This is a genomic window from Cyanobium sp. BA5m-10 (genome assembly GCF_024346255.1).
Lineage (GTDB): Bacteria > Cyanobacteriota > Cyanobacteriia > PCC-6307 > Cyanobiaceae > Cyanobium_A > Cyanobium_A usitatum.
Genome location: NZ_JAGQCP010000022.1, coordinates 1 through 45,076, shown reverse-complemented (window position 1 = coordinate 45,076; position 45,076 = coordinate 1). Strand labels below are relative to the sequence as shown.

General features: G+C 60.9%; 59 protein-coding genes and 2 pseudogenes. 32 read left to right on the top strand and 29 right to left on the bottom strand.

Annotated features, from left to right (window positions below; all coding sequences use genetic code 11):
- On the bottom strand, positions 1-2,557 hold a 2,557-nt coding region (locus KBY85_RS09250; protein WP_254961207.1), incomplete at its 3' end, for a VCBS domain-containing protein.
- Between KBY85_RS09250 and KBY85_RS09245 the strand changes: the two genes are divergently transcribed.
- Positions 2,546-3,223, top strand: coding sequence for a hypothetical protein (locus tag KBY85_RS09245; RefSeq protein ID WP_254961206.1), 678 nt, complete (start codon positions 2,546-2,548; stop codon positions 3,221-3,223). The two genes, KBY85_RS09250 and KBY85_RS09245, sit on opposite strands and share 12 nt — an antisense overlap.
- Positions 3,224-3,518: 295 nt before the next feature.
- On the opposite strand, the gene KBY85_RS09240 is transcribed toward KBY85_RS09245, so the two are convergent.
- On the bottom strand, positions 3,519-3,857 hold the full coding sequence (locus KBY85_RS09240; protein WP_254961205.1) for an SDR family NAD(P)-dependent oxidoreductase: 339 nt from the start codon (positions 3,855-3,857) through the stop codon (positions 3,519-3,521).
- A gap of 81 nt (positions 3,858-3,938) precedes the next feature.
- The gene (locus KBY85_RS09235) at positions 3,939-4,382 is read right to left on the bottom strand and encodes a carboxymuconolactone decarboxylase family protein (protein ID WP_254961204.1); all 444 of its coding nucleotides are present in this window, start codon (positions 4,380-4,382) and stop codon (positions 3,939-3,941) included.
- 436 nt (positions 4,383-4,818) lie between these two features.
- Here KBY85_RS09235 and KBY85_RS09230 point away from each other — a divergent pair, with 436 nt between their 5' ends.
- The 5 genes from KBY85_RS09230 to KBY85_RS09210 all read left to right on the top strand — a co-directional run bounded on the left by KBY85_RS09230 (position 4,819) and on the right by KBY85_RS09210 (position 9,502).
- A complete protein-coding gene (locus KBY85_RS09230; protein WP_254961203.1) occupies positions 4,819-6,354 on the top strand; it encodes an NAD(P)/FAD-dependent oxidoreductase in 1,536 nt (511 codons plus the stop codon).
- A gap of 200 nt (positions 6,355-6,554) precedes the next feature.
- Entirely contained in the window at positions 6,555-6,959 is a 405-nt protein-coding gene (locus KBY85_RS09225; protein ID WP_254961202.1) for a PPC domain-containing DNA-binding protein, read from the top strand.
- 189 nt (positions 6,960-7,148) lie between these two features.
- On the top strand, positions 7,149-7,676 hold the full coding sequence (locus KBY85_RS09220; RefSeq protein ID WP_254961201.1) for an NADPH-dependent FMN reductase: 528 nt from the start codon (positions 7,149-7,151) through the stop codon (positions 7,674-7,676).
- Positions 7,673-8,377: a pirin-like bicupin family protein gene (locus KBY85_RS09215; protein ID WP_254961200.1), complete on the top strand. Its 705-nt coding sequence runs from the start codon at positions 7,673-7,675 to the stop codon at positions 8,375-8,377. The genes KBY85_RS09220 and KBY85_RS09215 overlap by 4 nt, the downstream gene beginning before the upstream one ends.
- 216 nt (positions 8,378-8,593) lie before the next feature.
- Entirely contained in the window at positions 8,594-9,502 is a 909-nt protein-coding gene (locus KBY85_RS09210; RefSeq protein ID WP_254961199.1) for a cation diffusion facilitator family transporter, read from the top strand.
- A 67-nt stretch (positions 9,503-9,569) separates the two neighbouring features.
- Here the strand turns inward: KBY85_RS09210 and KBY85_RS09205 are convergent, their stop codons facing one another.
- From KBY85_RS09205 to KBY85_RS09190, 4 genes are read right to left on the bottom strand one after another with little or no spacing between them, the layout of a single operon-like run.
- Positions 9,570-10,175, bottom strand: coding sequence for a potassium channel family protein (locus KBY85_RS09205; RefSeq protein WP_254961198.1), 606 nt, complete (start codon positions 10,173-10,175; stop codon positions 9,570-9,572).
- A complete protein-coding gene (locus tag KBY85_RS09200) occupies positions 10,175-11,302 on the bottom strand; it encodes an FUSC family protein (protein WP_254961197.1) in 1,128 nt (375 codons plus the stop codon). Before KBY85_RS09200 ends, KBY85_RS09205 begins: the two co-directional genes overlap by 1 nt.
- Positions 11,303-11,479 (bottom strand): hypothetical protein, encoded by a 177-nt coding sequence (locus KBY85_RS09195; RefSeq protein WP_254961196.1) that lies wholly within the window; start codon positions 11,477-11,479, stop codon positions 11,303-11,305.
- Positions 11,476-12,657: an HlyD family efflux transporter periplasmic adaptor subunit gene (locus KBY85_RS09190; RefSeq protein WP_254961195.1), complete on the bottom strand. Its 1,182-nt coding sequence runs from the start codon at positions 12,655-12,657 to the stop codon at positions 11,476-11,478. Before KBY85_RS09190 ends, KBY85_RS09195 begins: the two co-directional genes overlap by 4 nt.
- A 66-nt stretch (positions 12,658-12,723) precedes the next feature.
- Between KBY85_RS09190 and KBY85_RS09185 the strand changes: the two genes are divergently transcribed.
- The 5 genes from KBY85_RS09185 to KBY85_RS09165 all read left to right on the top strand — a co-directional run bounded on the left by KBY85_RS09185 (position 12,724) and on the right by KBY85_RS09165 (position 15,951).
- The gene (locus KBY85_RS09185) at positions 12,724-14,139 is read left to right on the top strand and encodes a TolC family protein (protein WP_254931846.1); all 1,416 of its coding nucleotides are present in this window, start codon (positions 12,724-12,726) and stop codon (positions 14,137-14,139) included.
- A 220-nt stretch (positions 14,140-14,359) separates the two neighbouring features.
- Positions 14,360-14,851: a thermonuclease family protein gene (locus tag KBY85_RS09180; RefSeq protein ID WP_254931845.1), complete on the top strand. Its 492-nt coding sequence runs from the start codon at positions 14,360-14,362 to the stop codon at positions 14,849-14,851.
- A 12-nt stretch (positions 14,852-14,863) separates the two neighbouring features.
- The gene (locus tag KBY85_RS09175; protein ID WP_254931854.1) at positions 14,864-14,959 is read left to right on the top strand and encodes an excalibur calcium-binding domain-containing protein; all 96 of its coding nucleotides are present in this window, start codon (positions 14,864-14,866) and stop codon (positions 14,957-14,959) included.
- Positions 14,960-15,115: 156 nt separating this feature from the next.
- The gene (locus KBY85_RS09170; RefSeq protein ID WP_254961212.1) at positions 15,116-15,478 is read left to right on the top strand and encodes an AbrB family transcriptional regulator; all 363 of its coding nucleotides are present in this window, start codon (positions 15,116-15,118) and stop codon (positions 15,476-15,478) included.
- A 92-nt stretch (positions 15,479-15,570) separates the two neighbouring features.
- On the top strand, positions 15,571-15,951 hold the full coding sequence (locus tag KBY85_RS09165; RefSeq protein ID WP_254961194.1) for a LexA family transcriptional regulator: 381 nt from the start codon (positions 15,571-15,573) through the stop codon (positions 15,949-15,951).
- Positions 15,952-15,956: 5 nt separating this feature from the next.
- On the opposite strand, the gene KBY85_RS09160 is transcribed toward KBY85_RS09165, so the two are convergent.
- The 3 genes from KBY85_RS09160 to KBY85_RS09150 all read right to left on the bottom strand — a co-directional run bounded on the left by KBY85_RS09160 (position 15,957) and on the right by KBY85_RS09150 (position 18,060).
- Positions 15,957-17,279, bottom strand: a complete 1,323-nt coding sequence (locus KBY85_RS09160) for a hemolysin family protein (RefSeq protein WP_254961193.1) — start codon at positions 17,277-17,279, stop codon at positions 15,957-15,959.
- A gap of 132 nt (positions 17,280-17,411) precedes the next feature.
- Positions 17,412-17,837 (bottom strand): type II toxin-antitoxin system VapC family toxin, encoded by a 426-nt coding sequence (locus tag KBY85_RS09155; protein ID WP_254961192.1) that lies wholly within the window; start codon positions 17,835-17,837, stop codon positions 17,412-17,414.
- On the bottom strand, positions 17,824-18,060 hold the full coding sequence (locus KBY85_RS09150) for a FitA-like ribbon-helix-helix domain-containing protein (protein ID WP_254961191.1): 237 nt from the start codon (positions 18,058-18,060) through the stop codon (positions 17,824-17,826). The genes KBY85_RS09155 and KBY85_RS09150 overlap by 14 nt, the downstream gene beginning before the upstream one ends.
- Positions 18,061-18,508: 448 nt before the next feature.
- Here KBY85_RS09150 and KBY85_RS09145 point away from each other — a divergent pair, with 448 nt between their 5' ends.
- Positions 18,509-20,026: an iron uptake porin gene (locus KBY85_RS09145; protein WP_254961190.1), complete on the top strand. Its 1,518-nt coding sequence runs from the start codon at positions 18,509-18,511 to the stop codon at positions 20,024-20,026.
- Between the two features lie 374 nt (positions 20,027-20,400).
- Here KBY85_RS09145 and KBY85_RS09140 read toward each other — a convergent pair whose 3' ends face one another.
- Both KBY85_RS09140 and KBY85_RS09135 read right to left on the bottom strand, forming a co-directional pair.
- The gene (locus tag KBY85_RS09140) at positions 20,401-20,796 is read right to left on the bottom strand and encodes a DUF3721 domain-containing protein (protein ID WP_254932515.1); all 396 of its coding nucleotides are present in this window, start codon (positions 20,794-20,796) and stop codon (positions 20,401-20,403) included.
- A gap of 42 nt (positions 20,797-20,838) precedes the next feature.
- Positions 20,839-21,057, bottom strand: a complete 219-nt coding sequence (locus tag KBY85_RS09135; RefSeq protein WP_254932520.1) for a DUF3721 domain-containing protein — start codon at positions 21,055-21,057, stop codon at positions 20,839-20,841.
- Between the two features lie 173 nt (positions 21,058-21,230).
- On the opposite strand from KBY85_RS09135, the gene KBY85_RS09130 reads away from it, so the two are divergent.
- Complete coding sequence (locus KBY85_RS09130) at positions 21,231-21,650, top strand: MerR family transcriptional regulator (RefSeq protein WP_254961189.1); 420 nt, start codon at positions 21,231-21,233, stop codon at positions 21,648-21,650.
- A 365-nt stretch (positions 21,651-22,015) separates the two neighbouring features.
- Here KBY85_RS09130 and KBY85_RS09125 read toward each other — a convergent pair whose 3' ends face one another.
- Positions 22,016-23,623: an FAD-dependent oxidoreductase gene (locus tag KBY85_RS09125; RefSeq protein ID WP_254961188.1), complete on the bottom strand. Its 1,608-nt coding sequence runs from the start codon at positions 23,621-23,623 to the stop codon at positions 22,016-22,018.
- Positions 23,624-23,815: 192 nt separating this feature from the next.
- Here KBY85_RS09125 and KBY85_RS09120 point away from each other — a divergent pair, with 192 nt between their 5' ends.
- The gene (locus KBY85_RS09120; protein ID WP_254961187.1) at positions 23,816-24,220 is read left to right on the top strand and encodes a YccF domain-containing protein; all 405 of its coding nucleotides are present in this window, start codon (positions 23,816-23,818) and stop codon (positions 24,218-24,220) included.
- A 39-nt stretch (positions 24,221-24,259) separates the two neighbouring features.
- Positions 24,260-24,487, top strand: coding sequence for a hypothetical protein (locus KBY85_RS09115; protein WP_254961186.1), 228 nt, complete (start codon positions 24,260-24,262; stop codon positions 24,485-24,487).
- Positions 24,488-24,543: 56 nt separating this feature from the next.
- Here the strand turns inward: KBY85_RS09115 and KBY85_RS09110 are convergent, their stop codons facing one another.
- The 4 genes from KBY85_RS09110 to KBY85_RS09095 all read right to left on the bottom strand — a co-directional run bounded on the left by KBY85_RS09110 (position 24,544) and on the right by KBY85_RS09095 (position 25,614).
- Entirely contained in the window at positions 24,544-24,780 is a 237-nt protein-coding gene (locus KBY85_RS09110) for a chlorophyll a/b-binding protein (RefSeq protein WP_254961185.1), read from the bottom strand.
- An 81-nt stretch (positions 24,781-24,861) separates the two neighbouring features.
- Positions 24,862-25,005, bottom strand: coding sequence for a high light inducible protein (locus tag KBY85_RS09105; protein ID WP_254961184.1), 144 nt, complete (start codon positions 25,003-25,005; stop codon positions 24,862-24,864).
- 67 nt (positions 25,006-25,072) lie between these two features.
- Entirely contained in the window at positions 25,073-25,324 is a 252-nt protein-coding gene (locus tag KBY85_RS09100; protein WP_254961183.1) for a hypothetical protein, read from the bottom strand.
- Positions 25,325-25,341: 17 nt separating this feature from the next.
- Positions 25,342-25,614: a hypothetical protein gene (locus KBY85_RS09095; protein WP_254961181.1), complete on the bottom strand. Its 273-nt coding sequence runs from the start codon at positions 25,612-25,614 to the stop codon at positions 25,342-25,344.
- A gap of 196 nt (positions 25,615-25,810) precedes the next feature.
- On the opposite strand from KBY85_RS09095, the gene KBY85_RS09090 reads away from it, so the two are divergent.
- From KBY85_RS09090 to KBY85_RS09070, 5 genes are all read left to right on the top strand, one after another.
- On the top strand, positions 25,811-26,092 hold the full coding sequence (locus KBY85_RS09090; protein WP_254961180.1) for a PQQ-dependent sugar dehydrogenase: 282 nt from the start codon (positions 25,811-25,813) through the stop codon (positions 26,090-26,092).
- Positions 26,089-26,394 (top strand): hypothetical protein, encoded by a 306-nt coding sequence (locus tag KBY85_RS09085; protein ID WP_254961179.1) that lies wholly within the window; start codon positions 26,089-26,091, stop codon positions 26,392-26,394. The genes KBY85_RS09090 and KBY85_RS09085 overlap by 4 nt, the downstream gene beginning before the upstream one ends.
- A gap of 235 nt (positions 26,395-26,629) precedes the next feature.
- The gene (locus tag KBY85_RS09080) at positions 26,630-28,714 is read left to right on the top strand and encodes a 4Fe-4S binding protein (RefSeq protein ID WP_254961178.1); all 2,085 of its coding nucleotides are present in this window, start codon (positions 26,630-26,632) and stop codon (positions 28,712-28,714) included.
- A gap of 102 nt (positions 28,715-28,816) precedes the next feature.
- Complete coding sequence (locus tag KBY85_RS09075; protein WP_254961177.1) at positions 28,817-29,059, top strand: hypothetical protein; 243 nt, start codon at positions 28,817-28,819, stop codon at positions 29,057-29,059.
- A gap of 9 nt (positions 29,060-29,068) precedes the next feature.
- Positions 29,069-29,491: an NUDIX hydrolase gene (locus KBY85_RS09070; RefSeq protein WP_254961176.1), complete on the top strand. Its 423-nt coding sequence runs from the start codon at positions 29,069-29,071 to the stop codon at positions 29,489-29,491.
- A 39-nt stretch (positions 29,492-29,530) separates the two neighbouring features.
- Here KBY85_RS09070 and KBY85_RS09065 read toward each other — a convergent pair whose 3' ends face one another.
- Positions 29,531-29,725 (bottom strand): hypothetical protein, encoded by a 195-nt coding sequence (locus tag KBY85_RS09065; RefSeq protein WP_254961174.1) that lies wholly within the window; start codon positions 29,723-29,725, stop codon positions 29,531-29,533.
- Between the two features lie 168 nt (positions 29,726-29,893).
- Here KBY85_RS09065 and KBY85_RS09060 point away from each other — a divergent pair, with 168 nt between their 5' ends.
- Complete coding sequence (locus tag KBY85_RS09060) at positions 29,894-31,036, top strand: cation:proton antiporter (protein ID WP_254961173.1); 1,143 nt, start codon at positions 29,894-29,896, stop codon at positions 31,034-31,036.
- A 526-nt stretch (positions 31,037-31,562) separates the two neighbouring features.
- Here the strand turns inward: KBY85_RS09060 and KBY85_RS09055 are convergent.
- On the bottom strand, positions 31,563-31,991 hold the full coding sequence (locus KBY85_RS09055; RefSeq protein WP_254961172.1) for a type II toxin-antitoxin system VapC family toxin: 429 nt from the start codon (positions 31,989-31,991) through the stop codon (positions 31,563-31,565).
- A complete protein-coding gene (locus KBY85_RS09050; RefSeq protein WP_254961169.1) occupies positions 31,991-32,257 on the bottom strand; it encodes a hypothetical protein in 267 nt (88 codons plus the stop codon). Before KBY85_RS09050 ends, KBY85_RS09055 begins: the two co-directional genes overlap by 1 nt.
- A gap of 193 nt (positions 32,258-32,450) precedes the next feature.
- On the opposite strand from KBY85_RS09050, the gene KBY85_RS09045 reads away from it, so the two are divergent.
- The 4 genes and pseudogenes from KBY85_RS09045 to KBY85_RS09030 form a co-directional block, all read left to right on the top strand.
- Positions 32,451-32,684 (top strand): hypothetical protein, encoded by a 234-nt coding sequence (locus tag KBY85_RS09045; protein ID WP_254961168.1) that lies wholly within the window; start codon positions 32,451-32,453, stop codon positions 32,682-32,684.
- A gap of 207 nt (positions 32,685-32,891) precedes the next feature.
- A complete protein-coding gene (locus KBY85_RS09040; protein WP_254961166.1) occupies positions 32,892-33,209 on the top strand; it encodes a nucleotidyltransferase family protein in 318 nt (105 codons plus the stop codon).
- A 199-nt stretch (positions 33,210-33,408) separates the two neighbouring features.
- Positions 33,409-33,534, top strand: a complete 126-nt coding sequence (locus KBY85_RS09035; protein WP_254961164.1) for a hypothetical protein — start codon at positions 33,409-33,411, stop codon at positions 33,532-33,534.
- Positions 33,535-33,810: 276 nt separating this feature from the next.
- Positions 33,811-33,996: pseudogene (locus KBY85_RS09030) on the top strand (helix-turn-helix domain-containing protein); the annotation flags it as partial.
- A 58-nt stretch (positions 33,997-34,054) separates the two neighbouring features.
- Here the strand turns inward: KBY85_RS09030 and KBY85_RS09025 are convergent.
- Both KBY85_RS09025 and KBY85_RS09020 read right to left on the bottom strand, forming a co-directional pair.
- A complete protein-coding gene (locus tag KBY85_RS09025) occupies positions 34,055-34,555 on the bottom strand; it encodes a hypothetical protein (protein WP_254961163.1) in 501 nt (166 codons plus the stop codon).
- Positions 34,556-34,790: 235 nt separating this feature from the next.
- Positions 34,791-35,273, bottom strand: coding sequence for a DUF4345 domain-containing protein (locus KBY85_RS09020; RefSeq protein WP_254961162.1), 483 nt, complete (start codon positions 35,271-35,273; stop codon positions 34,791-34,793).
- A gap of 213 nt (positions 35,274-35,486) precedes the next feature.
- On the opposite strand from KBY85_RS09020, the gene KBY85_RS09015 reads away from it, so the two are divergent.
- The gene (locus KBY85_RS09015) at positions 35,487-35,636 is read left to right on the top strand and encodes a hypothetical protein (RefSeq protein WP_254961161.1); all 150 of its coding nucleotides are present in this window, start codon (positions 35,487-35,489) and stop codon (positions 35,634-35,636) included.
- Positions 35,637-35,639: 3 nt separating this feature from the next.
- Complete coding sequence (locus tag KBY85_RS09010; RefSeq protein ID WP_254961160.1) at positions 35,640-36,119, top strand: DUF4236 domain-containing protein; 480 nt, start codon at positions 35,640-35,642, stop codon at positions 36,117-36,119.
- 448 nt (positions 36,120-36,567) lie between these two features.
- Here the strand turns inward: KBY85_RS09010 and KBY85_RS09005 are convergent, their stop codons facing one another.
- From KBY85_RS09005 to KBY85_RS08990, 4 genes are all read right to left on the bottom strand, one after another.
- The gene (locus KBY85_RS09005) at positions 36,568-36,792 is read right to left on the bottom strand and encodes a hypothetical protein (protein ID WP_254931581.1); all 225 of its coding nucleotides are present in this window, start codon (positions 36,790-36,792) and stop codon (positions 36,568-36,570) included.
- 226 nt (positions 36,793-37,018) lie between these two features.
- Entirely contained in the window at positions 37,019-38,308 is a 1,290-nt protein-coding gene (locus KBY85_RS09000; RefSeq protein WP_396121842.1) for a cytochrome P450, read from the bottom strand.
- A gap of 606 nt (positions 38,309-38,914) precedes the next feature.
- Positions 38,915-39,607, bottom strand: coding sequence for a hypothetical protein (locus tag KBY85_RS08995; RefSeq protein WP_254931582.1), 693 nt, complete (start codon positions 39,605-39,607; stop codon positions 38,915-38,917).
- Between the two features lie 165 nt (positions 39,608-39,772).
- The gene (locus tag KBY85_RS08990; RefSeq protein WP_254931583.1) at positions 39,773-40,444 is read right to left on the bottom strand and encodes a DoxX family protein; all 672 of its coding nucleotides are present in this window, start codon (positions 40,442-40,444) and stop codon (positions 39,773-39,775) included.
- A gap of 172 nt (positions 40,445-40,616) precedes the next feature.
- On the opposite strand from KBY85_RS08990, the gene KBY85_RS08985 reads away from it, so the two are divergent.
- From KBY85_RS08985 to KBY85_RS08965, 5 genes are all read left to right on the top strand, one after another.
- A complete protein-coding gene (locus KBY85_RS08985; protein WP_254961159.1) occupies positions 40,617-40,880 on the top strand; it encodes a hypothetical protein in 264 nt (87 codons plus the stop codon).
- 226 nt (positions 40,881-41,106) lie between these two features.
- Positions 41,107-41,820: a 1-acyl-sn-glycerol-3-phosphate acyltransferase gene (locus tag KBY85_RS08980; protein ID WP_254961157.1), complete on the top strand. Its 714-nt coding sequence runs from the start codon at positions 41,107-41,109 to the stop codon at positions 41,818-41,820.
- Between the two features lie 22 nt (positions 41,821-41,842).
- Positions 41,843-42,685 (top strand): alpha/beta fold hydrolase, encoded by an 843-nt coding sequence (locus tag KBY85_RS08975; RefSeq protein ID WP_254961208.1) that lies wholly within the window; start codon positions 41,843-41,845, stop codon positions 42,683-42,685.
- Between the two features lie 107 nt (positions 42,686-42,792).
- Positions 42,793-42,978 carry a hypothetical protein gene (locus KBY85_RS08970; protein WP_254961156.1) on the top strand — a complete coding sequence of 62 codons (186 nt, stop codon included), beginning with the start codon at positions 42,793-42,795 and terminating at the stop codon, positions 42,976-42,978.
- 421 nt (positions 42,979-43,399) lie between these two features.
- On the top strand, positions 43,400-43,618 hold the full coding sequence (locus KBY85_RS08965; RefSeq protein WP_254931587.1) for a hypothetical protein: 219 nt from the start codon (positions 43,400-43,402) through the stop codon (positions 43,616-43,618).
- A gap of 83 nt (positions 43,619-43,701) precedes the next feature.
- Here the strand turns inward: KBY85_RS08965 and KBY85_RS08960 are convergent, their stop codons facing one another.
- The 3 genes and pseudogenes from KBY85_RS08960 to KBY85_RS08950 all read right to left on the bottom strand — a co-directional run.
- Complete coding sequence (locus tag KBY85_RS08960; RefSeq protein ID WP_254961155.1) at positions 43,702-44,334, bottom strand: isoprenylcysteine carboxylmethyltransferase family protein; 633 nt, start codon at positions 44,332-44,334, stop codon at positions 43,702-43,704.
- A 148-nt stretch (positions 44,335-44,482) separates the two neighbouring features.
- Positions 44,483-44,749, bottom strand: coding sequence for a hypothetical protein (locus KBY85_RS08955; protein ID WP_254961154.1), 267 nt, complete (start codon positions 44,747-44,749; stop codon positions 44,483-44,485).
- A gap of 109 nt (positions 44,750-44,858) precedes the next feature.
- Positions 44,859-45,076 (bottom strand): annotated as a pseudogene (locus tag KBY85_RS08950) (photosystem II q(b) protein); the annotation flags it as partial.

Genomic DNA, 45,076 nt, shown 5'->3' with positions numbered 1-45,076 from the left:
CGTTGGCCTGGAAGGTGATCGATCCATACAGGCCCTGCAAGGGCGCACCGATGGTGCCGGCTGTGCCTGATCCCTCGGTCGCTCCGGTGCGGAAGGATTCGACGAAGCCGTTGCGCGCGGGCGTGTCTTTGGAGTCGACATCGGTGTCGTTGACCAGCACGTTGCCGCTGGCATTAGCTCCAGGGGTGCCGTTTAGGGTGCCGCCTGCCTCAATCGCCGCACCTACATCGTTAAACGCAACCGGGGCATCATTGCTGCCCAGGATCGTGAGGGTCAGAACAGCGGTATCACTCAGGCCACCCGGGTGATCCAGCAGGGTGTAATTGAACAACTCGGTGAGTGTGTCACCGGGTTTGAGTGCATCCACCGTGGGGTTGCTGTTGTCCAGCACATAGTGGTAGGAGCCATCGGCATTGAGTGTCAGCGAGCCATACAGGCCCTTGAGTGCCGCACCCAGGTTGCCCGTGGTTCCGGATCCCTCATTGCCTCCGGTGCGGAACGACAACACCTTGCCCTGGGGTGGTGCCACCAGATTGTTGCCATCGGCGTTGTCAACATCGCGATCGTTGCTGATCACATTGCCGCTGGCATCCGCCCCGGGGGTGCCGTTGAGGGTGCCCCCCGCTTCGATGGACACGCCGTTGTCGTCGTCTGCCACGGGGGCGTCATTGACGCCCTGGATCGTGATGGTGAGCAGCCCGATATCGCTCAACGCCCCATCGGAGACGGTGTAGTTGAACGATTCGCTGAGGCTGGCGCCAGGATCGAGGGCATCAACAATGGGGTGATTGTTGTCGATGTTGTAGGTGAAGCTGCCGTCGACATTGACAATCAGCTGCCCGTAGATTCCCATCAGTGGCGATCCCAGGGTCCCAGCGCTGCCCGCTCCCTCGCTGGCTCCCGTTCGGATGCCGGTCACCGTTCCCTTGATGGTCAGCGGGTTATCGGCGGGATCGGGGTCGCTGTCGTTGCTCAGCAGGTTGCCGTTGGCGTTGGAGCCGGCGACGCTGTTGAAGCGACCACCGGCTTCGATCGCGGCGCCGGTGTCGTTCGCTGCCACCGGAGGGCGGTTGGCGACAAGGATCACGGTCTTACTGCTGAGATAGTCGTTCAGAGCGCCCGGCCCATCGCTGCCGTTGCGCTCGCCGTTGGCAGCGCCCGATGCCCCTGGAGTGCTGCTGCCGGTGCTGTTGCCGTCGCTGCCGTTGGCTGTGCCTGTGCCCGGCAGGCTGGTGTAGCTGACACTGGCACTGTTGGAGAGGGCTGTGCCCGGTGGCAGGGTCGCTGCCAATACCCCCTGATAGGTGATGGTGACCGACTGGTTGATGTCCAGCTCAGGCACCTCTAGCTGGATGCGGTCGCTCAGGCCGTTGCTGCCGCTGAAGATCGAGGTGTCGATCACCGCTGGCGCCGCCGGCTGGCTCTGCACAACGGTGGGCGCTCCGCTGAGATCGAAGTTGATGCCTAGGGCATCGAGATTGTCGTCAACGCTGAGGTTGAAGGCCTTGGCCGTACCCGTGTTGCGGATGACCACGGTGTAGACGAGGGTGTCGCCGGGGGTGGGGTTGGCGTTGCCGCTGGCCCCGGTCTTCTGGAGCACCACCGTCTTGTCGGTCTGCAGCAGTGGTTCTCGCACCAATAGGGGCGGGGCGCTCGAGGTGCTCTCCGCCACAGCGCCGTTGAGGCCGGCGCTGGCGATGAAGCTGTTGGTGATGGTGGTGCCGGCCTGGTTGCCGGCCACGTTCGCCACCAGGGCGTTGAACTCGATCAGCACCGATTCGATCTGCGTCGGATCGGTGTTGCGGTTCACGAGCTCTCCCAGATCCCAGCTCAGCGTCTGCCCCGCGATCGTTGGCGCGTAGCTGGCGGTGGGGATCACCGTGTTGTTGTTGCCGATGCTCGGCAGGTAGTACGGATCGATCACCCCCTGGTTCCAGCTCAGATCGGCAGCATTGGCGGCGACGAAGGCCAGTTTTGCCGTGTTGTCGGCCAGGAAGGTCAGTCCGGAGGGCAGGACGTCGCGCATGGTCGCTTTGCCCACGGTCCCCTGGGGGAGGTCCGTCTTGAGCCGATAGCGCACGATCTCGCCGATCACCACGTCGTTGCCGCTGGTGTGGGCCTCGGAGGTGAGCCGGGTGCTCTTGATGGCATCCAGGGCCTGGCTCACCACCGACTGGCTGGCGCTTTTGGCGTAGTTGTTGAGGCTGCCACCACTGCCATCCCGCTCGCCCGTGGCGGTGCCGGAGGCACCCGGGGTGGTGCTGCCGGTGCTGTTGCCGCCGCTGCCATTCGGCGTGCCGGTGCCGGGCAGGCCGGTTTCGACGGGGCCCAGCTGGGCCTCCGGCTCGATTACGCCTTCAGCCGTGATCTCGTTGCCGGCGTCTTCGGACGCTTTGGTCAGGGCTCGGCCGATGGAGGCTCCCTGTTCATCAACGGCACCAGCTTCAGCGGCCAATCCTCCGATCTCACCTGGGGCGGCGGCGGTCTGTTTGCCCAGTGGTCCCGTCCGGACTGGTTCATCAGTGCTGCGATCGGTGGCGATGGGTTGAGCAGCCAACAACCCTTTGCCATCAGCAGCAGTAATGCCGCCGGTGTCCGCACCAGCTCCCCTTCCGGCAGTGGCAGTGCTTTCAACACGGCACTGAATTTTGGTGGACGCATCCGTCTGTCCGACACCCAGTTGCTCGAACCCAGCGCCCTACTCACTACCTCCAGCCTGTCCTTCGGCCAGGTGAGCATTCCCGATGGCACCACCAACCAGAGCTTTTTGCTGCCCTCCAGCAGCAGCACCGTTGGCACCGCCGACATCGGTTTCACCTGGCGGGCGCCGATGCAGCAAGGCAAGAACCTGATCACACCATCCTTGCGGGTGAGCTGGCTGGGCGCTGGCTTCCTAGGCGGAGAGCCCGCCACGGTGGTCAGCAGCGGCAGCGGCAGCCAGGCCACCCAGGCCACCGGCTCCCTGGTGCAGAGCAGTGGCCTTGGCCTGCAGGGGCAACTGGCCTACACCCTCAGCGACAACACCACCTTCTATGTGCGGGGCGGCGCCGGGTTGTATTCCGGTGGCACCGCCTGGGACGTGGGTGGTGGCGTCAAGTTCCGCTGGGGCGGTGCCACCCGCAGCGTGGCGGCCGTTCCGGCCCCTGCCCCTCAGCCCGAGCCCGCCCCAGCTCCGGTGGTAGTGCCGGCCCCAGAGCCCCAGCCGATCCGAGGCCTGTGGTGAGGCAATCTCTCCCCAGTCCTTCAACTTCACTTGAAGGAAGCCCGCTGGGCTGGTAATCAGGCGGCTATCGCTTCAAGAGCCAGTGAAGCTCCTCCCGGCAATTTTATGTTGCAGGTATTGCTGAGCTGCCGTGTCCCAGAGCGAGCTACTGCGGTTTCTGGCCCATGTGGGGACTGATTCAGCCGCTACTACTGAGTGCGCTTTAGCCCGCAATCAGTACTTACAAAACAAAATCCCTGAGGTGGCTGTAATTGCTGAGCCAGCCACGGGATCCCTTCAATTAGAAGTGAGGGGCTTAAATCCCGAGGGTCTCGCCGCCATCGATGTAAAGATCGTGAAAGGCAATTTGCGCCGAATCAGGAGACAACAAAGAGGTCGCCGCCGCAGCTACCTGCTCGGCCTCTGCGGTTGCAACCACGAGCGCCGCAATGGAGGTTTGATCGGCGAGGCCAACTTGTACCACATCCACTTGTAGATCATCACGGCGCAATTCGTTGGCCAGAGCATCCATTGGCTCATCGGAAATGCCAGCGATCACGCGCCTGTCGGTCCAGGCCTCCCCGGCAACACGACGGGCGATTGCTGCACCGATGCCGTGGGCAGCTCCCACCACCACAGTGGTTCCTGGGGCCATTTACTTTTCCTTTGATTAAGTCTGCTTCATGGCTAGCAATTCCTCAGCAAAGTGTGGCTTAACTGCGCCAGTGGTGATTGTCTATGGTTGGGTTAAGCCAGGTACATGGGGCATCGATGTTTTAATCGGCACCTGCAACACGTTGTTGGTGAGGGCGAACAGTACGTACTGGGAAACCAAGCCGATCAGATCCACCACCTGCTGGGCGCTTAATTGGCTGCCGTATTCAGACCAAAGTTCAGCAGATACGGTGCGCTCTTCCACCATGGCTTCTGTCAGCGTGAGCAAGGCCCTCTCAAGGCCGTTGAAAGCCTCAAAGCGACCCATCCGCACCGCTTCAATTTCCTCATCACTGGCACCAAACTCCTTGGCCACTAAAACGTGGTGCTTCCAGACGTAATCGCTTGCATAGAGGCAGCCAATCCGCAGGATTACCAACTCCTGCTGCCGCTCACCGAACGACATCGAGCTCTTGCTGGTGACCCACCAATTCAGAAAGGGGGCAAGCAGGTCTGGGCTGTGCATCAGCTGGCCCAACACATTTTCCGGATAGCCCGGCCCTTTCAGCCCTGCCCCAGGAATGCGCTCCAGAATGGCGCAACACTCTGGGCTCAGATTATTGGTGGAACAAGCGCCCTGCCTTGGGTTGCTCTCATTGGGGTGAACAGGTGGGATGCCCATCACGGGAGTGGATTTTGTTCGCCATACATTTAACTCCTAGCAGCCGTTTGGGGTGACCAAAACCCCGGTTTGCTTCTAATTTTGAACATGCTTGATTTTCTGTAAGTCATGCTCGCCAGCACCGGACGCGAAGCACAAGTGCAGTGTGTCCAAATCTGACCCTGTAGGTGTTGGCGCCAACCCGTGGGCCTATCGCGCCTCTTAGGGTCGGGTTGATGGTTGATCTGACGCTGCTAAGTAGGGACGCTTGCTTGCTTTGCTGCCGCGAGCGAGAGGGGCGATGCCGGATCTAATCGTGATCGGCAGTGGCCTGGGGGGCCTTTGTGCCGCCGCCATCGCCTCGCGCCACGGGCTGGAGGTGCAGGTGCTGGAGGCCCACAGCCAGCCCGGCGGCGCCGCCCATGGTTTTCGACGGGGACCCTTCCACTTCGAGTCTGGCCCCTCGCTTTGGAGCGGGCTGGGCCGCTGGCCTAGTGCCAACCCCCTGGCCCAGGTGCTGCGGGCCGTGGGTGAAAGCGTGCCGGTGACCCGCTACTCGGAGTGGGGCCTGCTGTTGCCCGAGGGCAATCTTCGGGTTGGCGTGGGTTTGGATCCATTTCTGGAGGTGCTCCGCAGCCTGCGGGGGCCAGCGGTCGCCGCTGAATGGCAGGACTTTCTGGTGGCCATGGCCCCGTTGTGCCGCGCCGCCGGATCGCTGCCGCTGTTGGCCCTGCGCCCCGGTGCTGGCCTGCTCACCACTCTTGGCAGCCAGGGGTTGGGGCTGATCGGCCAGGCGGGCCAGCTGGCAGCGCTGGGCGGAGCTTTTGGGCCTATGGCCCGCCGCCATCTGCGCGATCCCTTTCTGCTCCATTGGGTGGAGATGCTGTGTTTTCTGATCTCCGGCCTGGAGCCTGATCAGACCAGTGCAGCCGCCATGGCCACCCTGTTTGGCGAGTGGTTTGAGCCCGATGCGGGGTTGGACTACCCGATAGGTGGCAGCCCCGCCGTGGTGGACGCATTGGTGCGGGGCATCCGCCGCCATGGGGGCGAGCTGCGCACGGGCGCGGCGGTGGCTGAAATCGAACTGTCGGGGGGGCGGGCCACGGGGGTGCGCCTTGTCAGCGGCGAACGGCTGAACGCCCGCCACGGAGTTATTAGTAATGCCAGCCCATGGGATACGGCCGCCCTGCTGGGTAAGGGCAGTGCACCGGAGCGTTGGCGCCAGAAGCTTCTGGCTGCGCCGGCTTGTCCCAGCTTTCTTCACTGGCACCTGGCTTTCAAAGATGAAGGCCTGGCCGAGCTGCCCATCCACCATGTGTGGGTGGGAGATTGGCAGCGGGGCATCAGGGCTGAGCGCAACATGGTGGTGCTGTCGATGCCGTCGCGGCTGGATCCCTCCCTGGCACCGCCGGGCCACCAGGTGTTGCACGGATACACGCCAGCCAACGAACCCTGGGAGCTATGGAAGGATCTGGAGCGGGGCACCCCCGCCTATGAGGAGCTGCGCCGCGAGCGTTGCGGTGTGTTCCATGGCGTTTTCGATCAACTGGTGCCCGATTGGCACGAGCGGGTGGTGCTTGAGCTGCAGGGAACCCCCCTCAGCCATCGCGACTTCCTGCGGGTGCACCAGGGCAGCTATGGCCCCGCCTGGCCCGCCAACCGCGGAGCCTTCCCCGGCGGCGGCACCCCGATCAAAGGCTTGGCGCTCTGCGGTGCGGGCGTATTCCCCGGAATTGGCGTACCCCCCGTAGCCGTGAGCGGCGCCATGGCGGCCCACCGCTTTGTGCCCGCTGCGGCCCAACGGCGATTGCTTGAGGAGTTGGAGCTGGTGAGCTGAATATTTACTGCTTACTGCTTACTGCTTACTGCTTACTGCTTACTGTTTAGTTCTGGTCAATTAATTTGTTTTGGCTATGGGGATGGGGTGGGCACTTTTTACCTCAAGCCCAACTCCCTGCGCCTCGGCGCCCATGTGGCCAATGCCGGCTATGTGGATGCCTTGGTGATGGTCCAGGGGCTTGTGGAGGGGCCAACCCCATGAAGGTGGTGCCGCTGCGGCTTGCGCCGGGAGACGACCTCCGGCAGACGCTGGAAACCTGGATGGGCGAGCAGCAGGAGCAGGCGGGCTGCGTGATTAGCGCCGTGGGCAGCCTCTCGGTCGCCCAGCTGCCCTTTGCGGGGGCTGCTGAGGACACGACCATCCACGGTGAGCTGGAGATACTCAGCCTGGCCGGCACCCTTTCGCCCGATGGCGCCCATCTGCACATTGCTGTGGCCGACAGCAGGGGCGCCGTGATCGGCGGCCACCTCTGCACCGGCTCCCTGGTGCGCACCACCACCGAGTTGGTGGTTTGCCTGCTGCCGGAATGGCATTTCTGGCGGGAACTGGATACTGCCACCGGCTATCCCGAGCTGCGGATAAGTCCTCGGGCTGCGGGCTAAGGGCAGCCGTAGCTCCATCAGCAGAAACACGAACCAGGCAACGCCAGCGCTGATACTGCCTGTCCAGTCGTTAAGCAGCAGTTCGACAATCGATACGGTGCTGGCGCCCCTCATTGCCCCGGATTTCGCCAGCTGCTTCCGCACCGGCCACGCTGGCTATACCAATTACTCCACCCTGGAGCCCCAGCCATGAGTACCCCAACCTCCACAGATGTACTGGTGATCGCCGCTAGCAACGGCCATAACCTGCAGCTGGCTGAGCGCTTCGCAGCGGCCGCCCGCCAGCAGGGCCAAAGCGCTGCCGTGCTCGATCTCACCACCATGAACCTGCCGCTTTTCACCCCGCGAGCCCAGGCCGCCGGCACACCGCCAGTGTTGGCGGCGTTGGAGGCCCAGCTGGCAGCCTCTCCGCGCTGGGTGATCTGCTCGCCGGAATACAACGGCTCGATCCCGCCGGTGCTCACCAGTGCAATCGCCTGGCTGTCGGTGCAGGGCAGCGACTTCCGGGCCCTCTTCAACTGCCGCCCCGTGGTGATCGCCACCCACTCCGGCGGCGGCGGCTATGGCGTGCTCACGGCCATGAGGCTGCAGCTGGCCCATCTCGGTGCCCATGTGGTGGGCCGCCAGCTGTCGAGCAACAGCGACAATCCGGCCAAGGACGACTCCATCGCTGATCTGATCACGCACCTGCACCACATCCATATTTCCCAACCATGACCACCTCCTCAGGCCTGGTATTTCGCCCGGCCGCCGAGCGTTTCCACAGCCAGCTCGACTGGCTCGACAGCTGGCACAGCTTTTCCTTTTCCAGTCATTACGACCCAGCCTGGATGGGCTATGGGCCGCTGCGGGTGATCAACGACGACACGATCGCCGCCGGCACAGGCTTCGGCATGCACCCCCACCGCGACATGGAGATCCTGACCGTGATGGTGGAGGGCCAGCTCAACCATTGCGACTCGATGGGCCACGCCGAGGTGCTGCGCGTCGGCGAGGTGCAGCGCATGAGCGCAGGCACCGGTGTGGTGCACAGCGAAATCAACCAGGGCGATAAGCCATGCCGGCTGCTGCAGATCTGGATCGTGCCCAGTAGCACCGGCATCGCCCCGGACTACGAGCAGAAACCCTTCGCCATCGGTCCCGGCTGGACTCCCCTGCTGGATCCCGAGCAGGCCGATGGCGCCATGGCGATCCACCGGCCGGTGCGCCTCTGGCGGGCTCAGCCAGGTGCAGGCGAGACGCGCAGCCTGGCCATTGGCACAGGCCGCCAGGGCTGGATCCAGCTGATTGATGGGGCCGGGGAGGCCAATGGCCATCCCCTGCAGCAGGGTGATGGTCTGGGCTACGACGCCGGCAAGCTGGAGGGCTTCACTGCAGGGTCAGGTGGAGCAGACCTGCTGCTCTTTGAATTGTGTTGAACGTCATCTGGGGAGCTTTATGAGGGCTGGAGTGGCGACCTGGTGCGTCAGCGGGCCTGGGCGCCGGAGGTGGCCTTCCCTATTGCCTTGGCCTACTAGCGCTCGAGTAGGCAAAAGGCTGATCCAATCGGAAACCGCCTTCCGTCGCCGCCACGACAAGCAGTCTGGTCCGCCATCACCAACACTGGCTTAGCTGAGAGAGCACTTCCCGCGCCCATGGTCTTCGCGTCCCCCCGCCAATACATGCTGCTGTCGACGGCAGCAGCGGTCGCGACGATCGTGCTGAAAACGCTGGCCTGGCGCCTGACCGGGTCGGTGGGCCTGCTCTCCGATGCCATGGAGTCGGGCGTGAACCTGGTCGCAGCCCTTGGCGCGATCTGGGCGCTCACCCTCGCGGCCAAACCTGCCGATCGCAGCCACCCCTACGGCCACTTCAAGGCTGAATACTTCTCCAGCGGCCTGGAAAGTGTGCTGATCGTGGTGGCAGCTCTCGCCATCATGCACACCGCCATTGGCCGCCTGCAGCAGCCCCAACCGCTGGAGCAGCTGGGCATCGGCCTGGTCATTTCCCTGCTGGCAACCGCGCTGAATGGTCTGGTGGCCTGGGTGCTGTTGAAAGCCTCGCGGCGCTTTGATTCGATCACCCTGCGCGCCGATGCCAACCATCTGCTCACCGACGTCTGGACCTCCCTCGGTGTGGTTCTGGGCATCGGCCTGGTGAAGCTCACCGGCCTGACGATTCTCGACCCCCTGATTGCGATCGCCGTGGCGCTGAACATCGTCGTCACTGGCTGGAAGCTGTTTCACGAAACCGCCTCCGGCCTGCTGGATCGCTCCCTGTCCGATCCCGAGCAACAGGTTCTCGAAGATCTGCTGGCCAGCTGTGAAACAGACGAGATCAAATTCCATGCGCTGCGCACCCGCGTGGCTGGTTCCCGTCGCTTCGTGTCATTCCACGTGCTCGTGCCTGGTCACTGGAGCGTGCAGGCAGGCCACGACCTCTGCGATCAGTTGGAGCACAAGGTGGCGGCCACCTTGACCCGCACGCATGTGTTCACTCATCTCGAGCCGATCGAAGATCCGAAAGCCTGGGAAGATCAAGGCTTCCGCTGGGAGCAGGGCTAAGGCACCGCAAGCAAAGCTCTGAAGAACAGACCGCTGAGCACGTAGATCGTCATGCCGGTGGCTGCGCTTAATCCGGCGCACCACCTTGGGATCTAGACGGGCTGGGCAGGCGCCCCTCCACTTCCAGCCGCATCGTGATAATCCGCTGCACCACATACACCAGCTGGGCCGTGCTCCAGCCCGCCATCAACACCCCATTCACCGCCTCGGCAACGCTGAGCAGGCGCCAGCATGCCGGCAGGGTCATGTCGCCATAGCCAACCGTGGTGAAGGTGATGCCGGAGAAATAGAGGCTGCCCTCCAACCCCGAAAACAAGCCAAGCCCCTGATACAGCAGGGCCCAGAGCAGGATTTCCACCCACAGCGCTAGGGCGGTGAGCAGGGCCATGGCCAGAATCATCAACAGACGCCGCCGGCTGCGCGGCGCACACCAGGCGTCGAGCCGTTGCCGGTGGGTGCACTCCGCCTGGATCACCGTCACCAGCGTGTGAATCAGGGAGGTGAGGATCAGCATGCCCACCGCGATGCCCAGCTGCGCCGGCAACCCCAGGCACATTCCAGGGGCCTGGGGTTGCCGGCCCTGGCCCCAAGCCGGTGCGGCCGCGGCCAGCACGCCCAGGGCAACGGCAGCCGCAAGCCGGCGATGGCGCTGCAGCAACGGGATGCGCTCCATCAGGCAGAATCCTTGGCCGATAACGCTGGTGGGAGCGGCTCAGCCAAGGGCACCCCGAGCCAGCGCGCTTCCTCCCGCGCCGCCGGCAGCAGCCGTTGCAGCTGCTCGCTGCTGGCGGCCGGATCTGCCCTGAGTTGGTTGTAGCGACGCAGCGCACTGTTGGGAAACAGCAGCAGCCCCACGGCCAGCGCCAGACCACAGCCCATCAGGTAATCAATCCAGCGGTTCGGGATATACCAAGCCACCAGCGGCCCGTAGCCCACAAACGCCACCCCGCTGGAGATCAACGCCGTGCGCAGATAACTCGCCTTGTTCAACGCCATCACCAACGCAGCCGTGCCGCCCATCACCAGGCCGTTCTGCATCGCCCCGATCCCCAGGGTGTTGAACACCAACAACGGCATCAGAATGCCGAACGACACACCCACCATCCGGTCGCGCACCCGGCCGAGGGTGTCGCCGATGCTGTCGTTCAGCAACAGCACCACCCCGAAATAGAGATATTTCGGGGTGGTCGCGCCCACCCCCTGGCCGATGGCCAGGGCCAGGCTGGCAAACACGAGCTTGCGCCAGAAGAACGGCGACCGCAGGCCTGCCATCACCCGCTCCGCCAGAGGCGGCTCAGCCGGTTCTGGGGCGGGGCCCGCTGCGGGGCTCTCAGAGGCGGGGATCACGGCAGGGGAGAAGGCCAGCTGCAGCGCCGTGCCGATCGCCATGCCCAGGGCAATCGCCAGCAACTCCTGGCCCCAGTCACTCCAGCTGGGTGCGCTGCTCAGCAGCGGCAGCACGCCCGCCACCGCCACAACGCCCGAGAGCATCCGCAATTTCCCCGGCAGCAGCAGGGCGAACAGCTGCATCAACGCCGCCACCAGCCCAAATAAAAACACCTGGGGCACCGCACTCAGGGCGAGCCCCAGCACAACGCCGATCGCCATGCAAAAACCGACCACCACCAGCAGCACCGGGTAGATCGCCAGGGGCCAACGGCTGAAATCGGATCGCACGATCACTGCCGCGATCACCGCGCCGTAGGCGATGGCCTCACCGCTGAGGTTGATGCCATCGCCTACGGCACTGGTCAGCCCAACCGCCAGAGCGATCACCAGGGCCCCGCGCAACTGCACCATTCAGGAGCGGGGGGAACGCAACGCCCTGGCCCAGCCCACTAGCAACACCACCAGCAGCAGCGCCACCCAGAACCACAGCCGCGGCGGCGAGCTGATGGCGGCGATCACCAGCAGCAGCAGCGCAATCCAGGGGGCAGGCTGACGCCAGGGGCTCAACCAACGCTCACGGTTATTCATCGCTCCGCACCCCCCAGCCAGCGCAGGAACGGCAACACAAAGCTCACCAGGGAGCGCCGCTCCACCTCCACCTTGGCCCGCGCGGGCGTGCCGTTCTCCAACGGTAGATCGGGCCCCCGGCCGCTGCTCCAGCGCAGGCCGCTCGGGTTGTCAGCCGGCTCCAATTCCACGGTGACCAGTTGCACCGGCGAGCTGATCTTGTCGGCGGCGGTGGCCAGGGGGTCACCGCCCTCACCAAAGGCCGCCTGGCGGCTGCGGGCAATCAGGCTCATCGCCACCTCCGGATCCCCCACCACCCGGCTCACCTCCGCTAAATCGGCGGTGGCGGGCGAGATTGCCACAATTTTTCCCTCCAGCGATCCGTAGCGCTCAGCCGTGCCTCCATAGCGCTCGCGGGTCTGCAGCAGGGGATCCAGCTGGATCGACTCGCCGAGCCGCAGGCGCACCGCATCGGCATCGCTGAACAGCGCCGTGACCAGCCGCGGACGCCGGGCCTGCAGCGGCCCGGGGCCCAGGGTGCCCAGCCGCTGGCCCGGCAGCACCGCCTGTCCAGGGCTGACCGCCAGGCTCAACAGCAAGCCAGCGCGCGGTGCCAGCACCGCTTGGGCATCCTCCTGCCCCTCCAGTTCGGCCCGATTGGCATCGAGCTGGGCCAGCTGGCCCTCCAGGGCCTTGATCTGGCTCTGGTTGCGCAGGTAGAGGTCCTGGGCTCCCACCCACAGCGGGCTGTACCGGGGGATCACCTCATCGCGGCGCAGGGTTTCGAGCGCCTGCAACTGCTTCTGCACCGGCTGGTTGGTGGTGCGCAGGGTAGCGATCTGGGCCCGGATCGCCTGCTGCTGACGGACGATGGCCTGCCCCTGCCGCACCAGGGCATCGGGGTTCGCACCCACCGCACCAGCGCCCGGCGCCGCCTGGTCCACCCGATTCAAGGTGGCCAGCAGCTCGCCTTGACGCACGGCATCGCCAACCCGCCTGGGCAAGGCCTGCACCTGGCCTGCCGATCGGGCGTAAAACCCGACGCGGCTGTCGGGTTGCAGCAGCACCGCACTGCCCTCCACCTTCACGGCCACGCTCGGCGAGAGGGCCCAGGCTCCACTGATCGCCGTCACCAGAGCCATCGGCAGCAGGCTCAGCGCCCGGTCCATTGCTGCCATGCCGCCCTGCTGCGCTGCCACTGAGGAAGTGGCCTTACCGTACCCGTAATTCTTCCTGTTGCAGCTTTGCGTCGGCGATCCCGCTGGATGAGTGCGCTCGCAGCGGTGATCCTCGGCCTGGCGCCGGGCCAGGGGGTTCTGGCAGCCACCCCTCCCCTGGTGCTCAGCCGGGCGCAGGCTCTCGAGCTGGGCCTGGGCGGCTCCCTCAGCCTGCGCAGTCAGGAGCTGACGGTGGAGGAAAACCAGGCATTGGTTGGCCTGGCCCGCTCCCGGTTTCGACCTAAACTCGATCTGGTGGCCCTGGGCACCTTTGCCCAGGTGAAGACCGACGTCGGCTTCATCTCCAACCTGCCCACCATCGGCGATCTCAACCTCAATCTCGGTGCCGACAGTTCGGCCCTGATCAACAACACCTTTGTGAATCTGGGCCTGATCCTGACCATGCCCTTGGTGGATTTCGGTCGGGGGCCTCTGCAGCAGGCGGCCCAGGCCGATCTGCAGGCGGCCCGCGCCGCGCAAGCGGAGCAGCAGCGGCGGTCCCGCTTTGACATCCTCAGCCGCTATCTCGCCGCCCAGCTGAGCGCCGCCCAGATCCCGGTCTGGGAAAGCTCCCTGTCGGTTTCGCGGCGGGTGTTGAGCGACGTCAACGCGATCCGGCGTGTAGGCCTGGCTCCTCGCATTGACACCTTTCAGGCGGAAGCCCTGCTGCAGACCGACCTCCAGGGGCTGGCCGAGGCTCAGGCCCAGTACGACATCGCCCTGAGTGCGCTGGCCCGGGTGCTGAATCTTCCGGCCGAAACGCGCGTCGAAGCCGGCGATCCACTCCAGCCCGATCCAGCCTGGAGTCCCAGCCTGAGCGACAGCATCAACCAGGCCCTTGAGCAGCGCCCCGCCCTGGAAAGTCTGATCCAGCTGCAGCAGGCCCAACGCGCCAGAGTGCAGCTGGCCCGGGCCGGCCGGCTGCCCAGCGTGGGGTTACTGGTGGGTGGGGGCGTCAGCGGTAATTGGCTAGATATTCCAAACCAGAGCGCCACCCCCAACATCAGCGCCAGCAATGGTTCCAGCGTGACCTTGCCGTCCGTCAGCACTAGTAGCAGTGCCTCCGGCAGCTTCACCGACTGGGGCGCCGCCATCACCGTGCGCCAGCCCCTCTATGACGGCGGTCTTACACGCGAGTCGATCGCCCTGGCCCAGCGCCGCGCCGCCCAGACGGAGATCACCGTCCAGCAGGCCCAGCAAGCCATCATCCAAAGCGTGGAAACCTGGTTCGCCACCCACCGGGCAGCCGCGTCCCAAACCAGGGCCGCACGGGCGGCCATCACCGCCGGCGAGCGTTCGGTGCAGGATTCACTGCTCCGGTATCGAGCCGGCCTCTCCCCACTCACGGAACTGTTGATCGCCCAGCGCAACCTCCAGGTGGCCCGCTCCGCCGAGGCCAGCGCCATCTACCGCTGGAACCTCAGCCGAGCCGGGTTGGAACTAGAAACGGGTCTGGAGAGCTGATCCCGGCCTTGCTGCTTCGCAGAAGCCTGCGGCTAGGCATCGTCTTGCCCCTGGGCTCGCAGCAGGAGGGATCAGTGCTGGACGATCCAGGTGTGCTCATCGCTCCAGCTCAGGCCAGTGGCCGGAACTCCCACCGTGGAGGGAGCTGGTTCAGAGCTCCAGGCTGGCGCAGCGGCCATGCATAGGCCCAATGGAAAGGATGCCCGTGCAAACTCCAGCGATGGCAAGCAAGGTATTGCTGGTTGTGGCGGCGTTGACGGCTCTTGCCTGGCCGGCTGGTGTCTCTGGTCAGGGCGTTACGGCCATGGTGCTCTCCATTGGCGATGGCGACACCATCCGCGTCCGCCAGGCCAGCAAAGCCATGACAGTGAGGCTGGCCTGCATTGACGCCCCGGAAACGGCACAAGGCACGTATGGCCAGCAGGCCCGCAGCTACCTGCAGCAGCGGCTCCCTGTCGGCCGGGAGATCAGGCTCGAGGTCAAAACCACCGATCGCTATGGCCGCTCGGTAGCGGAGGTGATCGCAGAAATCAACATCAACCTGGCGATGGTGGAAGACGGCCAAGCCTTCGCCTACCGCCAGTACCTCAGTGGGTGTAATGCCCAGGAGTATCTGGACGCCGAATACCGTGCCAGCCGGCGCCGATATGGGGTCTGGCAGGTGGAGGGCGGCATCACCCGGCCCTGGGACTTCCGCCGCGGACGCCGCTAGCGCTGCAGCGAGATCAGCTCCTATGCCAAAGCCCAGGACCTGCTGCGCCAGGGGCACAGCTATCTCGATGGCAATGGCGATGGAGAAGCCTGCGAATCCCTGCGCTGACAATCACCTTTTGCAATATCGCGCACCTTTTGCAATATCGCGAAGCTGCGCTATTGGTTGCCTCTGGAACCAGTAGAAGCAAAGGCTTGGCTATTGATTTAGTGAATTGACACAGCACGTGGGTTTGTTATGTTCTGGGTACCACGCAAGTATCAAATGATTACCGGTTCAGAACTGCTCGCCAAGGTCAAGGAGCTGGGCGATGTCTCCAAGTCAGATCTCGTGCGTGAGTGCGGCTATGTGAGCACCAAGAAAGACGGCGGCGAGCGCCTCAACTTCACCGCGTTCTATGAGGCCCTGCTCGGTGCTAAGGGGGTAAGCCTTGGTGCCGATACCACCGGCCGTGGCAAGGGTGGCCGCAGCCTCAGCTTCGTGACCAAGATCCAGTTCAACGGCAATCTCATGGTGGGCAAGGCCTACACCGCCCTGCTCGACCTCAAGCCAGGCGATGAGTTCGAGATCAAGCTGGGTCGTAAGCAGATCAAGCTCATCCCTTTGGGCAGCACAGAAGAGGAGTGAGCAGCTCCTTCGGTGCCTCGATGCGGATTGCGACGCCGGGGGCCAGCCCACCTCACCAGCAGTAGAACGGCTGCACTACTGCTGAGGTCTCGATGTTGTCCGATCTGCCCATTGGCGAGCCTGTGCCCTACTGCAAGGGTTCTTTGGGTGAGGGCTTGGATCTCCATGCCGCCCTGATTCCCAACCCGGTTTGCACCTTCTACATGCGGGTCAGCGGCAATGGCATGCGCCAGCACGGAATCAAGGACGGCGACCTGATGGTGATCGACCGCAGCGTTGAGCCCCGCTCCGGCAATGTCGTTGTCGTTGCCCACCAGGGCAGCTTCTTGATGCGGCCGCTACTGCGTCAGGGGGAGCAGTGGTTGCTTGAACCGGTGCGGCCAGGAGAGGCAGCAATTCCTTTGGACCTGGAGGTCTTTGATCGCTCAGGCCTCTTTGGCGTGGTGGTGCATGCGGTGCATCACCTGGAGTGAGCAGCCTATGGAGAAGGGGAAATCACCCTGGGGGTATCCCTGTTGATGGGCGAGACCAGCAGCTTGTCGACCCGCTTGCCATCCATATCCACCACCTCGAAGCGGTAGCCCTGCCACTCGAAATGGTCGGCTTCGCGGGGGATGCGCTCGAGCACATGCATCACAAACCCGGCCAGGGTGTGATATCGGCACTTCTGATCAATGCGGAAGATGTCCTGGTCGATCAGCTCAGCAAAAGCGTCGAGATCCAGGCCGCCGTCGACAAGCAACGATCCGTCTTCGCGGATCACCACCATGGGTCCGTCTCTATCTTCAACCGAGGGCAGGTCGCCAACGATGCCCTCCATTAGGTCATTGAGAGTGACAAGACCCTCGATCCCGCCGAACTCATCGGTGACCAGGGCAATGTGAATACCAGTGCGCTTGAATTGCTCGAGAACAGATAGAGCCCGGGTGCTTTCGGCCATGAACAGTGGCGGCTGCATCAGTTCTTCGAGGTTGATCGACTGGCCGGTGATCTTTGCCGATAACAGGGTGCGGACCCGCACCACTCCCAGGCAGTCATCGAGGTTGCCCCTGGCCACCGGAAAACGGGAATGGGTGCTCTCGAGGATGCCCTGCAGGCTCGTTTCCAGCGACTCCTCGACATCGAGCCAGCAGATGTCAGTGCGGGGGGTCATCAACGTCTTGATGGTGCGATCACCAAGGCGCAGCACCCGCTGCACCATGTCGTGCTCGACCTCTTCGAACACGCCCGAATCAGCACCCTGACGAATCATCGCCTTGATCTCGTCTTCGGTGATGTCTGGTTCGCTGGTGGTGGAAACCCCCAGCAGCTTCATCAGGGCTTCGGTCGAATTGCTGAGCAGATGGACAACCGGACCGCTGGCCCGCGACAGCCAGCGCATGCTGGGTGCAATAGCGCAGGCCAGGCGCTCTGGATTGGCCAGGGCCAGGCGCTTGGGCACCAGCTCGCCGACTACCACCGATAAGTAGGTGATCACGGCCACCACCAGCGCAAAGCTCAGCCCTTCGCTGTAATGCGCCAGCACAGGCAGGCGCTCCAGCAGGGAATCGAGCTGGCGAGCAACGGTGGCACCACCGACCGCACCGGTGAGGATGCCGATCAAGGTGATGCCGATCTGAACCGTGGACAGAAACTGATTAGGCGATTCGGCCAGTCTCAGCGCCACCCGGGCTGAGCGGTCTCCCTTCTCGGAGAGTTGTTCTAGCCGATAACGGCGTGCCGAAATGATTGCGATTTCAGCGCCGGAGAACAGACCGTTGGCCACGATCAACAGCAGGATGATCAGGATGTCCTGCGCCAAGAAGGGGATCGGTCTGGAAGATTCCCCAAATTAAGACTGCTACCAGGTTGGATGCCAGCGATGCAACACCACCCCAAGCCAGGCCTTGAGGCCCAGCGGCTGTGGCCCTGCCCGGGGGCAGAGGGGGGTGCATCACGGCACAGGCTGAAACGGATTGAGCAGGCGCACCCCGCAGCCAGCGAAGTCATCGACGTTGCGCGTCACCACGGTGAGGTCGTGGAGGAGGGCGATGGCAGCGATCTGTTTGTCGATGGCTTTGTGAGGATTGGGCACCCGCAGTCGCCCCCAGATCTGGGCCGCATCGCCATCAAGGTCCAGCACCCGATCGCCGTAGGTCTGCAACACCTCAGCTAGCCACTGTTCCAGCAGCTTGGCTTGGGGTTGATCCCCCCGGTGGCGAATCAACTCCACCCCACGGCGCAGCTCACCAATGGTGATGGCAGCCATAAACAGCGGGGTGTTGTCGCGGGCAGCAGTTGACCAGAAGTCCTGCACACCCGCATCAGCGCGGCGGCCCTTGCGGGCTTCGCTGATCACGTTGGTGTCAATCAAAAACATCAGCAGCAGCCGCTTGATCGTCCTGGCGCTGGAAATCGGCGTCCACCCCAACATCCGGCATGGCAGCCAGTAATTCCGCCAAATTGCGCCGCGGTGGGCTCAGCAGAGCAGCTGCAAGGATCGCCCGCAGTTCCGCTTCCTGGCTGCGGCCATGGGCCCCGGCCCGCTTCTTGAGCGCCTGGACCAGGTCGTCATCGACGCCGCGCACCAATAGATCAGGCATGGCTCCATCACAGCGTTGATAGCAATGCTATCGTCATTGGCTCCTTTGGTCGGGATAACCAGCAGGCGATGGTGCAACGCATCAGGGATTACCCGCCTGGCTATAAATCCACCACAGCAGAGACAGGAAACGCACAAGCCGAGTGGAGCCAGGAAATACTGACACAACTCTCCAGTGAGTCACGTTCAAGGGAGTGTTGAGGCATAATCGACGCATCTTGCTGATTTTGGGCTTTCTGGCGGCGGCATCTTGGTTTTAAATCAACGCCGTTGTTTGGGTTGGCTCAAGCATCAAGCTTCCAGATTTGTTGTATTAAATGTCGTCACTTCGCTTCGCTTGCTCGTCATTGCTACTGGCCGCTACGCCCTTGCTGCCCTTTGGTGCCCTTGCACCCGCATCGGCCAATGAGCTGGCCTCACTGAATAGTCGTGATTCCATCAACGGCTAAATGGAGCAGCAAGAAATTGACGAGCTCAAGGCCTGGCGCTCTAGCAATCAGGTCACCAGTGTCAACCAGTTCTCCGACGTAAGGCCTACCGACTGGGCATACCAGGCACTTTCCAACCTGGTGGAGAAATACGGATGCGTGGCGGGCTACCCCAACGGCAGCTACAAGGGTGGGCAGGCGATGACCCGCTATGAAGCGGCTGCTCAACTGAATGCCTGCCTCGATCGCGTCACCGAGGTGACCGACGAGCTGCAACGGCTGATGGAAGAGTTTAAAAAGGAACTCGCCGTGCTCAAGGGCCGTGTTGACGGCCTCGAGGCCAAGGTGGGCACATTGGTAGCCCAGCAGTTCTCCACTACCACCAAGCTTTCGGGCCTTGCGACGTTTGTCGTAGGAGGAGTGGGGTACAACGGTAGTGCATACAATTCGGCGGCAAATACGGTAAGCCAACGCGCCCCCCGGACCCCGGTCAATGGGGTCGCCGAGAATGTCACATTTAACTACGATCTTCAGCTGACTTTAGATACAAGCTTCACCGGAAAAGACTTACTTCGTACTAATCTTCGTGCTGGCAATTTTGGCAGAAGCGCCTTTGGTGGAGAGCCCCACGGCATTGGCAATTCCGCCGAATTAGAGGTTGCCTTTGAAGAGGATGCTGGCCCAAATATTGTCGGCATTGACAAGCTATTTTACCAATTCCCCATCGGCAAGCAATTCACAGCCACGGTGGGGGCCCGTGTGGGGCAGGAAGACATGCTGGCGCTTTGGCCCAGCGTCTACCCTGCTGACACCATTTTAAACCTCTTTACCGTTAATGGTGCTCCAGCTGCCTATAGCAAGAATCTTGGCCCCGGAGCTGGCCTGTGGTGGCAAAACAATGGCTGGAGCGTAAGTGCAAACTATGTTTCAGCCCTTGGCTCGGATTCAACAAAAGGGCTCTTCACGTCTGAGTCTGGTGGCACCGCTAGTGTGCAAGTCGGTTATCAACAAGAACAATGGGGCCTGGCTGCGATATGGTCCTATGTGCAACCGCTCACCCAGTTTGTACCAGGCACCACTCCAACTGTTCATAGCTCCATCGACCACGGGGAAGCAGTTGGTGCTGAAACCAATGCGTTCGGCGTAAGTGCATTTTGGCAGCCACTCGAAAGTGGCTGGATACCTTCCGTGAGCCTGGGCTGGGGGATCAACACCACAACCTATGGGGTACAAACGGTTGGCAGGCCCAGCGTTAGCCAATCCTGGATGGTTGGACTGCAGTGGACTGATGTGTTCGCCAAAGGCAATGACTTTGGCTTTGCAGTCGGACAGGCTGTTTTTGCCACATCACTGACTTGCGGTGTAAACCCAGAAGATGGTAATTATGCCTTGGAAGGTTGGTATAAGTTCCAAGTCACTGATAAGATCAGCATTACACCTGCCCTATTTTATCTTAGCCGGCCGATGGGGCAAAGAACGCCCGTGGGGCAAGGCTTCAGTTCGATTGGGGCTCTAGTCAAAACGACATTTAAATTCTAGTTTTAAAATTAAAAGCCCCGGCAATTAACTGCCGGGGCCCTTGTTCTTGTGCTGAATTCAGGTTTGGCTTGAATTTATGTTTGTTTGGACTGGCTTAATGTCGGTGCTAGTTGGCTGGGTCCCCCTCTGATGTGCCGAATCCCCAGGTTTCGCATGGCCGGGCTTCGGGGGTTTGCGATAGGAGCCTGAGCCGCCGCCGCCGCAGGCTAGCAACTCGGAAGCATGGGTATTGAAACGAATAAATTCAGAGGAATAGTCTTGGGATAGGCCAGCGAGTGAGCTGGTGCCGATAAGAATGAGGCTAAGAATCGGGGCCATGGACCTTCGTTGATGATAATTGTGATGGATAAGAAGAGTTGCTTCAACAGGCTGATTCAGCAGTGTTTTGGATGCGCATACTCAGCGCATGGCATCCATAGCGATCCCATGGCATGAACGCCATTGCAGCCAAGCTCCTGGGCTTTTTCTAGAGCCAACACCTTGCTGGGGTAGGCCATGATGTTTTCCTGGACTGGTCGACTGCTGTGGTGTTGGCGGCTGTTGCTTGGGCTGAATGTCCAGATACCCATGACATTGATGCCTGCCATCAGCACTCCCATGCCAACCACGCAGGCATTAATAATGCCCATTCCAACTACGCCAACGCTCACTACCCCCATGGGCACCACACCAATGCTCACTACCCCCATCGGCACGATTCCGATCGAAACGATGCCCAAGGGAGCTACGCCTATGGCGAGCAGCTTCGGTTTATCGCCGCATTGGGACATATCAATTAGATGGCGAGCAGTGAATTAATTCACTTGTAGAATTCAGTGCTGGGATCCACTGGGCTTGGAAGGCTGGGACCCACCGTGTGTGGCGCACGGCATCCACTGGGTACCCATGCGGTGGGCTCCGGTGCAATTGAAATGCAGCTTGGCAGCGGTTTCAGCTTCCGCCTTTGTTGGGTAGAGAGTCGGTACGTCCTTTTGGCCTGCGTTGCACGCTCCAGCCAGCAGGAATGGAGCCGCAATGGCTCCGATTCCCATCGCGGCAATCTTCAGGGAGCTCATCGTCATGGGATTCAGCCGGAGGGGGCAGAAAATACTTATTTACATCCTAACACTTATCTCCAGTAAGAGCTGGCTGATGGAGACATGAGCGCTTTTCACTCGGGTCCTTGGGTAGAGTTGCATCTATCCACTGGATGGAGGGTTGACTAATGGCGCCCCTGCCCCTTGCCGCAGCTCAAGACGCTCCTGGTCTTCGGATTGGCGAGATAGCCAAGATCTCCGGCTTTTCGGTGAAAACGATTCGCTTTTATTGCGATCAAGGTTTACTGCATACGGCCCGATCTGAGGGCAAATACCGTCTATTCAGTCTCGAAAGTCTTGTAGAATTGGAAATCATTCGGGCTTTACGGTCTATGGATGTGCCGATCAGCGAGTTGGCCCGCATTCTTGAAGTGCGCCGCGCAGGCATATGCAATTGTTCGGTGATAAAGGATAGTATCTCAACTAACATGGCCTCAATTGACTCGCGCATCCAAATGCTGCAAATAATGAAATCCGAGCTGGCTTGCCTACTCTCCAGCTGGCAAGACTGCGGAGGCGCCAAATCCGCGGATGCTGCTAAAAACTGATCCGCTAGCTCCATTTACTCCCAGCTATCGGATGCGCCGTAGCAATCCCAATCAGATGCCAACATCCCTTCCTGCGAGGAGTGGACTTCAGTGCAGCCCTGCAGTGGGCCGGTACCAACCACGCTTGTGTTTCTGGCACCAAATGAGCGGAGCATTGAGAATCTATTTATTTGCATTGACAGACCGATGTACTTGGCAACGGGTGGTGGACGAAAAGCGCCTGTTGATCCTCACCGTTAATCAAACCAACCAAGCTGTCGCGTAGATCCAGGAGGTTGATGGCGTGGACGTCTTTTTGGCGGTGCTTGAACGACAAGACCGCAAGCCTCAGCACTGAATGAACTCGGCCGTCAGTCCAGCACTCGTTAGGAGTTGAACCACGGCAGTTTCAGACCAAGGGCTTCGATTGGATCCATCACGAGCTTGTTGAGAGCACGGCCTAGAACGACTTGTGGCTCGTCTGCCCGAATAGGGAGAATGGAATGGGAGTGATCGGCACCGTTGACAATCTTGCGTCTGATCAAGGAGTTCCCAGCCTCCAGCCCGCACACATAGGCTCGTTCCTGACACAGACCCTTGGCTCCATGTTCTTTGTCGCCCATTCGCACCCAGTCGCCAGCGCAGACGATCGACTGCACTGAGGTTTCCAAAGGTGGCCGTTTTCTGAAACTGCCCGGAGAAAAGAGCGACACCGAGCCTGGATAGCGCCGCACCTCGGAATCCACCACCCTGGCATTGGTGAATTCGGGATGAGCGATGGGGAGCAGGTCACGCGTAAGCAGGTCAATGATCTCTTGATCACTCATCGCTGCGATAGCCGATGCGTTGTAAAAGTCGCTGGCGACCACCGAGCCCTGGGGCTGCCCATCACCCCAGAGAGCCTGTTGCGCATCCATATGCAACTGATCCAGCATGAAAAAAGTGCCTCCAGAGCCCTTCAGTGATTCGAAGCGGGAAAACACGTTGGCTGGGTAAGCGATTGGAACATAACGATCCAACCAAAGACGTGCTGAAACGACATCGATGGAGCCAAGCGAAGCAGCGCTAACAAGCTCTGGTGCTGCCTTGCTGAGTTCTGGGGATTGAGCCATCAGAGACTTGAGCCCTTTTGCACCAACCGCCAAGACCACGGCATCTACGTCGTCAATCACCTGAACTGTTTTGGTTGCCATGTTCTGAAGCTCAACCGAGCTGACGCGCTGCGAGTCAGACGACACATTCACCCGTCTCACCAACGTTCCACCAAGGACCTGCAGATGATGGCGGGAGATCAGCCTTCTACTCAGAGGTGCAAACAAATGTTCAGCGATACTTTTCGACTTGATCCAACAGACATTAAATGAGTCTTGGTGGGCCAGGGCGTAGTAATAAAGGAGCTCCATGGTGACCGCGGCCGAAAGCTCTTCGGGCGGCTTGAACAAGCCAACCAGCAAGGTGGGGCGCAAGAACTCATTGATGAGCCGATCGCTGATGCCAAGCTTGACAAAGAGTGATTGCGCATCGAGATCGTCGTACTGCTGGAAAATCTTATCGCTACGATAAAGGTCCAGCATCGCATAAAGAAGCCCTGCAATACTGAGCCTGTCTTGAATGGGTAGTCGCGTGAAGTTAGTGATTGTTGCCACCATCTGGCCAAGCGGACTTGGCCATTGGGGTGCCTCTCCAAAGACAGGCGCTGTTGCTTCTAAGCCATCTGGCGACCAGAAGGCACTGGTTGTGAAGTCAGTGAAGATATCGCCAGCGCCGAGTTCATCTGTGAGTGCATTGATATTTGGATAGTCTTTCCAAAAACCTCTGGTGCCTGCCTCGAAAGGTTTGCCGCTTTTGGTGGTGATTGGTTGAATGCCTGTTGGATCGGACATCCCATCAATCAAGGTGACACGAATACCCGCTTCACAGAGCGCCTTGGCTGCGCCCCAACCAGCCCATCCAGCTCCGATGACGACTACATGGGATGGTCTTCCGTCAGGCATGGCTGCTACGAACGTCGGCTCAGCTTTTGCAAGTTACTCAAACAGTGATGGAGAGGCACAACGGATGCCTGACCGCTGCTGCAGGGGGCTGGGAAGCAGGGGTTGAAAAGAAGAAGAAGAAGGAGGACATCACCCATCACGGCTGCGCTCCCATCTCCCTTTTGCCAGGCTGGGAGCACCGTGGAAGATCTGATGCTGCGCTTTTTGCTCAACGTTCTCTGGTTCGTGCTCGGCGGGGTGGTGATGGGCCTCGGTTGGTGGCTGGCCGGTCTTGTGGCGGCGATCACGATCGTCGGCCTTCCCTGGGCCCGGGCCTGCTTTGTGATCGGCAACTACTCCTTCTGGCCGTTTGGAAATGAGGCCGTGAGCAGGCGTGAGCTCACCGGACGGATGGATTTCGGCACCGGACCGCTGGGGCTGATCGGCAACGTGATCTGGTTTCTGGTGGCGGGCTGGTGGCTAGCGATCGGCCACCTCACCTCTGCAGTGGCCTGCTTCGTGACGATCATCGGCATTCCCTTCGGGATCCAGCACATCAAGCTGGCGCTGATCGCACTGGCACCGGTCGGCATGCAGGTGGTGCCGGTGCGCTGCTAGATGCCACCCCAGCACCTGCCCGGGGGCAGAGTGGAGCCGATGCAAATTCCTTTCCGGCCCAGCCCCCGCGAGACCACAGAAGCGATGGTGCGCAACATCGCTCGCGAGCTGGCCGAGATCGAGCAGGCCATCAGCCATTGCAGGGGCGATCGGGTAGCCGAACCCCGATTGACGGGCACCTGGCTGGCCCACCTGCTGATCAGCAGCAAAGAGCTACTCCAGAACCTACTGATCGAGTCGGCTCGCAGGCCGCCCTCCGGAACCTAGACGCTGCCCAGCACCCGAGTTACGGAAAGCCAATGGCGTACAAGCCGAGCAGGGGCTCAGAAGCAGAAGGGCAGGAACTGGGTGCGGCAGGCGGCGTAGCCATCCACAAGGGCGCCGAGGCCGATTTGGTGGGCGATGCCAAAGCCGGTGAGGCCTTCCACCACGATGCCGATCACGATGCCGAGCATGGCGGCGCGGCCGTTAAACAGTTCAGCTCGCTTGAGCTGCGCCACCAGGGTCAGCTGTTCGGCGCTGGTATCGAGCAGCTTGTCGTTGGCGGGAGTGTTGGTCATGGGGATCTCCTGGGTGGTGTGAAACGAAACGGAAGCGCTGGCGTCAGTCGGCGATATTTGGCTGCAGCACAAGGGCACTGATCAACCGAGCCCGATCTGGGAAAAAATGCCCTGGCCGGTAAGTAGCTCGGTGCCCAGGCCGATCACGAAGCCAAGCATGGCCAGGCGACCGTTCCAGGTTTCGGCGAAGACGACAAAGCCAAAGCGGGGAGCGGGCTCAGTCATGCATGTTTCAGTTTGTTACGGCAACTGTAACGGCACGTGAAGGTGGTTGGTGCGGCGCCGTGCGGCCTTACTTCTGAACAAGCTGAGCGAATCGCCGTTCACTAATGATCTTCGCCAATTCCAGGAAATAGCCGGCGGTGCACCACTTGCCATGGTTGCGGTCGCGATTGACCACATCAGTCCTGAGCTCGGCAGCCTCTGCCATTACTAGATCTAGCTCACCTTGAGGCAACTCATAAAGCTCTTGAAGCTCAACCGAGCGATCAAGCAGGTGACTCTTAAACCACTTTGGATTAAGTTCTTGAGGAGGGATATCCATATGAAATTGGTTATGATTTAGAATTCACATTCTACAGCATTATCCTCTTCTTGCCATTCGTCCATAAAGTCCTCGAAGCTTGAGTGGAAGCCAGGGTTGTTTAGAAAAATGTCCACAAGATCATCCAAGGCCACGAGTTCAGGAATAAACGCACCAGGCTTTTGCTTGTAGTCATGCAAGATTTCTTCCTTATTCACTTTGCTAAAATCCCAATTGCCAAGCATAGGCTCCCTTGGCAGAGCTGACTGAGGGCGCGAATGAAGTTCCATCGAGCTTTGGGAAAGGGGCATTGGAGCGCAACTCACTCCAGGCAGGTTGCGCCAGCAGTCATGCAACAGCTGCAGGCGGGGTAACAGTGCCGACAAGGTCGGGTGGAGAGATCGGTGATCAGGCTCCATCCACCAGGGCACTCGGCTGCTAGCTCTTGCCGCAGCAGCTCAGTGCTGCTTGATGACAAACGGCAGACAGAGAACCTAAATTGCGCTCATGAAGCCCTTTCGCTGGAGCAGTGATAAAAACCAGCAGCTCGGTGCCCAGCGGTCCATCCACTTCGAGGCTGTTGTGGTGGCCATCGAAACTGGAGGCTTGCTCGATGTGTTGGCCCACCCCAATCCAGAGCAATATCCAAGCCAGCGCATCCTTGTTGTTGAGGTGAATCAATATGTCTACCTCGTCCCATACGTGGAAGACGACGACCACCTCTTTCTCAAAACGATCATTCCCAGCCGCAAAGCCACACTCGATTACCTCCGTCAAGACACGACATGACGATGCAAAGCCACCTTCCCCCTAGCAACGACTCACTCGATCAAGACGAGCGTGAGCTCCTAGAAGCTGTGGAGTTGGGCGCGCTGCGTTCAATTGCTACTCCTGATCTGCTCAATCAGCTCAGAGAGTCAGCCCAGGTCACCGGCCAGAAGGACCAACGAATCAATATCCGGCTTTCCGGTACTGACCTAGAGGCCTTGCGCGTCAGGGCGCTGCGGCTGGGTATGCCTTACCAAACCCTTATCAGCAGCGTCTTACATCGCTACGTCAGCGGCGAGCTCAGCGATGAGCAGCTGCTCTGATCCGTCTCTTGGGTTTCCATCGCTGTTGCACAACCCGCACTGAGCAAGCGGCCACCATCGCTACGGTTTCTATACGGTCTTGATACGGGTCTTCAGACCAAAGGCGACAGCTAGTTGTGTTTTATCCCCAGGTCATTCAGCGATCAGCAGCCGCTGGTGGTAATGCTGAAGCGGAACTGGAAGCCCCAAGAGCAACCGGACATCCCTGGCCCCCGCCGCCAAGCCCACCTTCTCCATGACCTCCCCAACCCAGGAGCTAGACGCACCGGCCCTGCGACGCCTGGCTCCCTACCTGGTGGGATCAACCCGGCGTGGGGTGGTTGGGGGAAGTCGCTACGCCGTCAAGCTCCGGGCGGCCTTGGCCCAGGCGGCTCAAGATCCTGCGCGGCGGCCTGTGCTGATCAGTGGCGAGCCTGGGCTGGAGAAGGACAACCTGGCTGCGCTCGTTCATTTCGGCTCGGGCGACCGGCGCCATGTATTGATTCGCGTTGACACCAGCCTGCTGCGCGCCGATGGCGGCGATTTGTTTCACGGTTCCCCAAGCCAAGGGCCGCCGTTGCTGGAGTGCCTCGGTCAGGGGTGCGTGCTGCTGGATCGCTTCGATGCCGCCCCTCCCGAGCTGCGAGCCCTACTGATCGAGCTGGCGCGAACGGGCCAATGGCCTGGCTGCAGCGAACCATTTCAAGGCCGGTTGCTGTTCACCGCCGAATCCAGTGTGCCGGAACTGGAAGGTCTCTGCGACCAAATCCGGGTGCCTCCCCTACGGGTGCGCCGCCAAGACTTGGGGGATTGGATCCGTTACTCCCTGCGGCGCCGTGCCCGCCAATTGGGCTGGCCCAAGCCACCCCAGGTGCCCGCCAACGTAGTGAAGCGTCTCCAAAGCCACGACTTCCCCAACAACCTGCGGGAACTGGATGTGGTGATCAACCGGGCACTGCTTCAGGCCAAGGCGTCAGCCGTTCATGGTGAGCTGCCCGATCTCTTGCCGGAAGATGTGTTTTGGCTACTAAGCCGGCCCACCAGCCTGCGCTTCGACATCTGGGGCTGGAAGCCTCGGCTGAGGGAGTGGATGCGAGCCCCTTTGCTCTGGAATGGTCTGTTGTTTGGCTTGGTGAGCTGGCTGTTTGTGCTGGTGAATGGGGCCCTGTGGCTTGGGCCCCAGGATCGGGCCCACAACGGTGCCTTGAATCTGTTTTGGGCCTGGTGGTGGCCAGTGATTCTTGTCACCTTCCCGCTGGTGGGGCGGCTGTGGTGCTCCTTTTGCCCGTTCATGGTGTGGGGCGAAATCAGCCAGAAGCTCGCCCGTTTACTGGGCTGGCAGCCGCGCCGTTGGCCCCGGGGCGACACCGACCGCTGGGCCGCACCGGTGTTGGCCGCTGGCTTTGGCGCCGTCTTGCTGTGGGAGGAGCTGGCCAATCTTGAAGACACGGCCTGGTTGAGCAGCTGTCTGCTGCTCGTGATTACGGGCGGGGCGGTGGTGTGCTCGCTGTTGTTTGAGAAGCGCTTCTGGTGTCGCTATTTGTGCCCAGTGGGGGGCATGAATGGCCTGATGGCCAAGTTATCGGTGCTGGAGCTGCGGGCCGAGGCGGGCACCTGCAGCGGCAGTTGCAGCAGTTATGCCTGCTTCAAAGGCGGACCAGCGGAAGGGGAAGGCCTGGCCACGGGAGGCTGCCCCCTGGGGACCCATCCAGCCCACCTGGAAGACAATCGCAATTGCGTGCTTTGCCTCACCTGCGTTCAAGCCTGTCCGCACCGCTCTGTGAAATTGCGCCTGCGCCCGCCCGCGGCCGACCTGCAAAAGGGCATGGCCGTCCCCTTTGGCGAACGGCTCTTGCTCTTGGTGCTGCTGGGCGGTGTGGCTTTGCATCACTGGCAGGGCTGGCTGGGTTGGCTGCCATGGGCCCCTGAATCCCTACAAGCAGGTCCCCTGCTGCCCAGGTTTGGGGTGGCTTTGATTGCGCTGCTGCTGCCTGTTTTGGTGGCCGGCTGGTGGCAGAAACCCTTGCTCTATGGGCTCTTGCCGCTGGTGTGGGCCCTGTTGTTGTCTCGCTATTTGCCCTTGGGAATGGTCGAGGCCGGCCAGCTGCTGCCGGTGAGTGCCTTCCCCTGGCAAGGAGCCGCGGCTGCCCTCTGGCCAAGCTGGAGTGCCGATCAGCATGTGGTGGCCTTCTGCCAGAGCGCGGTGATTGCGGTGGGTCTGATTTGGAGTTTGGTGATCCTGCGGCGGCTGCTGCTCACAAGTCCCCGCTTGCTGGGGCTGGGATCAACCCTTGCCATCGCCCTTGCACTGGGGGGACGTTGGCTCACGGGCATGGCCTAAAGCAACTCCTTCCATTGGGAGAAAGCACCCCGTTGAAATGCCGCAAATGAAGCCACCGCTGCGGGATCAGTCCGCCAGCATGGGTACACCCGAGATCAACATGTGTTTTTGAATCCCTTTTTGCCATTCAGCACGGCCAAGGTTCTGGCCCTGAAGGCCACTGTGCTGCTGCTGCTCACCCTGCTGATCAAGGCGAGGGTGCAGATCGTGACCGGGTCGGCCATTGGAATCTTCCTTTTGCTGCTGCAGACCTTGGTTTTCTTCGCCATCAGCGGTGGCTTGGTGCTGGCAGCCGGCGGGGCCGCGCTCGTCGCCAAGCAGCAGCGCCGGTCGGCCTCTGCATGAGGCCGATCCATGGCCGTTGAAGTCGCCCTGGCGATGCTGCATCGGGATGGTCGCTGGCTGATGCAGCTGCGCGACGAGATCCCCGACATCGTTGCGCCCGGCTGCTGGGGGCTCTTTGGCGGACACCTCGACCCCGGCGAAACGCCAGAGCAGGCCCTGCGGCGGGAGCTGCTGGAGGAGATCAGCTGGCAGCCCCCGACGGTGGAGCTGGTGATGGTGCATCACATCCACCGCCGAACGGCCCATGTGTTTCAGGCCGAGCTATCGGTGCCGCTGGAGCAGCTGCAGCTTCTGGAGGGCCAGGACTTGGGTCTGATCAGCCCAGAGGAACTGCTGTCTGGATCGATCTGGAGCGCCAAGCTCGGCAGCCATCGCCCCCTCGCCGATGGACTATTGGAGGTGATGCAGCACGTGCTCACCAAGCTGGTCTGAGCACAACAAAGCCCGGAGCGATGAACCTCGGGGCACGAATCAGTCCTCGGTCTCCGGGCTGAGGGGCGGCAGCCGCCGCTCCACCTGCAGAAACACCAGCCAGGCAACGCCAGCGCTGATGCCAGCATTCCAGTCGCTACGCAGCAACTCCACGATCGACACGGTGCTGGCGCCGATGCGCAGGCCCCGCAACAGAAAGCGGCCAAGCTTTTCAAGACGAGGGGCTTGGCTCATTGTTATCACCGGCTCTTGACGCAGTAACAGCCGGATAAATACCACCCCAGCCGATCACTGGTTTACCACATCGGCACCAGCCCGCCTGCCCTCAAACGTAAGGCAAGGCCCCTCCTCAACGATCCAGCTGAGCTGGAGCAGGATGATGGTTGAATTTTTCCGCAGCCCATGAGTGTTGGTCTACAGGGACTGCTGACAATCGTTGCCATTGTTGCTGTATCTCCCTTCGTAGCTCGACTGTTTGGAGGCCGCCTTCCAACAGTCGCGCTATTGATGTTGGGGGGGATTGCTGTAGGGCCTTCTGGCCTGGCCTTGGTGCAGCAGGATCCAGCGATTGATCTTTTCGCGAAGATAGGTCTTGGTTTGATCTTCGCCTTAATAGGGCTGAATATTGATCAGAAAACCCTTAGCGGCACCCCAGGCCGGCTGGGGGCCTTGGGATGGCTTGCCACTCTCATTGTGGGGGTGCTTCTGGTCTCGGTGCTGCCCCTTGGCGATGGGTTACGTCCGGTTGCATTGGTGGTGGCACTCAGTTCGACCGCCCTATCGACATTGCTGGTGATCCTGCGGGAGTCGGGAGAGTGGGATTCACCGCTGGGGCGGTTGTTGCTTAGTGCAGGCACTTGGGGACAACTGGGCCCGGTGTTGGCCGTGGCCCTGTTGCTGGGATCTGCCGATCCCATCACAACTGTGCTCAGTGTTGCTCTGGTGGTGGTGGTGGCGTGGTTGCTGGCATTGGTGCCGGCGCGGATGGGGCAGTCAAGATGTTGGTATTGGTTTGAGTCCGTAGCGGGCTCAGCATCCGCCACGCCAATCCAGCTGCTGTATCTGCTGGTGGTCGGACTAATTGCCTTGTCGGAGGCGTTGGGAGTTGACATCCTGATGGGAACAGTGCTGGCAGGCTTGGTGATGAGGCGCTTCATCGCCGAACCCGACATCTCTCCTGCGATTAAGCAACTGGAGGCGTCGGCCTACGGTTTATTCGTACCGCTGTTCTTCGTCGTTGCCGGTGCTCGGCTGGACCTCGCCTCTGTAGCAGCCCATCCCTGGGGACCGGTGATCTGCTTAGCGGGGATTCTCTTGATACGTGGTCTGCCCCAGTGGCTGCTTTATCGCCAGGCGCTGCCTGATCTGGTCGAACGACTGCGCTTTTCGCTGCTGGTGTCACAGTCACTCAATTTGCCGATTGTTGTCGCCTATCTCGAGGTACAGGCCGGGCTGATGTCGCCGCAAGTGGGAGCAGCTCTGGTGGGCGGCAGCCTGCTGTCAGTCTTACTGCTGCCAGCATTGGCTATGGCGGTGAAGCGGTGATCCTGTCTAACCCAAATGAGTGTGTGCTGATCTCTTAGGGCTTTTCTTCTGGCCAAGCTTGAGGGCCATTGTTTCTGATCTGACTAACTACGTTGATCTGACTAATTACTTTAAACGGCTTCCTGTCACTCGCCGTCACTCACTTTGAGGTGCTGAGCTCAGGCGCTGCAATCAGAGCAACCTTTCAGGGCCAGCAACGACCAAACCCAACTCCAGCATTGAGGCGGTCACCAGCGCAATCGCGCCGATGGACCAGGCCGAGCAAATCAGTCTCTGTAGCAGTAGGGCACGGAAAGGAATCATCAATTCATCCAAGTCGACTTTTTGAGGGCTGGGCCGATGGTGTGGATCAGGGCTTCTCGCATGCGTGCAACATCCGGGCTTGGCTTGCTAGTGCCATTGATTGCTTCATTCTCACTGCAACGGAGATGAAAAAGGTGTGACTATCCCTACCTGTTGAGGTGACGATGGCGGCCTCCCATGCCTATGGCTTGCTGCAGAGCCAGGCGATACAAAAGGCCTTTGCTCAGCCAAGAGGAATCCGGCAGAAGGGTTGCTTGCGGAAGCGCCGGTAGACATCAAAGTCGCTGTCAAGCGTGAGGATCTCAGCGATATCAAGCCGCTCGGAGAGGCACACCAAGGTGAGATCGGCGAAATCACCTGGCAGGTCTGCGTAGCGCCCGTTGAGCTCGGCGACCCGGGCATAGTCCTCTGGAAGCAGGTTGATGGCCTCAATTCCACCACGACTCACAGCAATAAGCAGGTGGTTTTGAGCAGCCAGCACTGCGGGGTTACCTGGATTACCAAGCAGCCAGAGCACCTCAGCGATGCAAATAGGTGAGGTGATGAGCTGGGCAGTGTTCTGGTCAAAGAAGGCGACAACCGCTTGATGGAGCGGTTCCTGCTGCTGGTAGTAGCTCAGCAGGATGCCGGAATCGATCAAGATCCGTTGCATCAGCTCCGCTCCTCTCGGCGCTTTTGTAGGTGCTGGCCAAGAAGCCGGTGCCGTTGCTGCCGCTCCGCGCTGCCGGCTGGCAGGGTGTCGAGGAAGGCCTCGGGATGGCCGCCCAGTTGCTGGGTGATGGAGGGGCGTGGTTGCCGCTGCTGCCAGCGCTCACGGATTAGCTGGCGGATCAGAGAGCTTTTGTCCTGGCCGGTTTCCTCCAGCAGGTCATTAAGACAGTGCTCGGTGTCGGAATCGAGCCTGACGGTGAGCGGCATGGCCCGCAGGGACAAGCCCAGTACGACGAATAGGCCAACTGTAATACAGATTTTTGCATGGTCGGCAATGGCCCTGGATGCTGCGTAGTAGTCCCGTTGCTGAATTCAGGCTCCGCGTGAGCTGGCAACCGCAGGATCAAGAAGCCATCCGTCAGGCGCTAGCCCTTCCAGCGACCGTGCCCTGCTTGATGCGGTGGCACTTATCGATCAGCAACTGCTGGCGCCCAGCCCTGAGCAGGAGCAGGCAATCGAGAAGCAGTCCTCCTCCGCGCCTATCGCTGGTTCGGTTGCCGCCGGCGGCGATGCCCCGCTGCAGAAAGCCGACGTGATCGCTTACGACACCGCCCTGCTTAACCAGCGGCGCCGTTACGGCGACCAGCTGACCCTGTTGATGCCGCCGGGATGGTTGGCAGCGCGGCCCTGCTGAGGGGTTGAGCGTATGCAGCGACTTCCCAGCACCTCCGAACTTCCCTGGTTGGTCTCTGAACCTGATCTGGCATCAAAGGCTCCTAACCAGGCCCGAAACCGCCTGTTCCTCCTGCGGTCATCCTTTATGCAAGCACTTGGCGTCACAGGTCAGCAGAGCTGACTGCGCGGCCGAACTAGTCGATACTGGCTGGATGCCACTGGTTCCATGACCAGCTCGATCGCTCTACCAGCACTCGACCTTCAGGAGCTCCTTTCGCTTCTGCGCGGGCGCCAGAACCAGTGGCGGCAGCGGTACCAGCTGCAACGCATCGGCCTGTTTGGCTCCACGGTTCGCAACCAGGCAACCTCTACTAGTGATGTAGATGTCTGGGTGGAACTCGACCCGCTGACACCCTTCGCGACCGTGCACCTCAAAGAAGAGCTGGAGCAGCTGCTGCAGCGCCCTATTGACCTGGTGCGCTTGCGAGAGCGCATGAACCCGCCGCTGCGAGCGGCGATCCTCAAAGAGGGCATCAGCGCGTGAGTGGTGATCTGCATTTACTGCTGACGCCACTTCGGCAGGCCCTAGAGCGGATCACGCGCAAGGCAAAGCCCCTCATGAACGATCCAGCTCTGCTGGAGCAGGAGGAAGACCAGGACCTACTCGATGTGATCTGCATGCAGTTCTTGGCTGGCGGCCAGCTTCCCTGAGATCAATTGGAAGGACGCCATGGGATTCCGCGATGTCATTTGCCCACGAGTACTTCGATATGGATGCTGAGCAGGTGCTGCTGATCTGCCAGGAGGCCTTGCCCGGTGTTTTGGACACCATTCGCTCCTTGGAGGCACGTAGTCGCCAACTCTCTTGAGCCAACGACCTATTGGCCTCGGCAAGAGGTATTGACAGCGCCGCGATGGGCTGACGATTCCACTGACAGCCGAGACGGGTCATGGCCACCAGCACCAATACCGATCAGGTCGCACCGAGAGGTGCGCTAGGCAACACCCCACCGAGGGATGCGCTCAGTACTACCGATCAGCTTGAGCCGCACTCCTACGCCGACAACTCCCAGGACGGAGGGGAGGCTGATGCACGAGCCGGCAAGCGATAGCTATTCGCTAGATGCAAGCGATCTAGCCCCCACCGAGCAGTGAGCCAGCCCCGCCAAGTGAACATGTTCATGATTCGCATGTGCACCAACCTCAACCTTCCCCGCATTGGCAGGGCCTGCGGAGGCAAGTATCACTCCACAATAAAGTATGTCTTTGCGCAGATCGACCGCAAACTCAACAACGACCCTGCCCTCTCCCGCCTAGTGCAGCAGGTGTGAGACCTACTGCAGATCGATTTCGAGCAAGCGGCGCTGATGGCCCTTTGTAACAACCGGATCAGCGGCAGCCCTGCACGGAGATCCGGTAGCTAAAGCCAAGGGCATTGGGATCACTGCTGGCCCCCACCTTGAAATTCATCTGGGAGGCCTGCTTGCCCGGCACCGCCGCGAAAGGACCAAACATCTTGCCGGTGCCCATTGGAGGGTTAATCAGGGTGTTGAACATCTGCAGGTTGGAGCCATCGCTGAACTTCATGTAGCCCTCCACCGGGTACTGGGCGTTGGCGTCAGAGGAGTTGGCGGTGAAGAAAAACTTGTAGCTGGTGTAGGGCTGGGTGACGAAGAAATCGGTGTTCCAGTTTGTATTGCCAATCAATTTGCCCCGCCCCACAGACTTCGACACGATCGGCGAGGTGCCATTGCCTCCCACCGGCTGAAGGAAGGTGCAGGTGGGGGCGGCGTTGGCGGCCAGGCCCGCAACGCCCACTCCCACCGTGAGGCTCGCTGCCAGAAGGGTTGAGGCCTTCAGGATCGCGGATGCAAGCTGTGCGGAGGGCATGGAGCAGTGGAAAATTTTGGAGACTCTAGGCGAGGGGGCGGGTCGCACCCAGTCCCTGTGCCGGGCCGCCCGGCGAAGGACATTTACTGACTGGGCGGGGCGGTGGCCAGGCCCACCTCCCTTCGCTCCAAATCCACCACCCTTTCTTGTAAAGAGGTCACTGTGAATCCCATGCTCCCCTTGCAGTGACACGAGCTGCCGGTCGGGTCTGGCTTGCGCGTCTCGACTGAGCTGCCTATGTCAAGCCATCGGTGGCTTCAGAATTTCTGTCATAACTGAACAGACAAAGAATTCCCAATGAGGCCAATATCAACTCTGCAACGGTATACCCAATGAGGATTGGACTTGGCCAGCCGTTTAGCAGCATGTCAATAAGTCTGCCGGCTGCCAATCCAGACATAAATACTATCTCGCTAATTATGGCTGTACGCATCAGCGATCCACCACGGATCGCGCCCAACAGCCAAAGGACAAGGATTGCAAGGTAGAGACCCATTACGGCCCTAAGGATGTGAACTAAATCCCCGCCCATGGGTTGGATTTTCAAGAGTTTTGGGAGGATCCGATTTGGGTCAATTCCGTAGCTAAGCGCAATTGGCAGCAGCCCAGCTGCGGAAAAAATGAGATAAAGGCGACTCGGGTTCATAGTCTCTGGAATAGGTTTTGAATTAAAGCAGATATTGATTTTACACTGCTCCTCCTCCACGGGCTTGAGCATGTTGACGACTCGATGACGTAGGAGCCAGCACACTTTCTGGCGTGCTCTTCTCATGTCCCCACCGCAGATTGCACCTCTGTTTCATCAGCCTTCTCGGCAAGGCTCACCAGCAGGAGTGAGCAACAGCAGCATGGTGGCCTTGATGCTCAGCACCTTGGCCGTGCTGAACGGCAAGCAGGGGATCAGGAGCAAAGGGTGAACGAGAGTATCCCCATGCTGACGGGCGATCCGCCAACGGTGCATTCACTCAAGCCCTGGGCAGCTGCGGTGGTATCCACTGAGTACGAGGCGATCCAGAAGAGCGGCAAGGGATGCCCGCTGGGCTGGTATTCATCAGGCAACTACTACGCCAAGAGCCGCTGAGCCATGGGTTTCCGCTTTCGCCGCTCCACCCGCCTAGGCCCGCTGCGCTTCAATTTCACCAAGGGCGGGTTGAGCTCCATCTCCGTTGGTGGGCGGGGTGCTTCGTTCAACATCCCCGTCACCCGCAGTGGTTGTGCGCGCAACACGGTGGGAGTTCCGGGCACTGGCCTGAGCTGGAGCGTGGAGCATGCGCCGGATCGTCCAGCCGTGATCCCTACGGGGAGAGCGGAAGGGCTGCCCAACAGCCGCCGGCTAAGGCCAGGGCAGCTTGATGCCCTGAAGCAGCAGTTGTTGGAGGTGCTGCGGCAGGAGCTGTTTGCTCCTGGATCCGCTGGCGCCCTGCTGTGGGAGGACGCCAGCGTGAGTCGGCTGCTGGCTGATGGCTCCCTGAGCGCGAGAACCTCTGGCCTGCTGGCTCTGATCGAGTCGCCGGAGGCGATGGAGGGCTGTGTGCTGCGAGCCCAGGGGCAGGACGATGCCTAGCCACAGGCTTCTGCGAAGCAGTAGCGCCGGGCTCAGCGCTGCATTGAGGCGGCGGAGGAAGGCTCTCGCCTGGCCGCTGGGCGTGGCTGGCTCTCCTGACAAGGCAATGCAGGTCCAACTTTTCGGGCTATGTGCCGACCCTTGTCATATGAGCACGTGCTGCATCACTTCCAGCAGTCCATCGGAGAAGAGTCGATGGCTGCTGAGCTTGGTACTTCAAGTAGAGCAATCGAGCAGGTCTTCTTGACTTGCCAGGACCAAGTCCTGAACATTCAGCAGCTGCAATTGCTACAACGGCACGGATAGCTCACTTCGAAACATTGGCCGTGAGCCAGTGGATGTGATTCACCATTACCAGCTGCACAGCGAGGTGCTGCGAGTTGATTTCCTCTAGCCCTGCCGCAGTAGTGCCGGCTGGGCTGCAGAAGTCGTGTGGTGAGCTGATGGCTTACGACGCCTGTTGATAGAGCTCCTCCAGCCGCTCCCGGCTGAAGTCGACGTAAAGGACCTCGTCACCGGGCTCGGGAGCCTCAGGATGGCGCCTTGGCTTGCCGCCACTTCTTTGGGATGCAAGAGAAGCGGAGCCGCGTAGGTTCTGACTCATCAAGGCAAAAGCTCCACCGGCGATGAGCGCAAAGAAGATCAGGTAGACAGCAGCCAGGAGGTCGTTCAAGGGGTGGAAAGCTCTTTCCGTAAACCTAATGCAAAGAATTGTTAACCGCTGGCCACTTTGCCTCAATCCCATGAGCCCGATTCCTCAAGTTTTGACCTGAACAGCGGAGACCCGCAGCAGCGCCTGGTCTGCAGTCCCCGCCGATGTGGCTGCGGAAAATCGGCAGAGGGGCTTGAGAAGCAGCACGGTTCCCATCCGAGTCCCCCGTGCTGATGAGGCTGGAGGCTTAGCTGGCTGTGGAACGAGCGCGAACTAGCAGGCCATCCGCCGGAGAGGTGCTAGGGATGACCCTGAGCGTCAGGTCCTGATCCGCCTCCAGCGCCAAGGTCAGCTGTTTGAGCAGCCCCACCGCCAGCAGCCTGATCTCCAGCTCCGCAAGCGCCTTGCCCAGGCACACCCGCTCACCACCTCCATAAGGCAGCAAGGTGACCGTGGTGTCACCGTCCAAATGTCGCTGCGGCAGGAAGATTGCCAGATCCTCCGTATCGGCCCCATGGCGCTGGCTGGCGGCGATGCTCACCTGCACCACCCGATCGGCTGGCACCAGTACACCCGCTAGGGCAATGGGCTCCAGGGTGCGGCGGAAGAAACCACCTACTGGCGGGGTCAGCCGCATCACCTCCTTCACGACCGCATCGAGCCGCGGAGCCCGGAGGGCGTCGGTGGCCCTCCCAGCCTCCCCATCCTCCGGCGGCCACGGCAAGACGTCGAGTTCCTCCCTTAGCCAGTCCAGCTCGGCTGGGTGTTGCAGCAGTGTCAGAAACAAGCAGCTCAGGGCGGAGGCGGTGGTTTCGTAGCCGGCAAACAGCAGCAGCAGAAGCTGCTCCGCCACGTCGTCGTCGCCCAGGGGGAGACCGGCTTCATCCAAGCCACCGGCCAGCAGATCAAGGCCGCCGGCGGCGATGGGTGCTCCAGATGCCATGGCGGACTGCGCCCTCTTGAGCACAGCGCCTAGGCGCTTGAGCAGACGTTGGCGGGCTTGGCGGGCACAAGCGTAGGGGCTGCCGGGCAACGCCAGGGGAAGTGAGAAGAGACCCTGGCACCAGGTTTCAAAATCCACGAACAGGGCTTCGCGATCGATGGGGTCAAGCCCCAGCACCGTGCTCGCAATAACGCTGAAGGCAAAACGCCGCAGCTTTGGCACCAGGGCCACCGGCGCGTCTGAAGCGAGCAGCTCCTGGCTGAGCTCGTTGACCAGCGCCACGATCGTCGGGCTATAGCGATTGAGGGCAGCAGAGGCGAACAGCTGGCCCACCACCCGGCGGCGGGCTTTGTGGTCGGCGCCGTTGCGGTTCGCCAACGACAGGGGCCCCAGCAGCTCTCGCACACTGTCGGGCCACCAGCCCTGAACCGCATCGCCCTGGGCGAACAGGTCGCCGATCGCCTGACCGCCGCGAATGAATACGGTCCGTTGCCCCAGCAGGCTGGTTTCGTACACATCGCCGTAGCGCTCGAAGCGGGAGCGGGCGAAATCAGGATCGCGAAAGAAGGCAAGGGTCTCGAGCACTCCGCTCAGCGCTGGCGTGCTCGGCAGGGGCTGGAGGGTGGCGGGATCGAGGGGCACCAACGTCAGCTGGAATAGCGCCAAGGATGTCGGATCACAGCCGGCACCGCGCCGCCACAGACACGCAGCGGTTCAGAACAACAGGCTGCTCAGAAGAGGAAGGCGATGCAGAGGCTCACCAAGGCCAGCCCTGCCAGACCGGTGGCAGCGAGAAGCGAAAAGGATTGAACCACCGGCAGCTCCAGCACGGCCCAAACCTAAAGCAATCCTTAAGGCCCGCAGTCATTCCGGCCTGGTCTCGGTGCAATCCTTCACGGCAGCGGAGGCCCGGCTCACGAAAGCCATCACTGCAGCGTGGGCCAGCCTGCCTCTGCTGACGATGGGGCTTGGGCTGATCCGCACCTGACAATGGCGTTCAGCTGATCGAAGGACAGGGTTCGAGGTCCAGATTGTTCCCTCATATCGCGGCGACATGCCGATCGACCAGCGCCAATCGGCCTAGGACTAAGTGGAGATCAAAAGCTGAAAGTTCGCCGTCGGTGCTCCATTTCAGACAAGTGATAGGCATACAGCAGCCTGCGCTGATCGATCTGTTGGTCACTGGGCGGCCCGGAAGCATCAGGCCGCTAATGGCGGGGCTGGGAAGACCGTTAGACAGTCCTCCACCACAAGGCTGTGCTCGGCCTGGTTGTCGACCCTGAACCGTCCCCAGGTCGCCATCGGGTCGGAGCTGAGCGCTTCCGTTGGCAATACAAGGCGTTGGCCTCCGTAGGTGAGCCCCACACAGGTGAGGCTGGCGTCGTCGCCCAGCAGGCTCCAGAGCACGGAGATCAGGTTGCGGTCGTAAGGCGCAGAACTCAGCTCCTCAGGACAATCGACGATCGAGCCCGGCTTCAAGGTGAGGTGCAGGCCACGCTCCCAGCTCAGGAAGGTCCCGTCATGGGTGGGGTAAAACCAGCAGGTGGTATTGCTCAGCTCGCTTAGCGCCACGCGATCGACGCACCGCAGGCAGGTTGGGTCCTCCGTATCGCCCTGGTAGACACCGAGCCAGTGGTGCCGGGGTTCGATCCGAACCACCAGTGCTGCGCAGAGCAACTGAGTGCCATCACTGCTGCGGCGTTGCTCCCCGGTAAGACGACCATCGAGGGGAAGCAGCCCCAGATCGGGATGCTCAGAGCCCCGGTTGAAGATCCGCAGAGCGAAACCAGTGGAGGGCCCTGCGGCCTGCGCTTGCTGCAGAACCTCATGAGAAGTGGTGGCGTCAGGCAGCTGTAGTGCCGGGGCTACCACAAAGATCAGCGGTGGGTTCATGGCTATAGCCGTGAGTCAGGGCAGTAGCTGGGGTGCCAATCCAACAAACGTGGCAGGGAGGCAGCAAAAGCCAAGGATGCTTGCATCAATTTCCCCCTACCGATTCGGTCCCTGTTGATCGAGGGAGGTGAGTCCAGAGGAAGAAGGCCAAAGCAACACGCCCGCTCATCCGCGGGCGTTGGAGTTGACGGTCACCGGGATGGCGCGCAGCTCGCCAGCGTCCAGTGAGGAGAAAGCAGGCTCAAGGTCATTGGTCGCGCTGAGGTCGTCGAGCACAGCCGGCACGATGCCGGCATCGAAGGAGAAGCGACCGGGGCCGTTGAACAGCAGGGCGAGGCTGCCGCCTAGATAGAGGACCACCAGCTCCAGCACATAGATGTTGAAGCCGGCTGTGGAGATGTGCTGATAGGCCGCCACCGTCATCGTGCCGCTGAGGGCCAGGGCACCCACGGGCGTAAGCAGGCCGAGGATCACCAGCCAGCTGCCAATCAGCTCCGAGAAGCCGGCGGCGTACGCGAAGAACAGCGGGAAGGGCAGGTGCAGCGAGGCCACATAGGTGTTGGCGAACTGCTGAGGATCGGCGAGCTTCTCCTGGCCGTGGTGAATCATCAGCCCGCCGATGCTCAGGCGCAGCAGCAGCAGACCGACGGAAGCCAGCAAACCTGGGCGCTGCAGGTAGGCGCGGACGGCAGGCGCCACTGCTGCGAGCCCAGCTAGAGGCGCAGACCTAGAGGCGGGAAAGTCAATTGCGACGAACCTGTTCATCGAGATGAACCAAAGGGCGACACAGGCGGCCATGAAGCCGCCGAACAGTTCGAGCAGGGTGTACGTGGACACGGGGTGGGAGGTCGTTTTCAAAAATCATGGCAAGCTTCATTAAGGAACGTGAAGCGCCACGGACATCCAGCCCAGCCTTGTCATGGCGGAACTTCCGGGCGGCGGCTCGGAGCCCCAGGCCTCACGGATGCTCCGCCCGCCCACCAGCATGTAACTAGTTCGTTACAAAACGATGACCACTGGCGAACTGTTCCTCGAGAGCCTGAGCTCCGGGGTAATCACCCAGGCTGAGATCGACTGGCTGCTGAGCCAGCAAGATCACTTTGCCAGGACTGAGCAGGCAGCTATGCAGCGGCTGGGCCGCCTGCTCGATCAAGGGGAGATCCAGGTGGGCTGCCGGGTAGCACCGCAGCCACATCTGCCGCTCCAGGCGCTGAACGAGTGGACCGACCCGCTCGAACCAAGGAACCGATCCTCCCTGGCCCTGGCCGCCTGACGACAAGTCGATAGGAGGGGCGTTTCCAGTTTTTCCGACAGGATCGCCCGTCCATCAGCGCTGAAAGCCAAAAGGCTCAATTGTGCGCCTAACCGCCAGAATTTAAGCTTGCAACGGCCCCTTTTAGCTACAGAGTATTTGCAGCATAGATATATGAAATCCTCTTGAAAAGGGAGAGGCAGTATAAATACTTGGACAACATTTTCGTGAGTGGCAAGCAGCAAGCATGAAACATCCCATCCCTTTGCAACTGTCTCGCAGCCTGCTGGATGCCGCTGGAATATCAGTTTCGTTGCACAATCTTGAGAGAATACCTACCAAAAACAAACTTCTAATTGTCAGCAACCATCGCAGCCTGCTTGATGCTCCACTGCTGATGACGGCGATCGGCCGCCCTGTGCGATTCGCCTGTCACTATTACATGAGTCAAGTGCCGCTACTGCAGCAGGCAATTGCCTTGATGGGCGCCTTTCCGCTCGAGGCAGATCAGAGAAGGCAGGCATCGTTCTTCCGGCAGTCGGCCAGGTTTCTGCAAGCCAATCAGGTGGTGGGCGTGTTTCCTGAGGGTGCGGATCCGATGGTGAAGACCAACGCCCCTCAGCAGCTCAGCCCGTTCTACAGGGGTTTTGCCCATTTAGCCCTGAAGGTGCCGGTAGATGGCCTAGCGATCCTGCCGATTGCCATTGCTTCAAGGGAGGAAAAACGGGGAAAGCTTGCCCCGCTTGCCTTGTTTCGGCGCTTTGATCCATCAGAAGCACTGTTTCAACGCGATGGCTGGCATTCTGCAATCCTCTATCGGCATGTTGATGTTCTCTTTGGCCATCCTCTGCTGATCGACGAGAGTTGGAAATCTCGGTATCGAGGTAGCGGCGGAGCTACTACAGCGCGAGAGCTCACCCAAGCCTGTTGGAGCCAGATCGCTGAATTGTTGGCCCGCTGATGCTTATTAGTACTCCTTGATCATGATCGCCACCCCGAAGTCTTTGCGGCTCCTTGCTTGTACACCCGTAACGGCATCACGACCGCTGTTTGTCTTTTTGCCGGGCATGGATGGCAGTGGTGCGTTGCTGCAACCACAGGTTGCTGGACTCAGCACTGGCTTTGACATTCGTTGCTTGTCTATTCCTCCAGACGACCTCAGAGGATGGGAAGAATTGACCGAGCATGTCGCCGCACTGATCCAGATGGAGCAGCAACGGCATCCTGGGCGAAAGACCACAATTTGTGGTGAATCGTTTGGTGGTTGTTTGGCGTTGAGATTGATCACACGCTTTCCGAAGCTGTGTGACCAACTGATTCTGATCAATCCCGCCTCCTCAGCTCAGCGTCATCCCTGGATCGGTGCCTGCAGCTCTTTGACTCAGCTGCTGCCCACGCCGATCTACCAGCTCTCCACCTTCAGTCTGTGCAATCTGCTGATTGCATCCCATCGGGTCAGCAGGCACAGGCGGCATCAGCTGCTGGCCGCCATGCAGGCTGTGAGGCCTCAAAGCGCTGCCTGGAGATTGGCATTGCTTAAACAGTTCCGCCTGGAGGATCTGCCCCTGGATCGCGTGCGTCAGCCTGTTTTAATCCTGGCCTCAGAAGCGGATCGACTCCTGCCTTCTCAACGCGAAGCGAAGCGATTGGCACGCTTTCTTCCAGACACCACAATCGTTCAGCTTCCGAATAGTGGGCATGCCTGCCTTTTGGAGAATCAACTCAATTTGTCTGCCATCCTCAAGTCGCAGGATCTGTTTTCTGATCTGCCGGCGTCCACGTTGCCAATAGACGCGCCAGCCCAGGCGGCTGCAGCCCTCTGGTAGCCCGGTCGCGTGGTTGAAGCCTGCGACACAGGAATTGGAATCATGCGGGAAACCGGCCGCGCCTGGCGTTACCACTGCTTAACATTTCGAAACATTGCATCAAGGCCATGCTGGATTGTGACCTCAGTCGCCAGTTCGTTGTTGAGACCCAGGCAAGAGCCATCGATGCCTGCAACGACGTGGACGAGCTCAGGCGCATCGCCAAAACGTTGCTGACGGCTTGGCATCTGCAGACCGACATGACGCGGCACTTTGGCGCCCAAGCTCTGGGCATCACCCCTCCATCGCCATAAGCCTGTCCACCTTGGCGGTGGGTGGCTCAACGTCGTGGGCCAAGTCGACGCCGTACGCGCTTCCCTACTGCGGCGTGTCAGTCGTGTAGCGGTGATCAACTGCCTGGAAGTGCCTTGGCGGTTTATCGGCACAATTTCACCGGCGTTTGCACAAGCTCCCGCCTCCTGAACCCGCCGACTGCTGGTGATCTGCCCCATCGCCATGGGGCTCTGTCCATTTATGCAGCTCAAACCGCGGCTGCGGGGCTGACTTGGTCAGACCTACGAAAGGGTGCTGCAGCGCCGGATGGGTCTATTGATCACTGCGGTGGCGATGCAGATTCTGGTGAACGGACCAGAGGCTGTTTCCCGATCCTGGCCCGAGAGGGGCTGGGAATGGCAGAGAATGAGCCAGGCCAGTTCCTGATTACTCTCCAACGCCATGCCTGCTGATGTGGTGATCGGGGGGACAACGCTGCGATTGGCAAGGCGAAGCGATGTCGCCGTTGCCCTGCGTGTGGCAGCCCATTTCCAGCGCCGCATCGCTGAGGACGACTGGCGCCCCTATCAGAGCAGAAAGGATGCGGTACGGGTCTGGACCCGGCTGGGCGGCATCCGCATTCAGGTGATGGAAGCGCTGAGCCTGTTGAACGAATCCTGAAGCTCTGCTGCGCCCACAGCACAAGGGCATTACGGGCACGCAGGGCAGGTCGGCTGAGAGCCAGGGTCTGCTGGTTCCTGAGCTCACCAGATGCCTGGCAGCAGCCTGGCGCTGCACTGCTGCCAGGCGCTGAATTCCGGGTATTTCGCTGCCATCTGCTTCTCCTTCTCGCCGATGCGCTGCAGGTAGATCAGCAGCACCAGAGCCGGCACCAGGTAGGCCCAGATGTTGCCGGCCACCACCGCGAAGCTCAGGTAGCGCAGCAGATCGCCCAGGTAGTTCACATGGCGCACGCGCCGCCAGATGCCATCGCTCACCAGGCCAGCCCCCATCGCCTTGGCGGTGGTTTTCTGCGCATCGGCGCTGGCGTTGATCAGGCTGCCGAAGCTGAATAGAACCAGTGCCAGGGCCACGGCGACCTGGGATATAGGCACGGGATTGAGAAAGGCCAGCAGCCCCGGCAGGCTGTAGAGCACGCCGATGAACAGCAGGGCGAAGCCAAAGCTCACCACCCCTACGCGCTCGTTGAACAGTTGGCGGGCCCGCTCGGGGAAAAGCCACTGCTCCAGCAACCACCAGAGGCAGTAGCTGATGTGCAGGCTGAGGTAGAGCACCTGGCGCATGTCCTGCACCCCGATCACTGCCGCCAGCACCAGCAGCAGCACAATCGTGAGCGCCTTGGCGGTGTTGATTGCCGTGAGTTGGCTCCAGCCCATTAACACAACCGCGGTGGCGTCACCCTACCGGCGCGTTCAGTTGGGCCAGGGCCGCGGTGGCTGTGCAGGCCACGCCATCCTCAGCGGCGAGCACCTGGTTCATCACAGGCTCCAGCGCCGGGGCGACTTAAACCGCCATGGCTGGCGATCAGGCTTGTGCGGACCGACGTCGCTGTATGGCGACAAACGCAGCGCCACCGCCCGCCAGGAGTAGCCCACCGCCGATGGCCAGAAACACCAGGGTCTGGAGCAGCAGCAGGAAGATCTCGAGCGCCGAACCAGCCACGATTTGAATTCTGGCCTTTATCAGCAGGGTGAGCAGCAACAGCACGGTGCCTTTAAGAGCCAATACCTGGGCTGTAGTGAACAGGCAGAAGGGATTGAAAAGCACGGCGAGAGTAAGAGCTTGTCCCATCGTGGCGGGTGATAGATCGAGGTAGTGCACCCAGCCAACAAAAAAGCCCCCTTATTCAAGGGAGCTTTTGGGATTCCGTATTACCCAGCCGTAGCTGGGCTGTTGACTATCAACCTATTGCAGGTGCGGTTAGTGCCACGGGTGTGGCAGTAGCTGCTGCAAGGTCAAGCGGGAAGTTGTGAGCGTTGCGCTCGTGCATCACTTCCATACCCAGACCAGCGCGGTTCAGAACGTCTGCCCAGGTGTTCACCACACGGCCTTGGCCGTCGAGGATCGACTGGTTGAAGTTGAAACCGTTGAGGTTGAAGGCCATCGTGCTCACGCCAA

Excerpts from the sequence above, each read along its gene's own strand:
- KBY85_RS09240 (WP_254961205.1), bottom strand. The coding sequence starts at position 3,857 with ATGGCCCCAGGAACCACTGTGGTGGTGGGAGCTGCCCACGGCATCGGT.
- KBY85_RS09235 (WP_254961204.1), bottom strand. The coding sequence starts at position 4,382 with ATGCACAGCCCAGACCTGCTTGCCCCCTTTCTGAATTGGTGGGTCACC.
- KBY85_RS09230 (WP_254961203.1), top strand. The coding sequence starts at position 4,819 with ATGCCGGATCTAATCGTGATCGGCAGTGGCCTGGGGGGCCTTTGTGCC.
- KBY85_RS09225 (WP_254961202.1), top strand. The coding sequence starts at position 6,555 with ATGAAGGTGGTGCCGCTGCGGCTTGCGCCGGGAGACGACCTCCGGCAG.
- KBY85_RS09220 (WP_254961201.1), top strand. The coding sequence starts at position 7,149 with ATGAGTACCCCAACCTCCACAGATGTACTGGTGATCGCCGCTAGCAAC.
- KBY85_RS09215 (WP_254961200.1), top strand. The coding sequence starts at position 7,673 with ATGACCACCTCCTCAGGCCTGGTATTTCGCCCGGCCGCCGAGCGTTTC.
- KBY85_RS09210 (WP_254961199.1), top strand. The coding sequence starts at position 8,594 with ATGGTCTTCGCGTCCCCCCGCCAATACATGCTGCTGTCGACGGCAGCA.
- KBY85_RS09205 (WP_254961198.1), bottom strand. The coding sequence starts at position 10,175 with ATGGAGCGCATCCCGTTGCTGCAGCGCCATCGCCGGCTTGCGGCTGCC.
- KBY85_RS09200 (WP_254961197.1), bottom strand. The coding sequence starts at position 11,302 with ATGGTGCAGTTGCGCGGGGCCCTGGTGATCGCTCTGGCGGTTGGGCTG.
- KBY85_RS09195 (WP_254961196.1), bottom strand. The coding sequence starts at position 11,479 with ATGAATAACCGTGAGCGTTGGTTGAGCCCCTGGCGTCAGCCTGCCCCC.
- KBY85_RS09185 (WP_254931846.1), top strand. The coding sequence starts at position 12,724 with ATGAGTGCGCTCGCAGCGGTGATCCTCGGCCTGGCGCCGGGCCAGGGG.
- KBY85_RS09180 (WP_254931845.1), top strand. The coding sequence starts at position 14,360 with ATGGCAAGCAAGGTATTGCTGGTTGTGGCGGCGTTGACGGCTCTTGCC.
- KBY85_RS09170 (WP_254961212.1), top strand. The coding sequence starts at position 15,116 with ATGATTACCGGTTCAGAACTGCTCGCCAAGGTCAAGGAGCTGGGCGAT.
- KBY85_RS09165 (WP_254961194.1), top strand. The coding sequence starts at position 15,571 with ATGTTGTCCGATCTGCCCATTGGCGAGCCTGTGCCCTACTGCAAGGGT.
- KBY85_RS09155 (WP_254961192.1), bottom strand. The coding sequence starts at position 17,837 with ATGTTTTTGATTGACACCAACGTGATCAGCGAAGCCCGCAAGGGCCGC.
- KBY85_RS09150 (WP_254961191.1), bottom strand. The coding sequence starts at position 18,060 with ATGCCTGATCTATTGGTGCGCGGCGTCGATGACGACCTGGTCCAGGCG.
- KBY85_RS09145 (WP_254961190.1), top strand. The coding sequence starts at position 18,509 with ATGGAGCAGCAAGAAATTGACGAGCTCAAGGCCTGGCGCTCTAGCAAT.
- KBY85_RS09140 (WP_254932515.1), bottom strand. The coding sequence starts at position 20,796 with ATGTCCCAATGCGGCGATAAACCGAAGCTGCTCGCCATAGGCGTAGCT.
- KBY85_RS09135 (WP_254932520.1), bottom strand. The coding sequence starts at position 21,057 with ATGGGAATCGGAGCCATTGCGGCTCCATTCCTGCTGGCTGGAGCGTGC.
- KBY85_RS09130 (WP_254961189.1), top strand. The coding sequence starts at position 21,231 with ATGGCGCCCCTGCCCCTTGCCGCAGCTCAAGACGCTCCTGGTCTTCGG.
- KBY85_RS09125 (WP_254961188.1), bottom strand. The coding sequence starts at position 23,623 with ATGCCTGACGGAAGACCATCCCATGTAGTCGTCATCGGAGCTGGATGG.
- KBY85_RS09120 (WP_254961187.1), top strand. The coding sequence starts at position 23,816 with ATGCTGCGCTTTTTGCTCAACGTTCTCTGGTTCGTGCTCGGCGGGGTG.
- KBY85_RS09115 (WP_254961186.1), top strand. The coding sequence starts at position 24,260 with ATGCAAATTCCTTTCCGGCCCAGCCCCCGCGAGACCACAGAAGCGATG.
- KBY85_RS09110 (WP_254961185.1), bottom strand. The coding sequence starts at position 24,780 with ATGACCAACACTCCCGCCAACGACAAGCTGCTCGATACCAGCGCCGAA.
- KBY85_RS09105 (WP_254961184.1), bottom strand. The coding sequence starts at position 25,005 with ATGACTGAGCCCGCTCCCCGCTTTGGCTTTGTCGTCTTCGCCGAAACC.
- KBY85_RS09100 (WP_254961183.1), bottom strand. The coding sequence starts at position 25,324 with ATGGATATCCCTCCTCAAGAACTTAATCCAAAGTGGTTTAAGAGTCAC.
- KBY85_RS09095 (WP_254961181.1), bottom strand. The coding sequence starts at position 25,614 with ATGCCCCTTTCCCAAAGCTCGATGGAACTTCATTCGCGCCCTCAGTCA.
- KBY85_RS09090 (WP_254961180.1), top strand. The coding sequence starts at position 25,811 with ATGAAGCCCTTTCGCTGGAGCAGTGATAAAAACCAGCAGCTCGGTGCC.
- KBY85_RS09085 (WP_254961179.1), top strand. The coding sequence starts at position 26,089 with ATGACGATGCAAAGCCACCTTCCCCCTAGCAACGACTCACTCGATCAA.
- KBY85_RS09080 (WP_254961178.1), top strand. The coding sequence starts at position 26,630 with ATGACCTCCCCAACCCAGGAGCTAGACGCACCGGCCCTGCGACGCCTG.
- KBY85_RS09070 (WP_254961176.1), top strand. The coding sequence starts at position 29,069 with ATGGCCGTTGAAGTCGCCCTGGCGATGCTGCATCGGGATGGTCGCTGG.
- KBY85_RS09065 (WP_254961174.1), bottom strand. The coding sequence starts at position 29,725 with ATGAGCCAAGCCCCTCGTCTTGAAAAGCTTGGCCGCTTTCTGTTGCGG.
- KBY85_RS09060 (WP_254961173.1), top strand. The coding sequence starts at position 29,894 with ATGAGTGTTGGTCTACAGGGACTGCTGACAATCGTTGCCATTGTTGCT.
- KBY85_RS09055 (WP_254961172.1), bottom strand. The coding sequence starts at position 31,991 with ATGCAACGGATCTTGATCGATTCCGGCATCCTGCTGAGCTACTACCAG.
- KBY85_RS09050 (WP_254961169.1), bottom strand. The coding sequence starts at position 32,257 with ATGCCGCTCACCGTCAGGCTCGATTCCGACACCGAGCACTGTCTTAAT.
- KBY85_RS09040 (WP_254961166.1), top strand. The coding sequence starts at position 32,892 with ATGACCAGCTCGATCGCTCTACCAGCACTCGACCTTCAGGAGCTCCTT.
- KBY85_RS09035 (WP_254961164.1), top strand. The coding sequence starts at position 33,409 with ATGTCATTTGCCCACGAGTACTTCGATATGGATGCTGAGCAGGTGCTG.
- KBY85_RS09025 (WP_254961163.1), bottom strand. The coding sequence starts at position 34,555 with ATGCCCTCCGCACAGCTTGCATCCGCGATCCTGAAGGCCTCAACCCTT.
- KBY85_RS09020 (WP_254961162.1), bottom strand. The coding sequence starts at position 35,273 with ATGCTCAAGCCCGTGGAGGAGGAGCAGTGTAAAATCAATATCTGCTTT.
- KBY85_RS09015 (WP_254961161.1), top strand. The coding sequence starts at position 35,487 with ATGCTGACGGGCGATCCGCCAACGGTGCATTCACTCAAGCCCTGGGCA.
- KBY85_RS09010 (WP_254961160.1), top strand. The coding sequence starts at position 35,640 with ATGGGTTTCCGCTTTCGCCGCTCCACCCGCCTAGGCCCGCTGCGCTTC.
- KBY85_RS08995 (WP_254931582.1), bottom strand. The coding sequence starts at position 39,607 with ATGAACCCACCGCTGATCTTTGTGGTAGCCCCGGCACTACAGCTGCCT.
- KBY85_RS08985 (WP_254961159.1), top strand. The coding sequence starts at position 40,617 with ATGACCACTGGCGAACTGTTCCTCGAGAGCCTGAGCTCCGGGGTAATC.
- KBY85_RS08980 (WP_254961157.1), top strand. The coding sequence starts at position 41,107 with ATGAAACATCCCATCCCTTTGCAACTGTCTCGCAGCCTGCTGGATGCC.
- KBY85_RS08975 (WP_254961208.1), top strand. The coding sequence starts at position 41,843 with ATGATCGCCACCCCGAAGTCTTTGCGGCTCCTTGCTTGTACACCCGTA.
- KBY85_RS08970 (WP_254961156.1), top strand. The coding sequence starts at position 42,793 with ATGCTGGATTGTGACCTCAGTCGCCAGTTCGTTGTTGAGACCCAGGCA.
- KBY85_RS08965 (WP_254931587.1), top strand. The coding sequence starts at position 43,400 with ATGCCTGCTGATGTGGTGATCGGGGGGACAACGCTGCGATTGGCAAGG.
- KBY85_RS08960 (WP_254961155.1), bottom strand. The coding sequence starts at position 44,334 with ATGGGCTGGAGCCAACTCACGGCAATCAACACCGCCAAGGCGCTCACG.
- KBY85_RS08955 (WP_254961154.1), bottom strand. The coding sequence starts at position 44,749 with ATGGGACAAGCTCTTACTCTCGCCGTGCTTTTCAATCCCTTCTGCCTG.